A 57671-nucleotide genomic window follows, 5' to 3' on the forward strand; every position below is an offset into this window, starting at 1 on the left:
TTCGTCGCCGACCACAATGCAGCCTTCGTGGCGCTGTAGCCATCCCCGACGCCGATCCACGACAGCACGGACAGCACGTTGAGGAGTGCTCCCCCGCCGTTGGAGGCGAGCACCGGCGCAAAGGCATCGGCGACGGCCACGGCACCGAAGAAATTCACCTCGAACAGTTCCCGGAGTCCGTCGCGCGACCCGAGCACGGAAGCACCGTTAGACGCGCCCGCGTTGTTGACCACGAGGGTGACGTCGGCAGCGAGCGCGACCGCAGCCGCCACCGACGCGGGATCGGTGACGTCGAGCGGGAGGGGAACCACTCGGTCGTCGCCCCACTCGCGGGGAGTTCGGGCAGTCGCGTAGACCTTCCGGGCTCCGAGCGCGAGAGCCTGATAGACGAACTCGGTGCCCAGACCCCCATTCGCGCCCGTGACCAGGACGACGTCGGTGACGGTCATGTCAGATCCTCTCGAATGATGGTGGCGTTGCGAGGCAACCGCCCTCGCACATGACCTGGAGGCCGAATCGGCCTCCGCGCCTACGCGTCGCTGAGGCGTGCTTTGCAGATTGCGAGTGCCTCAGGTCGCGTCTTACCGGATAGGCGAGCGTGCTCGGGGCACTCTGGTCAGGACAGCCGCTCGAGAACCATGGCCATCCCCTGGCCGCCTCCTACGCACATGGTCTCGAGGCCGAACTGCTTGTCGTGCCACTGCAGCGAGTTGATGAGCGTGCTGGTGATCCGGGCGCCGGTCATCCCGAACGGGTGGCCGACCGCGATCGCGCCGCCGTTGACGTTGAGCTTGTCGTGGTCGACACCGAGCTGCCGTGCAGAGGGGATCACCTGGGCTGCAAACGCCTCGTTGATCTCGACGAGGTCGATGTCATCGATCGTCAGCCCGGCACGGGACAGCGCCTGCTTCGAGGCCTCGACCGGGCCAAGGCCCATGATCTCTGGCGAAAGGCCCGAGACTCCGGTGGAGACGATGCGCGCGAGCGGCGTGAGGCCGAGTGCCTTGGCCTTGGAGTCGGACATGACGACGATGGCGGCGGCGCCGTCGTTGAGCGGACAACAGTTCCCGGCCGTCACTGTTCCGTCGGGCCGGAAGACCGGCTGCAGCTGCGACAGCGACTCCAGGGTCACACCGGTCCGCGGGCCGTCGTCCTTCGAAACCAGGGTGCCGTCGGGCAGCGTCACGGGAGTGATGTCGCGCTCCCAGAATCCGTTGGCGACGGCACCCTCGGCCAGGTTCTGGCTCCGGACGCCGAAGGCGTCCTGCTCGGCACGGGTGGTGCCGGTCAGCTGGGCGACGTTCTCCGCGGTCTGCCCCATCGAGATGTAGACGTCAGGTAGCTCGGCGGTGGTGCGCGGGTCCACCCAGGTCTGGCCGCCGGCGGCGAGTTTCTCGGTGCGCCGCTGGGCGAGGTCGAAGAGGGGGTTCTGTGTGTCCGGGAATCCGTCAGCGTTGCCTTTCGTGAATCGGCTCACCGCCTCGACCCCCGCCGAGACGAACACGTCGCCCTCCCCCGCCTTGATCGCGTGGAACGCCATCCGGGTGCTCTGCAGGCTGGAGGAGCAGTAGCGGTTGACCGTCGTACCTGGCAGGTGGTCCATGCCCGCCAGGACAGCGACCACGCGGGCCAGGTTGAAGCCGGACTCTCCCCCTGGCTGGCCACATCCGAGCACCAGATCGTCAATCTCACGCGGGTCGAGCGCTGGGACCTTGGCCAGTGCTGCGTGCAGCATCTGCAGAGTCAGCTCGTCGGGACGCATGTCTTTCAGCGACCCCTTGGACGCCCGGCCGATGGGCGAGCGAGCAGTGGCGACGATGACGGCTTCGGGCATCGGAGAATCTCCTTGATTGACTAGGTAGGTGGGCGATTGCCTCGACGAACCCGCTGGCGCGTTAGGCACTTCAGAGCGCGTGAAGGATGTCTTCCACGCGGTCCTTGGCGTCGCCGAAGAGCATCGCGGAGTTCTCGCGGAAGAACAGCGGGTTCTGTACGCCGGCGTACCCCGAGGCCATGGAGCGTTTGAACACGATGACGTCGTCGGCGTTCCACACGGTGAGGACGGGCATGCCAGCGATGGGGCTGAACGGGTCCTCGGTGGCGGCCGGGTTGACGGTGTCGTTGGCGCCGATCACGAGTACGACGGCGGTGTCGTCGAAGTCCTCGTTGATCTCGTCCATCTCGAGCACGATGTCGTAGGGCACCTTGGCCTCGGCGAGCAGAACGTTCATGTGGCCGGGGAGGCGCCCAGCGACGGGGTGGATGCCGAAGCGGACGTCGACGCCGCGGTCACGTAGCTTGCGGGTGAGCTCGGCGACGCCATGCTGGGCTTGGGCGACCGCCATGCCGTAGCCGGGGGTGATGATCACCGAGTCAGCGGCACCGAGCATCTCGGCGACCTCCTCGGCGGTGACCTCGCGGTGGTCGCCGTAGTCCCTATCGTCCGACGGGCCGGCCTCGATGCCGAAGCCACCGGCGATGACGGAGATGAACGAGCGGTTCATCGCCTTGCACATGATGTACGACAGGTACGCACCGGACGAGCCGACCAGGGCGCCGGTGATGATCAGCAGGTCGTTCTCGAGCAGGAAGCCCGAGGCGGCCGCGGCCCAGCCGGAGTAGCTGTTCAGCATCGACACGACGACCGGCATGTCGCCGCCGCCGATCGAGGCGACCAGGTGCCAGCCGAGCAGCAAGGCGAGGGTCGTAACCACGACCAGCAGCCACAACTGCGGGTCGATGACGAACCACATGGTGAGCGCGAAAAACGCGGCGAGTGCGCCCAGGTTCAGGAAGTTCTTGCCCGGCAGCATCATCGGGTTGGACTTGATCCGCGCGGACAGCTTGAGGAACGCGACGATCGAGCCGGTGAAGGTCACCGCACCGATGAAGACGCCGATGAAGACCTCGGCGGAGTGGATGCCGAGCAGGTCCTCGAAGCGGAGCTCGTCGGCTGCGTGACCGTTGATGTCGTGCTCGACGTGCAGGAAGCCGTTCCAGCCAACGAGTACCGCAGCCAGACCGACGAAGGAGTGCAGCAGCGCGATCAGCTCGGGCATTCCGGTCATCTCAACCACGCGCGCGCGGTAGAGGCCGATCGCTGCACCGATGGCAGTCGCACCGATCAGGATCGCGAGCCCGGAGCCTTCGATGTCACGGTCAACCGCGAGCGCGATCGTGGCCGCGAGGGCGGTGGCCATGCCGGCCATGCCGAAGTTGTTGCCGACCTTGGCCGTCTCGTGCTTGGAGAGGCCGGCCAGCGCCAGGATGAAGAGAAGGGCAGCGACGATGTACGCCGACTGCGCGACGGTTGCGATGTCGAGATCCATCGTTCAGCTCCTCGAGAACATGCTGAGCATGCGACGGGTCACGGCGAAGCCGCCGAAGACGTTGATGGAGGCCAGCAGGATCGCCGCGCCGGCGACCGCCGTGACCGCGGTGTCGTTCTGGCCGATCTGGAGCAGGGCACCGACCACGATGATCCCGGAGATCGCGTTGGTGACCGACATCAGCGGGGTGTGCAGCGCGTGGTGCACATGCCCGATCACGTAGTAGCCGATCACGATCGCCAGCGCGAACACCGTCAGATGCACCTGCAGCGCCGCCGGCGAGATCGCGATCAGCGCAAAGAGCGCAGCCGCAGCTGAGAACACGATGCCCATCCGGCGCCCCGAAGACATGTGCGCCTTCGCCTTCGACTCCTCCTGCTCCACCGGAACGGCCGGCGCCACGGGAGCCGCGGAGACCTGGACGGGCGGCGGCGGCCACGTCGACTCGCCATCGCGGACCACAGTGATGGAGCGCTGCACGACGTCGTCGAAGTCGAGGACGAGCTCACCGTCCTTCTCCGGTGTCATCAGCTTCATCAGGTTGACCAGGTTGGTGCCGTAGAGCTGCGACGCCTGCGCGGCCAGGCGGCCCGCGAGGTCGGTGTAGCCGATAATCGTCACGCCGTTGGCGGTCACCACCGCCTGGTCCTTGACCGTGCCCTCGACGTTGCCACCGTTAGCGGCGGCCATGTCCACGATCACGCTGCCCGGCTTCATGGACGCCACCATCTCCGCGGTGATGATCCGCGGCGCCGGACGACCCGGGATCAACGCGGTGGTGATGATGATGTCGACATCGGCGGCCTGTTCGGCATACAGCTTCGCCTCCAACGCCTGGTAGTCCTCACCCATCTCCTTGGCATAGCCGGTCGCCGACACCTCGACCTCCGGCGACTCGATCGACAGGTACTCACCAGCCAGGGACTTGACCTGGTCGGCCACCTCCGGACGCGGGTCGGTCGCGCGCACGATCGCGCCCATCGCCCCGGCCGCACCGATCGCGGCCAAACCAGCAACCCCCGCACCGACCACCAACACCTTGGCCGGCGGGACCTTGCCCGCCGCAGTGACCTGGCCGGTGAAGAAGCGTCCGAAGACATTCGCGGCCTCCACGACCGCGCGGTAGCCGGCGATGTTGGCCATCGACGACAAAACGTCCAGCGACTGCGCCCGGCTGATCCGCGGGACCGCGTCCATCGCCAGCGCGGTGATCGGGCGCTTGCCCAGATCCGCGACCAGCTCCTCGTCCAGGCGCGCGTTCAGGATCGCGACCAGCGTCGTGCCCGGCTTCAACGCGTCCAGTTGAGCGGGCGCGGGCGCGTTCACACCGAAGACGATGTCGGCCTCGGCGATCGAACCGACCCTCGCCCCGGCCTCGGCGTACACCTCGTCGGGAAAGCTCGACGCGGCACCCGCACCCGGCTCGACCACCACGTCGTAACCCAGCTTCAAAAGCTGAGCCACGGTCGCAGGAGTGGCCGACACGCGGCTCTCGCCGGGGCGCGCCTCCTTGAGGACTCCGATCAACATGATCGCTGCAGCCTTTCTGTCGCGACCCTGATGGGTCGTTGAGTGGCCTCTTGCTCCCTCGACGCGGTTACTGGCGTCGTCAGCAAGGGGCGTAGATCAAGTCCGCCGGAACCTCGCCATGCACAGCGGTGGATGCTCAGGGGTGCGGAGCGGAACCACAACGTCCTGTGTGCCGCCGACGACGAGCCCGGGCGTGTCGGGGATCGCGGCCCTGCGGTGGAAATGGGGCTGGTACTGGGTCACGGGAATCGGGCTCAGTCGGCAATCTCGTGGACCAGCTCGATGGCGCGGCCCAGGGTGGCGAGCCGGGCGTCGAGCGTGTCCCCGGCCGGGTACATGCGGACCGTGTCGACGCCGGCGGCGTGCCACACCTTCAACCGATCACGGACCATCGACTCGGTGCCGATGAGCGTGGTGGCGAGGACCATCTCGTCGGTGACCAGCTCGGCGGCGCCGTCACGATCGCCCCCCTGCCAGCGTTCGTGGACCTCAGCGGCCTTCTCGGCCCAACCCTGACGGCTGTAGGCCTGGTTGTAGAAGTTCGTCGAGGCCGAGCCCATCCCGCCGAGGCTGAAGGCCAGCTCCTTCTTGCGACTGGCGACGATCTCGTGCAGGGCATCCTCGTCGGGCACGAAGTTCACCTCTGCTCCTTGGCAGACGTCCAGGTCCTGTCGCTTGCGGCCGGACATGGCAAGGCCGTTGTCCAGGTGGGAGAAGTACGCCTCGGCGGCACCTTCGGGCACGAAGCTCGTGCCCAGCCAGCCGTCGGCGATCTCGCCGGTGAGGGTGAGCATCTTCGGTGACAGAGTGGCGAGGTAGATCGGGATGGGGTGCTCGGCTCGAGCGGAGAGGCGCATCGGCTTGCCCTCTCCGTCGGGGAGGGGGATCTGATAGACGCTGCCGGAGTAGGAGATCTTCTCCCCGGTGAACGCGCTACGGACGACCTCGACGGTCTCCCGCATGCGGGTCAACGGGCGGGCGTGCGGGATGCCGTGCAGGCCCTCGATGACCTGGGGGCCGGAGGCACCCAGGCCGAGCAGGAACCGGCCTTCGGACAGGTTCGACAGCGTGATGGCTGCCTGGGCGATGGCCACGGGAGTTCGGGTGCCGATCTGGATGATGCCGGAGCCCAGCTGCATCCGCTCGGTCCGCGCCGCGTAGTAACCGAGCGCCGATGGCGCGTCGGACCCCCACGCCTCGGCAACGAGCAACAGGTCGAGACCGAGCTTCTCGGCCTCGACGACGAAGTCCGCCTGGCTCTGCCAGCCGTCCGGGCCCGATGCTTCGATCGAGGTGGCGGTGCGCATCACTCGCTCGCCTCCAGCCGCTGCTTGATACCTGCGAGGTTCTGGGTCATGCCCTGCTCGAACTCCTTGAGTCGGACGTACACGATCTTCTGCTCCTTCTCCGGCATCCGGTCGATGGCGAAGGACAGGCCGGATCGGCCCGGGCCGAGCTGGGCCCACTGCGACAGCTGCGTGCCCGCGTCCTTCGGCTCGAGCCGGAACCGCCAGATCGCTGTCGGCTGGTCGGGATCCTCAACCGCCCAGGCGAACACCCTGCCGGGCTCGTACTCGACGACGTACGAGGTGGTCTGCCACTCCCCCAGCGACTCGTGCTTGCTACGACCGATGAACCGGTGGCCGACGGCAGGCTCGGTGACCCCGTCGAGCCACTCCACCGACTGGAGCTCCGCGCTCAGGGTCGGCATCATCTCGATGTCGGAGACCAACGCCCACACCTTCTCCGGCGGGGCGTCGATCCAGGTCTCCACCTCGACCGTTGGCGTGTCCGCGTAAAGCGCGCCCGTCCACTCCATACCAGAGACCTCCATGTCGACATCGAACCCAGCCACTTTTGTGGTCGTGACCTCTAGAGTTGCTTATTAAGACCCACCCTGTCAAGCCCGAAGTCCTCGACGGCGTGCGCCGTAATTGCTCCCACGCCGATACCGAGCGCGACGCCAAGATCCGCCTGGGTGTCCACGTCGCATCGAGCACGAGGCTCGTCCGCGGCGACCGGCGTGGCACCGGTCGCAACGTGCTGATGGAAGGACCTCTCTCCGAACCGGGGCCGCGCGCGGCAGCCCGGCGCGGTGGTCAACAGGGTCGATCCGATGCCCTCGCGGTCAGCGACCACCGCGGCCGGGTGTCGCGCAGCTGCGTCCAACACACGCTGCAGGACGTGGGAGGTCAGGCACGGCAGGTCTGCCATCAACATCGCCGTCCACGTGTCGCCGGACCTGCCGGCGCCCATGCCGTGCAGGAAGGCGCTGTTCAGGCCGAGCCCCGGATCACGGAGTACGACGGCGCCCACAGCCCGCGCCAAATGCGCGAGGGACGGGTCGTCGCTGACCAGCACCACCTCGCTCACGCCGGGTGCGCCACCGACGGCCTTGAGCACGTCTCGGGCCATCGCCAGCGCCAAGCCTTGACGCGCTTCCTCGCCCAGCGGCCGGAGCCGAGACTTGGCGACATCGAGCCGGCGCGCACAGATCACCACTCGCCAGGGATGGCCGTTCACGTCAGTCCGAGAGGGGGTCGTGGCCGTCCGCAGCGACGAAGCCGTAGGTCGTCGTCCGCTGGCGGACGGGTCGCCCGACGCCCGCCGCAACGTCGGTGAGCTCGCTGACCGTCTTGGCCGAGCCGTGCTCGGAGCCGGCCATCCGGGAGATGGTCTCCTCCATCAGCGTGCCGCCGACGTCGTTGGCACCCGCCCGGAGCATGGCTTGGGTGCCCTCGACACCGAGCTTGACCCAAGAGGTCTGGATGTTGTCGATGCGCCCGTGCAGCATGATCCGGGCCATGGCATGGACGGCCAGGTTGTCGCGCAGAGTTGGGCCCGGACGGGCAACGCCAGCCAGATAGATCGGCGAGCTGGTGTGCACGAACGGCAGCGGTACGAACTCGGTGAAGCCGCCCGTCTCGTCCTGGAGCCGACCGATCACGCGCAGATGGCTGACCCAGTGGCGAGGATCGTCGACGTGGCCGTACATCATCGTGGAGCTCGACCGCAGGCCGACCTTGTGGGCGGTGCTGACGACCTCGATCCACGTGGCAGTCGGCAGCTTGCCCTTGGTCAGGATCCAGCGCACCTCGTCGTCGAGGATCTCCGCGGCGGTGCCCGGGATCGTGTCGAGTCCGGCCTCGCGGGCCCGGATCAGGAAGTCCTCGAAGCTCAGGCCCGTGCGCGACGAGCCGTTCACGATCTCCATCGGCGAGAACGCGTGGACGTGCATCTCCGGCACGCGTTGTTTCACAGCCGCGGCGAGGTCGAAGTACGCCGTGCCGGGCAGCTCGGGGTCGATGCCGCCCTGCATGCAGACCTCGGTCGCGCCCAGCCCCCAGGCTTCCTCGGCGCGGTCGGCGACCTGCTCGAGTGAGAGCGAGTACGCGTCTGCATCGGTACGTCGCTGAGCGAACGCGCAGAACCGGCACCCGACGTAGCAGACGTTGGTGAAGTTGATGTTGCGGTTGACGACGTACGTCACCTCGTCGCCGACCGTGTCGCGGCGCAGGTCGTCGGCCAGCCGCACCACCTCGCGCAGCAGGTCGCCCTCGGCCGTCATCAACGTCAGCGCGTGCTCGTCGGACAGGTTGCCGGGGTCCTTCTCGGCCGCGCGCAACGCGGATAGTCCCTGACGATCCTGTCGTGAACCGGGCCGACCGACGACAGAATCGTCAGGGACTACCCCGATTTCGGCGGTCGAGCGCGCTGCCGCCTTCACCTCGTCCCAGTCGCCGTAAACCGTGGTGAAGTCGCTGCGGCGGTCCTCGGTGCGACCCTCGGTGTCGACGGCGGCATGCAGATCGGTCCTTCCAGCGGACTCGAAGCCGCCGTCGGGCTCCTGCCACGGATGGGGCTGCGGGCGGACGCCAGGCCGGGCCAAGCCGGAGTCGTCGGCGAGGGCGGCGACGTGAGCGGAGATGCGAGGGTCGAGCCAGGGCTCGCCCTGGACGACGTACTCCGGATGCACGGTCAGCCGTGGGCGCAGCTCGAAGCCGCAGGAGTCGGTGATCGAGCGCAGGCGCTCCAGGGAGGGCCAGGGCCGCTCGGGGTTCACGTGGTCCGGGGTGAGTGGGGAGACACCGCCCCAGTCGTCGACGCCCGCGGCGAGTAGGGCCGCGCACTCGTTGGGGTCGACCAGGTTCGGCGGCGCCTGAACCCTCATTCTCGGGCCCATCACAATCCGGGTGACCGCGATGGCTGCACGGTATTCGTCCAGGTCGAGGTCGTCGACGTGCCGCATCGCGGTGTCGGGCTTGGCTCGGAAGTTCTGGACGATCACCTCCTGCAGCGCGCCGTAGCGGCGGGCGTTGGCACGCAACGCGAAGATCGTCTCGGCCCGTTCGGCCAGGGTCTCGCCGATGCCGACCAGCAGGCCCGAGGTGAAGGGCACCGACAACCGGCCGGCGTCTTCGAGCACCCGGAGCCGGATCGCTGGATCCTTGTCCGGTGAGCCGTAGTGGGCCTCGCCCTTGCTCTCGAACAGCCGCCGCGATGTCGTCTCGAGCATCATGCCCATCGACGGCGAGACCGGCTTGAGCCGGTTGATCTCCTCCCACGACATCACCCCTGGATTGAGGTGCGGCAGCAGCCCGGTCTCCTCCAGGACCCGCACCGCCATCGCCCGCAGGTAGGCCAGCGTGGAGTCATAGCCCTGTTCGTCAAGCCACGCCCGCGCCTCCGGCCACCGGTCCTCAGGACGGTCGCCGAGGGTGAACAGCGCCTCCAGACAGCCCAGCTCCGCGCCCTGGCGGGCGATGTTGAGGATCTCGTCGGGAGAAAGGTACGGCGCCCGGCCCTCCCGAGCCCCATGGGCGGGAGTCTCCACAAACGTGCAGTAGTGGCACCGGTCCCGGCACAGCCGGGTCACCGGGATGAACACCTTCGGCGAGTACGTCACCACCCCTGGACGGCCGGCCGCCACTAGTCCCGCATCACGGACGCGGGTCGCCACCGTGCACAGCCGGTCGAGCTCGGGGCCGGTCGCTGCCAGCAGTGCGGTGGCCTCGTTCTCATCGAGCGCGGCACCACGCTCAGCTCGAGCGAGCGCGCGGCGCACCTCGGCCGGCCTGACCCCAGTGGCTTCCATCGGATCAGATGCTGGCCAGCTCGGCGGCCTCGGCGAGCGTTCTCAGCGTGACCATGCGTTCCTCCAGGGCTGGTCCGGCGCCGCCCGGGGCAGCGCCGCCGTGCGAGGCGATGAGGGTCGTCACCCCGGCCTCCGCATAGGCCTGGAGCCGGTCGGCCACGCGTTCCTTGGTGCCGATCAGCGTGGTCGCGTCGATCAGGTCGTGCGGCACCGCGGCCAGTGCTCCGGCCGTGTCGCCGGCCAGGTACTTCTCCTGGATCTCGGCGGCCGCGTCTTCGTAGCCCATACGGCAGGCGAGCTGGTTGTAGAAGTTCTGGGACCGGCTACCCATTCCGCCGACGTACAGCGCGGTGTACGCCCGCTGGGCGTCTGCTGCGGCGCGGAGGTCGGACTCGCTGTCAGTCCTGGTGAAGGTGACCGGCACGGTCGGAGCGACGTCGAACCCTTCGAGGCTGCCGCCGCGCCCTTCGCGGAGCGGGGCGAGCGAGACCTCGGCGTGTTCCGGGGCGAAGAAGATGCCGAGCCAGCCGTCGGCGATCCGGCCGGTCTGCTCGAGGTTCTTGGGACCGATGGCCGCGATGTAGATCGGGAGCGGGTTCCGGACCGGGCCGATGGTGAGCTTCAGCGCCTTGCCGGGGCCGTCCGGCAGCGGCAGTGTCCAGTGCTCCCCGGAGTAGGCCAGCCGCTCGCGCGCTAGCGCCTTGCGGACGATTCCGACGAACTCGCGGGTGCGGGCGAGCGGCTTGTCGAACCGCGCGCCGTACCAGCCCTCGGAGACCTGGGGGCCGGAAACGCCCAGGCCCAGGCGGAAGCGACCTCCGGAGAGCATGTCGAGGGTCGCGGCGGTCATCGCGGTCATGGCGGGGGTGCGTGCCGGGATCTGGAAGATCGCGGAGCCGATGTCGATGCGCTCTGTCTTGGACGCCACGTAGGCCAGGACGGTGGCGGCGTCGGAGCCGTATACCTCGGCTGCCCAGCAGGAGGAGTAGCCGAGCCGGTCGGCCTCCTGGGCGATGGCAAACCCGTCGGTGGTGTTTCCGAGGCCGAAGTAGCCCAGGTTGATGCCGATTTGCATGGTGTTCTCCTTGAGATCAGGCGGTCAGTGCGCTGCGAGGACCTGGTCGGCGAGGGCGTCGAGCTGGGCCGCGACCGAGCCGAGCAGGGAACGGCGTGCCCGTGCGCGCTTGAGGTAGACGTGCGAGGGGTGCTCCCACGTGAACCCGATGCCGCCGTGCACCTGCAGGGCATCACGGGTCGCGCAGTCGGCGGCGTCGACGGCCGCGGCAAGGGCGGTCTGTGCGGCGGCCGTTGCGTCCGGTCGCTCGTCGTCGAGGGCAGCCGCAGCCCACTCGACGAGGAGTCGTGCGGCGTCCAGCTGGACGTGTCGGTCCGCGAGCAGGTGCTTGATCGCCTGGAAGGATCCGATCGCACGACCGAACTGGTGTCGCTGCCCGGCGAACTCGACCGCACCATCCAGGGCCCGTTGGCCCGTACCGATCAGCTCCGCAGCGAGCACCGCTCGGATCCGGTCCAGGCTCGCGACCGGCTCCAGAACCGTGGCCGCCACCCCGGTGAACTCGATGGCCGCGGACGGTTCGGTGACGTCGAAGCTGTCGACGGGGGTACGGCGAACCCCCGGTGCGTCCAGGTCCACGATCACCGGCACCGAACCTGCGAACGCGAGGAGCCGGTCGGCGTCCATGCCGAACGCCACCGCCCCAAGCTTGCCATCGACCGTGCCGCCGTTCAGTCGCAGCGCGCTGGTGCGGGCACGCGGGACGACTGCGGTCGGAAGGGTCTCCCAAGCTGGCACCACGACCACCGACCCGTCGACGATGTCGGTCGCGTCGTGGCGGCTGACGGCGAGAACCGCGGCCGTCCCGACGAACGGGATGCGCGGCACCGCGAACCCGACCTGTTCGGCGAGCAGGCAGAGCTCGCGTACACCGCCGCCGGATCCGCCGCGTTCCTCGGGGACGCCGACGCCGAGGAGACCAAGGTCCGCCAGGGATCGCCACAGTTGGCGGTTCAGGCCGGCCGCGCGGTTCTCCCACGTCGGCGGAACGGGATCGACGCGGGCCGCGGTTTCGAGCACTTGCCGTGCAGTGAGGGCCAGCTGGTGATGTTCCTCGGTCGTGGTTGCGTGCATCGACATCCTCCTCGGGGGTTACCGCCGGACGCGGAGGACGCCATCATGTCGGAGTGCGTCTTAATATGCAACTATCAATGTCAGACGGGCTTTTCTTCCGACGACCGCGACGCTTCGGCCTGACGCGCGAACCGACGCTGGACGTCGGGTCGTTCCCTGAGGCGCTCCGGATAGCCAGGGCCCATCTGCATCGTGACGTCCTCGGAGCGCAGGGCTTCCCGACACTCCGCGCAGACGACCTCGGCGTGGGTGTCGTTGTCGCAGGACTTGTGATGGAAGACCATCGGCGGGCCGGCCTCTCCCGCCAACCAGGTGTCACCCCAGTGCGACATCGCTGCGATCACGCCGAAGAAGTCGCGGCCTTTCTCGGTGAGCAGGTATTCGTAGCGCTTCGGCTCGGTGCTGTAGAGCTCCTTTTCCAGCAGCCCTTCGTCGACCAGCCTGCGCAGGCGGTCCGAAAGGGTGTTTCGCGCGATGCCCAGCTCGTGCTGGAACTCGTCGAACCTGCGGATGCCGTAGTACGCCTCACGCAGCACGAGCGGCGTCCACCAGTCGCCCAGCAGGTCCATCGTGCGCGCGATCGAGCACGGCCAGTTCGCGAATGATGTTCTCCTCATGGCGCCATAGTAGTGGATACCAAAATAAGACTGAGCACTTGACAGGGTCAGTCTATCTACGCAACTCTGTGACCGGCAGCACAAGAAGCATGTCGCTAGGAGGACCAAAGCGTGGAACCCCAGCCCACCCACCCCCGGCTCGACGCAGACGTCGAGGCGTTTCGCACCGAGGTGCGGGAGTTCGTCGCCAGCCAGCTGACCGCTGACGCGCGCGGCATCGGCACCCTCGACGGCGCGGAGTACGACGCCTTCCGCGGCCGGATCCGCTCCGAGCTCGCCGCGCGTGGTTGGCTCGCACCGTCCTGGCCGAAGGAGTACGGCGGCGCGGGGCTCAGCGCCGCCGAGCTCGTCGTACTCGTCGAGGAGCTGACCGGCGCCGGCATCCCCTTCGGCTCGGACAACGACTCCTTCGGCATCAGCATGCTCGGCAACACGATGCTGCAGTGGTCCGAACCGGCCCTGCTGGAGCGCTTCCTCCCTCGGATCCTCGCCGGCGAGTACGTCTTCGCCCAGGGCTTCTCCGAGCCCGGCGCCGGCTCGGACCTGGCGTCCCTTGCACTGCGCGCGGAGCTCGACGGCGACCGCTGGGTGCTGAACGGACAGAAGCTGTGGTCCTCGGGTGCCCATGTGGCGAACTGGATGTTCGTGCTGGCCCGGACCGACCGCGAGGCGGCTCCGCACCGTGGCATCAGCATGCTGCTCGTCCCGCTTGACCAGCCTGGTGTGGAGATCCGGCCGATCCGGAACCTCACCGGCGAAACCGACTTCAACGAGGTCTTCTTCGACAACGCGACCACAGAGGCCGAGCTCGTCATCGGTCCGGTCAACCAGGGTTGGTCGGTCGCGATGACCCTGCTCGGCTTCGAGCGGGGAGAGACGGCGCTGCACGCCCCGATCCGGTTCCGCAACGAGCTGAGCCGGCTGGCCGATCTGATCCGCGATCGAGGACTCGTCGGTGACCCCGGCATCCGTCGCGCGTTCGCGTGGTGTCACGTCCAGGTCGAGCAGCTGCGTTGCCACGGCCGGCGCATCGCGGCGCAGCTGATCCAGGGAGATGAGCCCGGACCCGGGGCTGCCCCCTTCAAGCTGTTGTGGAGCGAGTACCACCGCGTGGTGACCGAGCTGGCCCTCGACGTCCTGGGCGTCGAAGGCCTGGCACCGAGCGGGCGCCCCTCGCCGAACTGGTACCACACCGACGACCCCGGGGCGCCGAACTCCTCGGCCTCGTGGTCGAGCGTCTACCTCAACTCGCGCGCCGGCACGATCTACGCCGGGTCGTCGCAGGTCCAGCGGAACATCATCGGCGAGATGGTGCTCGGCCTTCCCAAGGAGCCCCGTCGATGATCCTGCGCAGCCCCTACCCCGACGTGGAGACGCCGCGGACGTCCCTCCCCGATCTGCTGTTCGGTGGGCTCACCCCCGCCGATAGCGCGAAGACTGCTCTCATCGACGCTGCCACCGGCCACCGGCGCACGTACGGCGAGCTCGTCTCCGCCGTCGACAGTGTCGCGACAGCCCTCGTCGCGCGCGGCATCAGACCGGGCGAGGTGGCTGCGCTCGTCGCGCCCAACTCCGCGGACTACCCGGTTGTCTTCCACGGCGTGCTGCGCGCGGGCGGGGTCCTCACCCCGGCCAATCCCCTCTACAGCGCTGGAGAGCTCGCGCACCAGTTCCGCGACTCCCGTGCGCGCTTCGTCTTCGTCGCACCGATGGGGCTCGCGGCCGTGCGCGCGGCGGTGACTGAGCCTGATGTGCGTGTCGAGGAGATCATCGTCCTCGGCCCCGCAGACCTGCACGGCGGGCCCGTCCCCGAGACCGCGTACGACGATCTGCTCGCCACCCCGCGAACCGCCGAGCTCCCGGTGCTCTCGGCCGACGACCTCGCCGTCCTGCCGTACTCCTCCGGGACCACCGGAGTGCCCAAGGGCGTCATGCTCACCCACGGCAATCTCGGCGCCAACCTGCTGCAGATGCAGCCGCTCGCACCGCCCTCTGACCACTCCAACCTGATGGCGGTGATCCCGTTCTTCCACATCGCCGGGCTGAACGGCATCATGAACCTCGGACTGTACGAGCGAGGGACCCTCGTCACGTTGCCCCGGTTCCAGCTCGCCGCGTTCCTGGGCGCGATCGAGCAGTTCCGGATCACCTACACGGTGATCGTTCCGCCCATCGCAGTGGCTTTGATGAACAGCCCGCTGGTGGACTCCCACGATCTCGGCAGCCTCGAGCTGGTCGACTGCGTCGCTGCTCCCCTGGACACGAGCCTGGCAGAGCAGCTCCAGGAGCGCCTTGGCGCCACTGTGATCCAGGGCTACGGGCTCACCGAGTCCAGCCCCTGCACACACGGGATCCCGGTGGAGCGGCCCGATATCGACCGCGGCACCATCGGCGTGTTGATGCCCAGCGTCGAAGCGCGGATCGTCGACCCAGAAACCGGCAATGACGTCGCCCCAGGCGAACGCGGCGAGCTCTGGTGCCGCGGGCCCAACATCATGCGTGGCTACCTGAACAACCCGATCGCGACCGCGAACGCCGTGGATCAGGACGGCTTCCTGCACACCGGCGACATCGTGACGGTCGATGCCGACGGGGTCTTCCGGGTCGTCGACCGGCTCAAGGAGCTCATCAAGTACAAGGGCTACCAGGTCGCGCCCGCCGAGCTGGAGGCTGTGCTCCTCGTGCACCCGGGCATCGCCGACGTCGCCGTCATCGGCGTCAGCGATGCCGAGAGTGGCGAGTCCCCGAAGGCGTTCGTGGTCCGACACGACTCGCACCCTGACCTCGATGCCGATGGCGTCAAGCAGTTCGTGGCCGCCCGGGTCGCGCACTACAAGAAGATTCGGCACGTCGAGTTCGTCGAACAGATCCCCAAGTCGGCCGCGGGAAAGATCCTGCGCAAGGAGCTTCGCAGCCGGGAGGCCGCTTCACTCCAACCCACCAAGGAGCTCACATGAGCGTCATCGCAGTCATCGGCGGCACCGGACCCCAGGGCAAGGGCCTGGCCTACCGCTTCGCACGAGGTGGACACGAGATCGTGCTCGGGTCCCGCGACCAGGAGCGGGCCGTCACCGCGGCGGCGGAGCTCGGCGAGCGGGTCCCTTCGGCAACCGTCCGCGGCGCCCGGAACGATCAGGCCGCCGAGGCGGCTGACCTCGTGCTGCTGGCGGTGCCCTACGACGGCCACGACGCCCTGGTCGCCGAGCTCGCGCCTCATCTCGCGGGGAAGGTGGTGATCAGCTGTGTGAACCCCATCGGCTTCGACAAGCGCGGACCGTACGGACTCGACCTCGGGCCGACCTCGGCGGCCGAGGATGCACAGCGGCTGCTACCTGAGTCGAGAGTGATCGGCGCGTTTCACCATCTCTCGGCTGTCTCCCTCAACGGGAGTGCGGACCTGTTGGACCACGAGGACGTGCTCGTGTGCGGGGACGACCCCGACGCGAAGGCCGCGGCGATCGAGCTCGCCGCCACCGTCACCGGCCGACCTGGCATCGATGCCGGAGCGTTGCGCATGGCTCGACAGCTCGAGCCGTTGACCGCCGTGCTCATCTCCATCAACAAGCGCTACAAGGTGCGCTCGGGCATCTTGGTGGCGGGCCTTGACCCCGCCGTCGATGTCACACCGGCGCCTCCGGTCCGGCCGGCGGTTCCCGCGACCACGTAGCCCCCCTTCGCCTCACTCAGCCACCGGTGCCACGCGCACCAGCGGTAGCTCGGTGCTGCCCTCCCGCAACCGCCCCAGGAAAGCCAGAAGGTCCACGCATGCTGAAGGTCACGCAACTGCACGTTCGTTATGGGACGTCGGTCACCGCGCTCACCGACGTGTCCCTGGGCGTCGGCGAGGGAGAAGTCGTAGCCGTGCTCGGCGCAAACGGGGCGGGCAAGAGCACGCTCCTACGGGCGCTCTCCGGCACCCTCCCCCACCACGGCGGTCAAGTCACTCGCGGATCCATCGAGTTCGAGGGACGCGATCTCCTCGGCGTGAGCCCACGTCGGATCGTCCGCGCGGGATTGATCCAGTCCCCAGAAGGCAGGCGGATCTTCAAAGGGCTGAGCGTAGAGGAGAACCTGCGCGTGGCCGCCGCCGGAGCCGGGATTCCAACACGTCATGCGGCCACCGTGCGTCGTACGGTGTGGGACCTCTTCCCCCGGCTGGAACAGCGCAGGGAGCAGTCAGCCGGGCTGCTCTCCGGGGGCGAGCAGCAGATGCTGGCGATCGGCCGGGCTCTCATGGCCCAACCCCGCCTCCTCCTGCTGGACGAGCCTTCGCTGGGGCTCGCGCCCCAGATGGTCGACAGCGTCGGCGCCATCATCGAGGAGATCCACCGTCGGGGCACCTCGGTCCTCCTCGTCGAGCAGAACGCAGCCATGGCCCTCGCGGTCTCCGACCGCGCGGTAGTGCTGGCAAGCGGCAGTGTCTGCGCCACCGGGCCCGCGGACCACTTGGCAGCCAGCGACGAGCTTCGAGATCTCTACCTGGGCGGAACACCGGCGCCGACGCTCGACGGAGCCCCGCAGTGAACGCGCAGCTCCGCGCGGAGCAGGTGACCGTCAGCTTCGGCGCCGTCAAAGCGCTCGATGACGTCAGCATCTCCGTCAGTCCAGGCGGGATCCATGCCGTCATCGGTCCCAACGGCGCCGGGAAGTCGACGCTGTTCAACGTGCTCAGTGGCGTCTACCCGGTCACCTCGGGCACCGTCGTCTTCGCCGACCTCGACGTCACCAAGAGCCGCCCGCACAAGCTGGTCCGCGCCGGCCTGGCACGGACCTACCAGAACATCGTACTCGGCCATGTGACGGTCGAAGAGGCCATCCTGCTCGGGCGGCACCACCTCACCCGTGCTGGCTTCCTGCGTTGTGCGCTGCGCACGCCTGGCGCCCGCGCCGAGGCGAAAGCGGCGCGCCAAAGCGTGCACCACCTCGCCGAGATGCTCGGCCTGGCCGACTCCCTCCACCGCATCGCCACCGAGCTGCCCTACGGCGACCAGAAGCGGGTCGAGCTCGCGCGGGCCTTGGCCGCCGAGCCGGAAGTACTGCTGCTCGACGAACCCGTCGCCGGCATGAACGGCCACGAGAAGGACGAGATGACCGAGCTCCTGGCCACCATCCACGCACGAGGAGACACCACCATGGTCCTGGTCGAGCACGACATGCGGATGGTGCTCTCCCTCGCGACGCACTGCACGGTCCTCGACTTCGGGCGGGTGATCGCCGACGGCTCACCGGCATACGTCGCCTCCCACCCCGAGGTCCTCAGGGCCTACCTCGGCTCTGCTCACGCACCGCGCGAGGTGACCCCATGAGCCACCTGACGTCCCTACTCCTCAACGGCTTGTCGACCGGAGCCGTGTATGCCCTGATCGCCCTCGGGCTGGTGCTGATCTACAAGTGCAGCCAGGTCGTGAGCTTCACCCATGGCACGCTCGTGCTGCTCGGTGCGTACCTCGTCGGCACGATGGACGACGCATCGGGCTTCATCGTGGCGCTGTTGATCGCCGTCCCGGTGGCAGCGGGCTTCGCGGGCAGCATCAACCTCACCCTGCTCTCGCGACGCGCAGGGGCACCCCCCGTCTCGCTGGCGATCCTGACGATCGGGATCGACCTCGTGGTCCTGAGCGTGCTGACCCAGCAACTCGGCTCAAACGTCCTCAACATCTCACACCCCTGGGGCGAGACACGCTGGGACCTCGGTGTGGCCAGCATGAGCGCCAACCGCGGCATCGCCCTGCTCATGGTCGCGGCCGTCGCGGTCAGCCTCTACCTGATCTTCACCCGATCGCCGTGGGGCCTTGCGATGCGTGCAGTGTCGGAGGACACCGAGGCAGCCGCTCTCATGGGCCTCAGCCGGACGACGATCACCACCCTCAGCTGGGCGACGGCCGGCGCCCTCGCGTGTATCGCCGGCATGTTCATGGCAGGTCCACCGACGCCCGGGGTGACCACCACTGTCGCAGTTGTCGCGCTCCGCGCCTTCCCGGCGCTGATCATCGGCGGACTGGACTCCCTCCGCGGGGCCATCGTCGGCGGACTGCTCATCGGGGTTGCCGAGTCTCTCGCCGCGGGCTACCAGCACGAGCTGCAGTTCATGGGCAGCGGCTTCGCCGAGATCGTCCCGTTCCTCCTCATGCTCGGCGTGCTTGTCGCCCGCCCTTCCGGACTCTTCGGCTCACGAGAAATGACCCGCGTGTGATGACCACCATCGACCAGACAACCAGCCGCCCGACACAAGCCGTGATCCGGGGCGTCGCGCTAGCCTTGATCGGGGTCGCTGTCTGCGTCGCACCCCTCTACCTCGACACCTTCTGGCTCCGCACCGGCCTCACCGTCGCCAGCGCGGCCGTTGGCGCGATCGGCCTGACCATCCTCGTCGGGACCACCGGGCAGCTCTCCTTCGCGCACCCGTTCCTCATGGCCGGCGCGGCGGTGACCTACGTGACCCTGGCCGACAATCCTGTGAACACCGCTCATCTCGGGCTCGGCCTCCCGCCCGCCGCAGCGGCGGTCCTGGCCATTTTCGCCGCGGGCGCCCTCGGCCTGGCGGCAAGCCCCCTGGCATCCAGACTGAGCGGGATCTATCTCGGCATCGCCACGCTGTCGCTTGTTTTCATCGGCCAGCACATCCTCGAGAACTGGACCGCCGCGAGCGGTGGCTTCTTCGGCCGACCCGTGCCCCCGATGAGCCTCTTCGGCCTGTCACTAGCCGATTCTCCGACGCCGCCGGTGCTGCTGGGCGTCCCGCTCCAGCGCGAGGAGCTGTTGTGGTACTTGTCGGCGGCCGTGATCGTGGTTGCCTGGATCGCCGGGCGCAACGTCGTACACAGCCGCGTGGGCCGGTCGCTGGCAGCCGTGCGGGACAGCGAGGTTCTTGCGGCGACCAATGGAGTCAACGTGAGGTCGGCCAAGCGAGGCGCCTACATCGCATCGTCCATGTTCGCTGGCGCCGCGGGCGTGCTCTTCGCCCTCACCACGGGCTCCGTCGCCCCGGAGACCTTCAACCTCGGCCTGGCGATCAGCTTCCTCGCCATGGTGGTCGTCGGCGGCCTCGGCAGCGTCGCCGGAGCCTGCATGGGGGCCGCCTTCATCGCCGGCCTCCCCCTCCTCCTCCAGGAGTTCAGCGACCAGCTACCCCTGATCGTGCAGACCGGCGAGGCCGGGGGCATGCAGGCGTCCACCGCCACCTCCTATCTCGCCGGTGCTCTCATCGTCCTCTGCATGCTCTTCGAGCCACGCGGCCTCGTGGGCCTCGCGACCCGCGGCCGCAGCCTCGCTACACGCGCCCTGAGACGCACCCGAATCCTCACATCCCGCGCCACCCACAACTAGGAGACAACCTTGTCCAGCTCACGAAACCGCATCGCGGCAACGGTGCTTGCATCCCTCGCTGTCACCGGATGCGCCACCAAGTCCGACAATGCGGACAACGGCAGCGTCGACGGCATCCAGCTCGGGCCCGGCATGAGCGAATCGACGCTCACACTCGGGGTGATCACCGACCTCTCCGGCCCGTTCGCAGTCCAAGGCATGCCTGCACTCGACGGCTTGAAGCTGGTCACCGACCAGATCAACGAGGACGGCGGCATCTGCGGCAGGTTCGCCGTCGACCTGGACGTCCAGGACTCCGGCTCCGACGTACAGAAGGCCACCCAGGCCTACGACTCCATGGAGGAAGACGTCCTCGCGCTCGTGCAGACTCTCGGCGCACCGGTGAACACCGCCCTCATTCCCCGCTTCACCCAGGACCAGATCGTCAACGTCCCGATGGCCTGGGGCAGAAGCCTTCTTGACTGGGAAGGCAACGCCGTCCCCGGAGGCTTCTACGACACCGACATGGCCAACGGCCTCAGCTACCTCCTTCAGGAGGACCTCATCGAGGACGGCGACACAGTGGGGCACATCTACTTCACCGGCGAGTACGGCGAGAACGGACTGGCCGGCGCCGAGCACGTCGCTGACGAACGGAACCTTAACATCACCGGCGCCGAAGTGAGCCCAACCGATGTGGACATGACCGCGCTCGTCCAACGCTTCGCCGACGAGGGCGTTGACGCAATCGCCTTGTCAGTGGGGCCCAATCAGACCGCTTCGGCAGTCAGCGTCGCTGTTGCAGAAGACCTCGACGTCCCGATCGTCATGAACAACCCCGCGTTCGCCCCCGGGCTGTTGGACAGCCCGATCGGCGAAGCCCTGCGGACCAACGGCCACGTCGCCAACTCGTTCAGTCCGTCGTTCACGGGCACGTCCGATGACCTCGCCGCAGCCTGGTCGCAAGCGAACCCGGATGACGAGCCGACCAGCACGGTTGTTGCCGGCGCAGGCATGGGGGAGATCATCCGTCAGGTGCTCGAGAAGGCCTGCGCGGACGGAGACATGACTCGTGAGGGCCTGCTCGCGGCGAAAGCGTCGCTCGACGAGCTCACTACCCTGGGCCTCGTGGTTCCCCTCGACCTGTCGGGCGGAGACACCACCCGCTCCAGCAACATCCTGCGACCGGCGGATGTCCCCGGAGGTCTGGAGATCGTGGCCAGCAGCTACACGGGCCCCATCACCGAAGGCCTGGAGTAGGACGCTGTGACCAATCTCGCGACGAACCTGAAGGACGCCGTCGGGCAGTTCGCCGAGCGGCCGGCCATCCGGACCGAGGATAACCTCCTGACCTACGCGGAATTGGACCGGCTGACCACTGGGGTCGCCGGTTGGCTACGAGCAAGGGGTCTCGAACCCGGTGACCGGGTAGGCCTCATGATCCCCAACGTCGCGGCATTCCCGGTCTTCTACTACGGCGTGCTCCGTGCCGGCGGCATCGTCGTTCCGATGAACCCGCTGCTCAAGGCGCGCGAGGTGGAGCACTGCCTCGGCGACTCCGGAGCAAGGTTGGTCCTCGCCTGGGAGACGGCGACGGAAGAGGCAGCAGCAGGAGCCAAAGCCGTCGGCACGGACTGCCATGTCGTCACCGGCGCCACGCTCGAGGACGTCGCGGGCTGGCCGGTCTATGCCGACGTCGCGGCGCGCGACGAAGAAGACACGGCGGTCATCCTGTACACCTCCGGCACTACGGGCACGCCGAAGGGAGCCGAGCTGACGCACGCGAACATGAGGGCCAACGCGTCGGTCACGGCCTCCCGACTCTTCGCCCTCACCGAGGACGACGTGATCATGGGCTGCCTGCCGCTGTTTCACTCGTTCGGTCAGACGTGTGCACTCAACACAGCAATCCTCGTCGGGGCGAGTCTGACGCTGCTGCCGAGGTTCGATCCCACGGCAGCGTTGAAGGTCATCGAGCGTGACCGGGTGACGATCTTCGAAGGCGTGCCGACCATGTACGTCGCGCTGCTTCAGGCCGGCGGCGGTGTCGCTGACACGTCGTCGCTGAGGCTCTGCGCCTCGGCGGGTGCCGCTCTCCCGCTCGAGGTGCTCAACGGATTCGCCGAGACGTTCGGCGCCATGATCCTGGAGGGCTACGGGCTGTCCGAGACATCCCCCGCAGCGTCCTTCAACTTCCCCGAGCGAGCGAAGCCGGGCTCCATCGGATTGCCCATCGACGGGGTTGAGATGCGAGTCGTCGACGAGGCCGGCGACGACGTGGCCGCCGGTGAGGTCGGGGAGATCGTGATCCGAGGTCACAACGTGATGCGGGGCTACTGGAACCGCCCGGAGGCGACGGCCGAAGCGATCAAGGGCGGCTGGTTCTACACCGGTGACATGGCTCGACAGGACGAGGACGGCTTCTTCTTCATCGTCGACCGCAAGAAGGACCTGATCATCCGCGGAGGTTTCAATGTGTATCCGCGCGAGATCGAGGAGGTTCTCTACCAGCACCCTGGTGTGCTCGAGGCAGCGGTGATCGGTGTCGGTCATCCGACACTTGGGGAAGAGGTCGCCGCGGCCGTCGCGCTCAAGCCGGGAACAACACCCGGCCCCGACGAGCTCCGTGACTACGTCAAGGCGCGCGTCGCGCCGTACAAGTACCCGCGACATGTCTGGCTGGTCCCCGAGCTGCCCAAGGGCCCGACCGGCAAGGTGCAGAAGCGCGACATCGTCGTACCGGAGGACCTGCAGTGAGCACCCAGTCCGCGGACGTCGCAGTACCGCTGGACCACTTGCTGACGCAGGCAGCCTCGGGACCGGCGAGCCGCCTGCTTCCCGGCGGATCCGGTCTTCGCTTTGTCGGCGCTCTGGCTCGGCGCCCCAACCGCGTCGCGACCCGCCTCGGCAATCTGGTCGAAGAGCTCGGCAAGATCGCCATCGGCGTCTCCAACATCGCGCCTGCGGGCGCGGACCGGCGATTCGCCGACCCGGCCTGGACAGGCAATGCGGTGCTGAGGCGCATCATGCAGGCCTACCTGGCCACCGGTGCCATGGCCGAGGGCCTTGTCCAGGACGTGCCGATGGAATGGCGGGACGCCGAGCGGATGAAATTCGTCGTCTCTAATGTGGTGGAAGCCCTGTCGCCCAGCAACAACCCACTGACCAGTCCGGTCGCCTGGAAGGCCCTCATCAACAGCGGCGGCGCCAGCGCCGTCCTCGGACCGCGGAACCTGATTCGCGACATGGCCTCGTCTCCCCGAGTGCCATCGATGGTCGCGCCTGACGCCTTCACGGTCGGGGTGGATCTGGCGACAACCCCCGGGGCGGTCATCTACCGCCATCCGATGTTCGAGCTGATCCACTACACACCGCAGACCGAAACTGTCCGAGATGTCCCGCTGCTGATCATCCCGCCGACGATCAACAAGTTCTACGCGCTGGACCTCGCACCAGGTCGCAGCCTGATCGAGTACCTCCTCCAGCAGGGACAGCAGGTCTTCGTGATGTCCTGGCGCAATCCCGACGCCCGCCACAGCAAGTGGGGCTTCGACGCATACGCCGAGGCGATGATCAATGCCTTCGACGTCGTCGACCAGGTCACCGGCGCCGGCTCGGCCCACGTGGTGGCCACCTGCTCCGGCGGCCTCCTGGCCTCGCTCGCTGCAGCGCACCGAGCGGCAATCGGCCAGGTCGACCGCTTGGCCAGCCTGAGTCTTCTGGTCACCATGCTCGACCAGACGCGTGCGGGGACCGCCGGAGCGCTGATCGACGAACGCGTCGCCAGCGCCGCGATCGCCAGGTCACGACGCAGGGGCTATCTCGACGGGCGCAACCTAGCCGAGGTCTTCTCGTGGCTGCGCCCTGGCGACCTGATCTGGAACTACTGGGTCAACAACTACCTCGAGGGAAAGCCACCGCCCAAGTTCGACCTCCTTTATTGGAATGCCGATTCCACGCGGATGCCTGCCAAGCTCCACCGCGACTTCGTCGACGCGGCGCTGCACCACAAGTTCGCCAGACCGGGCGCGATCAGCGTTCTCGGTACGCCGATCGATCTCGGCAAGATCACCGTTGACTCCTACGTCGTCGCGGGCTCAGCGGACCACATTTGCCCGTGGGTCAACTGCTACCGCAGCAGCCAGCTGCTCGGGGGCAAGGTTCGGTTCGTCCTGTCCACCAACGGTCACATCGCTGCGCTCGTCAATCCGCCCGGGAACCCGAAGAGCAGCTACCAGGTGTCCGACGAGAACGCCCTCGAGCCCGATGACTGGCGCGCGGCGGCTTCCACTGAGAAGGGGTCGTGGTGGCCCGATTACGCCGCCTGGCTTGCGGCCCGGTCGGGGGCCGGCAGGCCGGCGCCAGCCACCCTGGGCAACAGCGAGTACCCGTCGCTGGAGAACGCTCCTGGTTCCTACGTCCTGGACAGGTGACGACGTGACCGACCTTGTCCGCGATGTACGCATCCGCGGACGGCGCATCCGCGTCGCCGTACGCCCCGGCGACGGCCGCCCACTCGTGCTGTGCAACGGAATCGGCGCCAGTCTCGACCTGCTCCAACCTTTCGTCGACCGGCTGGATCCCTCGATTCCCGTCATCAGGTTCGACGTCCCAGGAGTCGGGGGCTCCGAGCTCCCGCGGTTGCCGTACACCTTCGCGTCCCTGGCTTGCACGGTCGGCCGCATCCTCGACGACCTGGGACACGACGAGGTCGACGTCCTCGGCATCTCATGGGGCGGCGGCCTTGCCCAACAGTTCGCACTCCAGAACCCGCGTCGATGCCGGCGAGTCGTGCTGGTGAGCACCGCGACCGGGTCGCTCATGGTGCCGGCTCATCCCCGCGTGCTGAGCAAGATGGCTACACCCCGCCGGTATCGCGATCCCGCCTATGCGGCCAGCATCGCCGCCAACCTCTATGGCGGACGCTTTCGCGACGAGCCCGCTCTCGCCAAAGAGTTTCTCCAGGGTCATTCGCGTCCCGCGTCCGGGCGCGGCTACGCGCTCCAGCTGCTTGCCGGGGTGGGCTGGACGAGCCTTCCGTTCTTGCCGATGATCCGTCAGCCGACGCTCATCCTCGCCGGCGATGACGACCCGCTGATCCCGATCGCCAACCCCAAGCTGATGAACCGCCTGCTTCCCCACTCCTCGCTGCACATCTACCCCGAGGGCCATCTGGGTCTCGTGACCCATGCACACGACCTGGCTCCGAGAGTTGCGGGGTTCTTGAGACAGAAGGACGGCTGATGTCGGTTTGCGACCAGCGCGCCCGAGACGAGCGCCCCGTCCTCGAGGAGCGGCGGCAGAACCCGCAGAACGACATCGTCTCCAGCTTGGCCACCGCTGAGGTCGACAGCGAGCGGCTGACCGTCGAGGAACTCTGCATGTTCTGGCTGCTCCTCACCGTGGCCGCAACGAGACCACTCGAAACTCCCTCGGGCGGCATTATCGCGCTCCTCCAACACGGACTGTGGAAGCCCCTCGCCGTCGACGTCGCTGCCGGCCGGCGCGAGGTCGACCAGAAGATCACCGGCGAGCTCGCCCGCTACATCAGTCCGGTGATGACGTTCCGACGTACGGCGACGCGTGACGTCGAGTCCGACGGCCAGCAGGTCCGCACCGGCGACAAAGTCGTCCTCAGGTACGGCGCGGCCAATCGCGACCCGAAGCACTACGACGACCCGCACCGCTTGGACCTGGACCGCGACAACACCTACCACCTCGGGTTCGGGATCGGCCCGCGCTTCTGCCTCGGCACCCGGCTGGCCCGGCTCCAGATCTCCACCCTGCTCACCGAGCTGCTGACCCGTTTCCGGACATGCGGCTGGACGGCGAGCCGACCTGGGTCGGATCGACGTTCATCACGGCATCGAGCACCTGCCCGTGAAGGTGACCGAGCCGACCAGCACCATGGACCGGACGAGTGCGCTGCAAATGCTCGCACTGGCTGCGACCGGCCCGCACCGGGTGCTCCGCACCGCAACGGGGACCGGCTCGGCTGGACCGCCTACGAGGCGCTGCTCGCGGAGGCGACGCCGCTCGTCCGCGACACCACCCTCGAGGGCGACATCCTGCAGTACTCCTCGGGGACGACCGGCCGCGGCGCGACCGGCGAGGCGACGTACCTTTGCCCACCGCTCTACCACTCGGCTCCGTTCATGTGGACGATGTCGATGCTGCGGATGGGCGCCACTGTGGTGGTCCTGAAGAAGTTCGACCCGGTCCGCTGCCGTGACGCGATCCAGACCCACCGGGTTACCCACGGCCAGTTCGTGCCGACGATATTCACGCGAATGCTCAAGCTTCCCGAGGAGCAGTGGCTGTCGTACGACGTGAGCAGCCTGCAGGGCGTGGTGCACGCAGCGGCGTCGTGCCCAGTCCAGGTCAAGCACCAGATGCTGGAGTGGTGGGGCCCGATCGTCTCTGAGTACTGGTCGTCCTCCGAAGGCGCCGGCTTCACCTTCACCACGGCCGAGGAGTGGCTCGCACACGAGGGAACGGTCGGCAAGCCCTTGTTCGGTGGTCTGCACATCTGCGACGCGGTCGGCAACGAGCTGCCCGTCGGCGAGGTGGGCCAGATCTGGGCGGAGGGCGTTGAATACAGCTTCCTCAACGATCCCGAGAAGGACGCCTCGACGACCAGCCAGGAAGGCAGGCGCAGCGGCGGCGACATCGGACGGCTCGACCAGGACGGCTACCTCTACCTCACCGACCGCGCGAACCTCATAATCATCACCGGCGGCGTCAACGTGTACCCGCAGGACGCCGAGAACCGACTGATCGAGCATCCCCGCGTTTACGACGCAGCGGTGGTCGGCGTACCCGACGACGAACTCGGCGAGATCGCCGTCGCCGTCGTCCATCCGGTCGATCCCGCCGACGCCGGGGACGAGCTGGCAGCAGCCCTTAGCGCCTCGTGCGAAGAGGCCCTTGCCCGCTACACGTGCCCGCCGCGGATCACCTTCACCCACGAGCTGCCGCGTTCCGACACCGGCAAGTTGTACGAGCGCAAGGTGCGCGACGAACTCATCGCGAACGGAGAGAACCACGCATGACCCAGAATGACACCCAGGTCGACACCAGCAAGGTGCTGATCGAGCGGCGCGACCACATCCTGGTGCTGACGATCAACCGGCCTAAGGCGCGCAACGCCGTCGACGGAGACGTCTGGTTCCTCATCGGCGACGCCCTGGAGCAGGCCAAGGACGACCCCGATGTCCGCTGCATTGTGATCACGGGCAGCGGCGACGCCGCGTTCTCCGCCGGCCTCGACCTGAAGGCACTGGCGAAGGGCACGCTCAACATCCCGCCGCGGATGGCAAAGTACAGCTTCGCAGGATTCGTCCGTCACTTCACGAGCAAGCCCGTGATCGCCGCCGTCAACGGCAAGGCGCTCGGCGGTGGTTCCGAGCTGGCGCTGGCGTGCGACCTGATCGTCGCGACCGAGAGTGCATCCTTCGGCCTTCCCGAGGTGAAGCGCGGCCTCATCGCCGGCGGCGGCGGGGTCTTCCGGATCACCGAGGCTGTCCCCCAGAAGATCGCCCTCGAGCTGCTGTTGACCGGCGAGCCGATCTCCTCCACTGAGGCAGCGCGCTGGGGCCTGGTCAACCGCGTCGTCCCTGACGGCACCGCCCTCGACGCTGCCCTCGAGCTGGCAGCCCAGATCGCCAAGAACGCGCCGCTGGCCGTCCAGGCGAGCAAGCGGCTCGCCTATCGCATCGTCGACGGAGAGCCGGAGGGCGAGCCGCGCATGTGGGCCGAGAACGACAAGGAGATCGGCGTCCTCTTCAAGAGCGCCGACGCCCAGGAGGGCCCGCGCGCCTTCGCCGAAAAGCGCGAGCCCCAGTGGCAGGGCAAGTAGCCGACCGTACGTCGCAGCGCCACGGGCTCCTGCCCCCGACGCTCGCGGTGATGGGCGGCGCATTCGTCGCGTTCCTGGGGTACGTCTTCTGGGCCCTCGACGGCGGATTGGCCCAGTTCGAAACGGACGCGACGATTCCCGAGGCTCACGTCACGCCGTGCTGGTCGGCCAGGTCCTCATGCCGCTCTATCTATCGCCTGGGCTCGCCTACGTAGGACAGGGCGTCGCCCGCGACCGCATGCTGATCGGACCCCTGGCCCTCACGGCCGTCTGGTGCCTGACCTACTGGCAGGAGTCACTGGCCAACCTCACGGGTCCGCGGTTCGCCTACAACGCGGCATTGGTCGACCGTGAATCGCCCCGGGTTTCGTGGAGGCTCGATTACTTGGAACCAGCCCCCGGTCAGGACGGTGCTCGGGCGTGACGCTGGCCCAGTGGTTGGCCTCGAACTCGGCGGGCGGGACGAGCCCGATCTCGCCGTTGTCCGGCAAGGCAATTACCAAGATCGGTGCGTACCTCGCGATTCAGGTGTTGGCCGGGCACCACCACCCTGCGTCCACTCCGCAGTTGCGCATTCGATCGGTTCTGCGTAGGTGAATAGGTAGTTCCGCGCCTGTGCATCACGACCCGGAGGCCCATCGTGAAGGGATCACCAATGGTTTCCAGACGGATGGGAAGTGTTCACGATGATCGAGTGGGGATCCGACAGCTGGGCGGAATCGTCCACTACGCATCGAACGGCTCGTGGGGGGAGTTGAACCCGTAGGACCAGCACGCGTGATCATGTGGACGGCGCTCGAAAGCTGGTCGGTACCGGCGCTTGAAAAGTGATCGGTTTCGGGGAGTCTAGGACTCCGCCTGGTCGGTGGTGGTGCGGATTCTGGGAAGGCTGTCGATGCCGCGTCCGCGGAGTTCAACCGGACCCTGCTCGAGGAGTGGGCCTACGCCCGCAGCTACCTCTCAGAAGCCGACCGCGCAGCGTCCTACCCGGCATGGCTCCACCACTACAATCACCACCGCGGCCACACCAGCCTCAAGGGCAAGTCACCCATCGACCGCGTGCCCAACCTCCCCGGCCAGAACAACTAGGTCAGCCAGCGCGGCGCGGTGCGCACCCGCAGCGCCGAGCGCGACCTGGTCGCCCTTGGTCTTCTTGAGATCGAGGTGCGTCCAGGCACCGAGGGCAACGAGGTCGAGGCCGGGCGCCGCGGTCGCGGCCATCAGGGGACCACCACCGAGAGCATGTCGACCACACAGGCCGGCTTGTCGCCGCCCTCGCGCTCGATAGTCACCCGCGTGGCCACCTGGTAGCCAAGCGCGATCGGCGCGACTTCGAGCAGCTCGACCCCGGCCCGAACCTTCGAGCCGACCGGGACAGGTGAGGGGAAGCGCAGCTTGTTGGCGCCGTAGTTGAGTCCCGCGCTGACGCCCTCGACCTTGTAGACCTGCCAGGTCAGCATCGGCAGCAGGCTGAGGGTGAGGAACCCGTGGGCGATGGTCGACCCGAAGGGGCCGGCAGCGGCCTTCTCGGTATCGACGTGGATCCACTGGTGGTCGCCGGTAGTCGCGGCGAAGGCGTCGATCTGGTCCTGGGTAATCGTGTGCCAGTCGGAGTGGCCGAGGTGGGTGCCGGCCGCCGCCCGGAGTTCATCGACGCCGTGGAAGACCTTCATGTGAGTGTGAGCCTCTCCCGCCCGCTCAGAAATGTGACGGCCCGCCGGCTACGGCCAGGATCTGGCCGTTGACGTAACCGGATCGCTCGTCGGCGAAGAACGAGACCGCCTGGGCGATGTCGTCCGGAGTGCCGACCCGGCCCACGGCAATCGTCTCCGCGCCCGCGGCCAGGAAGTCGTCGTAAGCCATGCCGAGCCGGTCGGCCGTCGCCGAGAGCATCGCCGTGTCGATGAAGCCGGGAGCGATGGCGTTCGTGGTGATGCCGAACTTGCCCAGCTCCAGCGCCAGGGTGCGGGTGAAGCTCTCCAGCCCTCCCTTGGCTGCGGCATAGTTGACCTGACCTCGGTTGCCCAGCGCCGAGGTGCTGGACATGTTGACGATTCGCCCGTGTCCGGCCTTGGTCATGTAGCCCTGCACGGCGCGAGTCATCAGGAACGAGCCGCGCAGGTGGACGTTCATCACCTGGTCCCAGTCGGTGGCGCTCATCCTGAAGATCAGGTTGTCGCGGGTGATGCCGGCGTTGTTGACCAGCACGGTCGGCACGCCGAGGTCCGCTACGACGCGCTCGACGCCAGTCTGGACGGCGCCCTCGTCGGCCACGTCGACACCGACGGCCAGTGCCCGGCCGCCGGCCGCCTCGATCTGGACGACGACGTCCTTGCAGGCCGACTCGTCGAGGTCCACGACGGCGACCGCGAGGCCGTCCTCGGCCAGGCGACGGGCCACGGTCGCGCCGATGCCGCGCGCGGCTCCGGTGACGACGGCGGTCCGGCGAGCGGAGGTCATGTTCTGGGTCATACGAGTTCCTCTCAGGAAGCGGGTGAGAGCGCTGGGATCAGGGCTGTCATGGCAGCGCGGGTGCACTGCAGGCCAGTGAGTTCACCTCGATGACCTTGCGGGCGACGCCCAGATCGAGGTCGACCAGCTGACCGTAGGCCGGGTTGATGCCTGTGTTGTTGACGAGCAGGTCGAGACTGCCGAACGCCCAGAGCGCCTGGCGCACGGTGTCGGCCTGGTGCTCGAGGTCGTCGGCCTTCCCGGCGATGCCCAAGGCTACCGAGGGGCCGCCGAGGTGGGCGACCGCCTCGTCGAGGGTCTCCTTCTTGCGGGCCGTGATGACGACATGCGCCCTCGGCGACGAGCCGCTCGGCGATGGCCAGGCCGATGCCGCGGCTGGCTCCAGTCACGATCGCGGTCTTGCCCTCGAATCGCTTGCTCATGTCGGTCAACCCCTCAGCTCAGTCGCTCGAGGACCATGGCCATGCCCATGCCGCCGCCGACACACATGGACTCCACGCCGAACTGCTTGTCGTGCCACTGCAGCGAGTTGATCAGCGTGGCGGTGATGCGGGCACCGGTCATTCCGAATGGGTGGCCGACGGCGATCGCGCCACCGTTGACGTTGAGCTTGTCCAGCGGAATGCCGAGCTGCTGCGCCGACCCGAGCGACTGCACCGCGAAGGCTTCGTTGATCTCGAAGAGGTCGATGTCCTCGATGCCCAGGCCCGCCTGCTTCAGCGCTGCAGGAATCGCCTCCACCGGCCCAAGCCCCATGACCTCCGGCGAGAGGCCGGTGACCGCGGTGGACACGATGCGCGCCAGCGGCTGCAGGCCGAGCTGCCTGGCACGGACGTCGGACATCACCACGAGCGCGGCCGCACCGTCGTTCAGCGGACACGCGTTGCCGGCGGTGACGGTGCCGTCGCGGCGGAATACCGGCTTGAGACCGGCGAGCGCCTCGAGCGTGGTGCCGGGACGCGGGCCGTCGTCGGCAGCGACGACTGTGCCGTCGGGCAGGGTGACCGGAGTGATCTCGCGGACCCAGAAACCTTCCTCGATCCGCTGGACGGCGAGGTTCTGGCTGCGGACCGCGAACTCGTCCTGCTCCCGGCGACTCATTCCAAGGACCTGTGCGACGTTCTCAGCGGTCTGGCCCATCGCGATGTAGAGGTCGGGCAGCTCGCCCGCCGTACTCGGGTCCACCCAGGTCTCGGCGCCGCCGCCCGCGCGCTTCTCGGTGCGCGCCTGCGCATCGGCGAAGGCCGGATTCTGCCCCTCGGGGTTGTCGGCGAACCCGTTGCCGAAGCGACTCACCGTCTCGACACCGGCCGAGATGTAGACGTCACCCTCGCCCGCCTTGATCGCGTGAAAGGCCATCCGTGTGGTCTGCAGGCTGCTCGAGCAGTACCGGTTGACCGTGACACCGGGCAGGTGGTCCATGCCCGCCAGTACCGCGACAGCACGGCCGAGGTTGTTGCCGGACTCCCCCGCCGGCTGCCCCACGCCCAGGACCAGGTCGACCACGTCGGCCGGGTCGAGCCCGGGCACCTTGGCCAACGCCGCCCGGACCATCTGGACGGCGAGGTCGTCGGGACGCATGTCCTTCAGCGAGCCCTTGACGGCCCTGCCGATGGGCGAGCGGGCGGCAGAGACGATGACTGCTTCGGGCATGGGGGTATCTCCGTAACTAGGCGATTGCGTGTTTGTCTGCACTGCGCGTCCACCGAGGCGCGCCAGGTTCTGGCTGGTGCCCCGGGGTACGGCGCCGCCGTACCCCGGGGTGCTTGGTCACGAGGCAGCGACCTCGTAGGGGATGGGCCAGTTCTCCTTGCCATGGGCTGGTCGTCGCGGACGGGTCCTACGCCAGGGCGCGCACGAAGTGCTCGCAGGCAGCCTTTGATGACGTCTCGAAGGCCGCACCGGTGTAGACGTCGAAGTGACCGCAAGACAGCACGACCAGCTCCTTGGGCTCACGCGCCCGTTCGTAGGCCTCGAACGCGAGGTCTGCATACGCACTGACGTCCTGGTCAGCCACGATCATCAGCAACGGGGACGGCGAGATGCGATGGATCCCATCGCCGGGCTCGAACTCCGTGATCCGCTCGAGCGAGCGGACCGTCACCTCGTTGCGCCAGGACGGGGCCCTGTCCTGCGCGGTCTTGGTGAAGAACTCCCAGGCTTCGACGCTGGCCATCAGCGCGGGGCCCATCGGATCCGCGTCGACCGCTGGCATGAGGGTGGGCTCCCCACCGTGGTAGAGGTTGCGTCGCTCGCCGTCCAGCTGGGCACGCATCGTGGGCAGGAAGTCGGGGCGAACGAGCCGCGTCACCTGGCCGGACCCGCTGATGAAGGGCACCTGGGCGACCACGGCTCGTACCCGACGATCGACTGCGGCCACGCTCAGTACGAGGCCGCCGCCATGGCTCGATCCCCAGATGCCGACACGGTCGGGGTCGACGTCCTCACGCCCCGTCACATACGTGATGGCGTGGCGAAGGTCGCGAGCCTGGGTGATCGGGTCGATGTCCTGGCGCGGAGCGCCGTCGCTCGCCCCGAAGCCTCGGTGGTCATAGGCCAGAACGTTCAGCCCGGCTCGGGAAAAGACCTCGGCGTAGTCGTCGAGATGCATTTCCTTGACGGCTGACAGCCCGTGCACCATCACGATCACCGGAGCCCGGGAAGCCGCCCCTTCCGCAGGGTAGAACCACCCGCGCAGAGTGACATCGTCCGCCGGGAATTCAACATCCACGCGTGGCATGGCAGTTCCTTTCACAAAGGGGTGGTCAGGGCCGAATGTCTGCCGCAGTCGACCCTGTCTCGCGCAGCTGGATGGCACTCATGGCCGAGAACTGCAGGGTCCAGAGGTTTCCGTGGCCGGGGTACTTCGCCGACATGATTCGGACCAGGTCCTCCGCATCGACCGCCACCTGGTAGGCGGCCGCGAAGTCCTGGATGTAGGCACGTGTCTCGGCGATCATTGAACCGACGGCGTGGTCGTCGCCGTCGGGCCTGCGGTGGCCGGCGACGATCACCTTGGGTGCCAGCTTCTCCACCAGCTCGACCGTCTCCAGCCAGTCCTGCCACTCCTCGGGCGTCGACAGGCCGAGCATCGGATGGATCTCGTTGTAGATGGAGTCGCCGGCCACGACGACATCGATCTCGGGGACGTGCACGATGCTCGTCGGATGGATGTCGGCCTGCTTCACCTCGATGATGTGGAGCGGCGAGCCGTCGACATGAAGGGTGAGGTCGTCGATCGGGTCAGGCAGCGCCCCTGCCTCTACGCACGCATCGCCGAAAAGCATCGCCCACTGCTGGCGCTGCAGCTCCATGGATTCCTTCATGGACTCGACGACATGGGGCAGCGCGACGCACTTGGCGTCCGGGAACCGCTCCATCAGTGGACCGATGCCCAGGTAGTGGTCGGGGTGGTCGTGTGTCACGTAGATCGTCGTGAGCCGCTTCTCGGTACGCTCGATCAGGTCCCCCAGGTCCCGGACGTCGTCCTTGAGGTACTGCGCGTCAATGAGCACTGCCTCGGTCGGACCGGTGACGAGGGTCGCGGTGGTGGGCGAGAACTTCCCACTGGGAATGTCGGGCCAGTCTCCCGCGGGGATGGTGGGCCAGCGACCGACGTACACCGTCGCCTTGATCGGCGGGGCTGCTGTGGCCGGCGGGCGGTTGTCGGTGTTCACGACGTACCTCCAGGTTGGGGTGTGCTGCTGAGCGATGTGCGGTGAGAGGTCGTTTCCCACCGGTACACCGACACTAGGAGCGCGCGATCCCCGGGACGTAGGTCGAGAGCGCCGGGCACCGGTACGCAGCCGCCACCTTCGCGCCGAGACAGTCACCTGCCCCGGTCGCGAACGATCGTGGCGGTCGCGTCCACCCAGAGGGCGGCCACGTCCCTTCGCGGATCCGCTTCGGACTCCTAGCGTGCTGGTGGACCTCGATCTCGCGGAAGGACGACGATGCAGGACATCTCCTACGTCGAGAACGGCCACGTCGGCCTCCTGACGTTGAACCGGCCCCATGTCCACAACGCACTGCGCCACGAGTCCTACGCCGAACTCACCTCGCTCATTCGCACGACGACGGCTCGCGCGCTGGTGATCACCGGCGCGGGTCGATCGTTCTGCTCGGGCGACGATGTCCGGGAGGTGATGGGGGGCGGCGAAGGGCCGGCGCCCCGCTTCGCGCCCCAGCTGACCGAGGCCGCCGAGGCGCTGCTGCACACGGACGTCCCGATCATCGCTGCCATCAACGGGCCCGCCCTCGGGTGGGGCATGGAGCTGGCACTGATGGCTGACATCCGCGTCGCCGCCAGCCGCGCGTGCTTCGGTGAGCTGTTCGTCAAGCGTGGGATCTGCAGCGACGTCGCCGGCTTAGGACTGCTCGCGCAGGCCGTCGGCCGCGAACGAGCGGCGGAGCTGCTGTTCACGGGCGAGGTGATCGACGCCGAGCGCGCCGAGCGGATCGGCCTCGTGAGCCGGGTCGTCGACGACGACCAGCTGTTGCCGACGGCGCTGACGCTGGCCGAGCGGATCGCGGCGAACCCACCACTGGCTGTGGCCGCCACCAAGAGTGGGCTACGGCGAGCTCTCGATCCGGACTGGCGTGACCTCGGTGCCTGGGTGGGCACCACGCAGGGCGCGCTCTTCGCCACGGAGGACCATCGCGAGGGAGTGCGGTCCTTCCTCGAGAAGCGAGACCCCCGATATGTCGGCAGATGAACTCCCCTGCCACGTCACTCACGAAGAAGGAGAAGTCTCATGACTACAGTGCTGGTCCACGGAGTTCCAGAGACGGACGTCGTCTGGCGACCGATGCTCGAGGAACTGGGGCGCGATGACGTCGTCCCCTTGTCTCCCCCGGGCTTCGGCGCACCGGTTCCCGAGCGGTTCGGTGCCAGCTGGATCGAGTACCGCGACTGGTTGATCAGGGAAGTGGAGACGATCGGTCATCCGGTCCACGTGGTGGGTCACGACTGGGGCGGCGTACACGCCTTGAACGCAGTTCTGGTCCGGCCGGACCTCTTCCTGTCGTGGACCGTCGACGTCATCGGTGGCTACGACCCGGCCTACGTCTGGCACGACTTCGCCCAGGAGTGGCGCGCCATCGACAAGGGCGAGGCAGTCGTCCACGCGCTCTTCGGCGGAACGGTGGAGGAGCGGGTCCAAACGAACGAATTCCTCGGGATCCCGACCGAGACCGCCCAGCGGCTGGCCGAGGGACAGGACCAGACCCTGACCCGCTGCCTCCTCTCCCTCTACCGTTCCGCCCCCGAGTCGATCCTCAAGCAGATGGCGCAGAGCCTGGCCGACGCGGCGGTGATTCCCGGTCTCGTCGTCATCGCCACCGGCGACGACTTCGTCGGAGACGTGGAGATGCGACGTCGCACGGCTGCGCGTGTAGGCGCAACGGTCGCCGAGCTTCCCCACGGCCACTGGTGGATGCTCGAGAACCCTGCGCTGGCAGCCGCGACCCTCACGAGCTTCTGGAACTCCCTCTCGCCCGTCGACGCCCACGCGTAGACACCCGACCACCACCCACGAAAGGCACCACGTTGCGAGCACTACAGATCACCAAGGACGAAGCCGGGCAGCGCGCCTCGCTGACCGAGATCCCGGACGACGACCTGGGCGAGGGAGATGTCACCATCGCCGTCGACTACTCGACGGTGAACTTCAAGGACGGCCTCGGGATCACCGGTGCTGCTCCTGTCGTCGAGCGATTCCCGATCGTCGCCGGCATCGACCTGGCGGGCGTCGTCGTCGAGGCAACCGCGGAGTCGGGGTTCGCCCCTGGTGACCAGGTCGTCGTGAACGGATGGGGACTCGCGGTCAACCACAACGGCGGCCTGGCGACTCGTGCCCGAGTTCCTGCGAGCTGGGTGACCCGGATTCCGGAGCGGTTCACGACCTGGGAGGCCATGGCGATCGGTACCGCCGGATACACCGCTGCCCTCAGCGTGGTGGCACTTCGACGTCATGACGTGCTGCCCGACCGCGGCCCCGTGATGGTGACCGGCGCTGCGGGAGGTGTCGGGTCCGTGGCCATCGCGCTGCTGTCAGCCCTCGGCCATGAAGTGCACGCCTCGACCGGACGCCGCTCGGAGGACGCCTACCTGCTCCGCCTCGGCGCTTCCAAGGTGACCGATCGCAAGGAGCTCTCCGAGCCGGCCCGAGGACTGCTCGGTGCCGAGCAGTGGGCCGGCGCGGTGGACACCGTCGGCAGCCGGACCCTGGTCAACGTCCTGCGGCAGATCCGCTACGGCGGAGCAGTCGCCAACTGCGGGCTCGCGCAGGGGTTCGACCTTCCGGGTTCGGTCATTCCGTTCATCCAGCGGAGTGTGACGCTGATCGGGATCGACTCCGTCCTCGCCCCGGCGCCGAGCCGCAATGAAGCGTGGGAACTCCTTGCTGCGCACCTCGACGGAGGGCTCCTCAAGGAGATGACCACCACCGTTCCGCTGGACCAGGCCGTCGAGGTTGCCCAGCGCGTCCTCGAAGGAGCCGTCCGAGGGCGCACCGTCGTCGACGTCAACGCCTGACCCCGGGCCCGTTGCCCGAGCGGACAGATCAAAGGGTGGGCATCCCCGTCGGGGATGCCCACCCTTTTGATCGTTGTCAGCGGATCGCGAGCCCGGAGAAGGCCGGCGGCCGACCGTCGAGGTAGCTGGCGATGCCCTCCTTGAAGTCGGCACCGTTGAGTGCCTCCAGCATCAGCCGGTCGCCGTCCTCGATGGCCTCGGCGAACGTGAGGTCCTCGGTTCGGAGCAACTGGTCCTTGATCACCCGCATCGCTGCCGGCGAGCAGGACGTGGCCAGCTCCTCGGCGTACGCCACCGCCTCGTCGAGCAGCAGCTCCGGTGCGACGATCCGGTCGACCAGTCCCAGCCGAAGGGCCTCCTCGCCGAGGATCACCCGGGACGAGAGCAGGATGTCCAAGGCGCGGCTCCTGCCCACCAGCCGCGGCAACAACCAGGCGACGCCGTACTCGCCGATGAGACCGATGCGGGAGAAGGAGGCGGTGAGCTTCGCCTTCGGGGTGGCGAAGCGGATGTCGCAGTACAACGCCTCGACGAGGCCGAGCCCGGCGGCCGCGCCGTTGATGGCAGCGACCAGCGGCTTGCCGAACAGCAGCGGTCGGTGGCGCGGCGGCTCACGCCCCACCATCGCACCGAAGTCGCCGCTCTCGATGAGGCCCTGCAGGTCGTCCATGTCGGCGCCAGAGCAGAACCCGCGACCGGCACCGGTCACCACGACCGCGCGCACCTCCGGATCCGCCTCGGCCTCGTCGAGCAACGCGTAGTAGCGCCGCTCCAGCTCCTCGTTCCAGGAGTTGAACCGGTCCGGACGGTTCAGGGTGAGGACCAGGACCCCTCCCCGGCGCTCCGTCAGGACGAGATCGGTCTCCGGCGGAGCTGTCGTCTCGGTCATGTGTGTGATCCTCTCGTGGTGGCTCGGTGCGCTCTGCGTCGTTCGCCGTCGATCACGATGCGGCGACCTCGTACGGGATGGGTCGGTTCTCCTTGGCCCACAGCTTCTCCATGTCGGACAAGGCCGGCGGCGGGATGAGGCCCTGCGTGCGCCACAGGTCCAAGGGCGTCTCGTCGATGTGGATCTCCCAGTCGCGGCCGCGCTCCTTGATGAACGGGGCGAGCTTGTCCTCGATGATGCTCATGAACAGCGCACGTTCCTCTGCGGTGCCGCCGTTCCTCGCGATGTGGTCGACCCGGATCCGGACGAAGTTGTCGTTCGCCTTGCCGCCGACGTACATGCTGCTGGCGGGCATGTCCTTGAACAACACGACCACGTAGAACTTGGGTACGTCGACGATGTCCACGTAGAGCGACGTGATGGCCTCCGACAGCTGCTCCCTCTCAGAGGGGGTGAAGGCATTCTCGGGGGCGAAGATCTCCCAGTACGGCATGGCGGTTTCTCCTGAACAGTTGGTGACTTTCAATCAAAGTTAGTGACGCGGGCCACAGCTTCGAAGTGACGCTTGCGCCCGTTGTGAGGACACGTCCGCCATCTCCGATTGGCCTGCGGCGTGATGTCACGCACGCTTCGACCGAGAGGTCGCGGCGCGGGTGGCTGCATAGTCGACGAAGTCCTCCAGCAGGGAGGGGTCGTCGACCGATCGCGCTTCCGCGACCGCAGCGGCGTCGCCTCCTTGGAGGATGCGCTTCACCGGCACTTCGAGCTTCTTGCCCGTGCGGGTGTGCGGGATCCCCCGCACGGCGACGATGTCGTCCGGCACGACCCGCGACGAGACCGCCTCGCGGATCCGCCCGACGATGCGCTCGCGGAGACCCTCGTCGAGGTCGGCCCGGTCGGACAGTACGACGAACAGGGGCATCCAGTACTCGCCGTTCCCCTGCTCCGCCCCGATGACCAGTGCTTCCGCGACCTCGGGGAGCTCCTCGACGACGCGGTATATGTCAGCAGTGCCCATGCGGATCCCGTTGCGGTTCAGCGTGGAGTCGGAGCGTCCATGGACGACCACGGTGTTCCGCCCCGTGATCGTGATCCAGTCACCGTGCCGCCAGACGCCCGGGTAGGTCTCGAAGTAGGCCTCCCGGTAGCGGGCGCCGTCGGCGTCGTCCCAGAACCGGGTCGGCATGGAAGGCAGCGGCAGGGTGACCACCAGCTCCCCCACGGTGTCGCGCAGGCTCCGCCCGTCCTCGTCCCACGACTCCAGGGCCACGCCGAGGTACGGCGCCGTGATCTCCCCGGCCCGGACGGGCAGGATCGGCACGAAGCCGGCGAATCCGCTGGCGACATCGGTGCCGCCCGTCACGGAGGCGAGCGGCACATCGCGGCCGACGTGGTCGGCAACCCACGAGTGCAGCTCGGGAGGGACCACGGAGCCGGTGGCACCGAGGGTCCTCAGCCGACGCAGATCGTGGTCGGCGCCGGGCGAGCGACCCGTTCGGGCGCAGGCCTGCAGGTAGGCCGGGCTCGTCCCCAGCACGGTGACCTCGTGCCGGGCCGCCAGCGCCCACAGCGCATCGTCGCTCGGATAGGACGGGCTGCCGTCGTAGCAGACGATCGTCGCGCCCACGAGGAGACCGCTCACAAGGGAGTTCCAGACCATCCAGCTCGGCGAGGTGTACCAGAGGTAGGTGTCGGACGACCCCAGGTCGAGATGGAGCGCGAGGGCCTTGAGGTGCTCGAGCATCACTCCCCCGTGACCGTGGACGAACCCCTTCGGCTTCCCGGTCGTCCCCGACGAGAACAGCACCCAGAGCGGGTGGTCGAAGGGCACGTGAGCGGGCGTCATGGCCAGGCCGCCCCCCGTGACTGCCTCTGCCCAAGGGGTCGTGCCTGCGGGAACGCTCCTCCCAGCGTGGAGCCGGTCGACGACGAGCACCTCACGCAGCGTCGGGATCGCGGCCTGCAGGGCAGGCAGGGTCGCGAGCCGGTCGACCTCACGCCCGCCGAAGCGGTAGCCGTCCGCCGTCACGAGGACGACCGGTTCCAACTGTCCGAGGCGGTCGACGACCGCCTCGGGTTGATAGTCCTGTCCGCAGCACGACCACGTCGCTCCGACGCTCGCAGTGGCGAGGAAGGCGATGACGGTCTCGGCGATGTTCGGGAGGTAGCCGACCACGCAGTCTCCCTCCCCGACGCCTCGATCGCGCAGCCAGTTCGAGAGGGCGGACACCTGGCGACCGAGCTCGGTCCAGGAAATGGTCCGCGGCCCGGGCCCACCCGGTTCGGAGTCGTCGATGATCGCCGGGCGCGATGACGACGTGTGGCTCAGCACCGTGTCGACGTAGTTCAGCCACCTGCCGGGAAACCACTCGGCGAAGGGCATCTCCCGTGTCGACAGCACGGGACCAGTGCCGCTCATCTGCACCCCGAAGTAGTCCTTGAGAGATGCCCAGAACTCCTCCGCGCTCGACACCGACCACTCCCACAAGGACTGGTAGGAGGTGGCCTCGAGCCGGCCCGTGTCCTGGAGCCAGTCGATGAACTCGGTGATCCGAGCGCCCTCCACCCGTTCCGCCGACGGCTCCCACGCGATCTCTCCGGCGGCGCTCGCGCTCACCGCCGGGATCTCGTCAACTTGGAAATCCACATCTCCACCCTTCTGCCATGCCTCTCATCGGGCGCCACGACCGCTGGGACAGCAGCCGTGACTCTCTCGGTACTCACTCGGCGAGACCCCGAAGTGCCGGCGGAACTCGCGGCCGAGGTGACTCGGGTCGTAGTAGGACCAGCGCTGGGCGAGGGCCGCGATGGTCAGGTCCGTGTGCACGAGGTCGTCACGGACCGCGGTGAGGCGCCGCGCGCGCACGACCGCACTCATGGTCTCGCCGGTCGACGAGAACACCCGGTTGATGGTTCGCGCCGACACATTGTGGGCGGCCGCGAGGTCCTCGACGTGGATCGGCCCGTTGCGCAGGTTGTCATCGATCCACTCGTCCATCTGCGCGCGAAGGGCCGGCCAGCCGGACCGAGGTGCCGCCGGGCCACTGCACGCGCGGATGACGCCTGCCGTCAGCGCCACGAGTGCGCCGCGCGCTGCCTCGACCTCTGATGCGTTCAGGGAAGGAACCCGGCTCCAGACCTCGTCGAGCACCGTGACCAGGACCTCGACGAGCGGTCCGTCCTGCTCGAGCACGAGGTACGACGGCAGGTTCGCCTCGCACCCGGCTGCCACCAACACGGCGCGTGGCACAGTCAAGGTGCGCCCGGTCACGACCACCACGACGTCGCGTCCCGTCTCCTGGGGCTCGCCCAGGGACGGGACCTCCTCACCGAACGGGAAGGGCGCGCGTGCGAGCCGGAGATCGCCGACAGTAAGCGAGGTGGGTCCGCGAACGTCGCGGACCGCACGCTCCCAGAGAAACCGGGATCCTGCCGGCTCGAAGTCGAGGACGTCGATCTCTGTGGCTGCAATCGCGGTCATCGGCGCCTTCCTGAGCAACAGTCCGGATTTCGGTCGGTCTGAACAGACTGCTCGCCGACCGCCTCAGGGGCATTGGGTCAATGACGTATCCCGTTACCTATCTCTGTCCGGACCAGGCCTTCCGCGTCGCGGCCGGCATGGATGCGGACTAGGGTGGCCGGACCATGGCCTCACGGTCGGCGAACCAGCCGGACAACCTGCCCGCGGATCTGACGAGCTTCGTGGGCCGTCGGTCCGAGGCCCACGCCCTCCGCCAGCTCCTCTCCGCCGACCGGCTGGTCACCCTGACCGGGGTCGGTGGTGTCGGGAAGACCCGCCTGGCGCTGCGGGTGGCCCACGACCTACGGCGCGCGTTCCCGGACGGGGTGTTCCTGGTCGAGCTGGCCGACCTCAAGGACCGGGACCTGCTCCCCCACACGCTGATGGATGCGCTCGGAGTCCGCGAGCAGTCAGCAAGCGCGCCGGTGGCTCTTGCCGACCACCTGCGCTCCCGGCACACCTTGCTCGTCCTCGACAACTGCGAGCACCTGCTCGAGGCCACCGCGACCCTTGTGGACCAGCTTCTCCGGGCGGCGCCGAAGCTGCAGATCCTCGCCACGAGCAGACAGGCGCTGATGATCGGCGGGGAGCACGTGTTCCCGGTGCCGACGCTGCCCGTTCCGGACGCAGACGTTCGTCTCGCTCCCGGCGCGGCCACGCAGTTCGCCGCCGTCAGCCTGTTCGCGGCGCGCGCGGCTGCGGTGGTACCCGGATTCGAGATCACGCCCGCCAACGAACAGGCCGTCATCCAGCTCTGCCAGCGACTGGAGGGCATCCCGTTGGCGATCGAGCTGGCCGCCGTACGGCTGCGGGTGCTCACGGTGGACGATCTCGCCCACCGGCTCGGCAGTCGCTTCGAGCTGCTCCGCGAGGGCACGCGCAACCTGCCAGAGCGTCATCAGACGCTTCGGGCACTCATCGACTGGAGCCACGACCTGTGCACGCCGGCCGAGCAGACCCTGTGGGCGCGCGCCTCCGTCTTCGCTGGCGGGTTCGGCCTGGACGCGCTCGAGGCCGTCTGCGCGGACGAGCTCCTCGCCGAGGAGTCCCTTCTCGACACGGTGGCCGGGCTCACCGACAAGTCGATCCTGATCCGCGGCGAGCACGCCGGGCATGTCAGGTTCCGCATGTTGGAGACCCTCCGGGAGTACGGCCAGGCCCGACTGCGGCAGTCCGGCTCGGAAGAGGAGGTGCGACGCAGGCACCGGGGCTGGTACTGCCGGCTCATCGAGACGGCGTCCGCGAACTGGTTCGGCCCCGGGCAGGAGGACTGGGCGGCCCTGCTCCGCGTGGAGCATCCGAACGTGCGGGCGGCTCTCGAGTTCTGCCTCGGGCGGACGGACGAGGTGCGCGCCGGCCTGCGCATGGCCGGCCTCCCGTGGTTCCTCTGGATCGCGCTCGGCTTCATGACCGAGGGCCGCCTCTGGCTCGACCGGGCGTTGGCCATGGATGACGAGCCGAGTCCCGAGCGGGTCTGGGCGCTGGGCACCGCCGCCAATATCGCTGTCTTCCAGGGCGACGAGACGGCCGCGGCCGCGCTGATCGACGCCGTCACCCAGCTTGCCGGCCGGTTGGACGACCCGAAGGGCCTGGCCTACGCCACCCACATGCGCGGCCTGCGCGAGCTGGGCACCGACCCGAGCGCAGCGATCCCCCTGCTGGTCGAGGCGCTCGAGCGCTATGCGGGCGTCGACGTGTCCGGGGACTACCCCAACAGCGTGCGGCCCGCACTCACCATGGCGTACCTGCTCTCGGACGACCTGGACCGGGCCGCCGAAGTCGTCGACGAGGTCTGCGCGCAGTGCGAGCGGGCCGGCGAACGGTGGTTGTTGTCCTACGCCATGTGGACGAAGGGCTTCTTGAACCTCCTCCGCGGCGACCTCGAGCAGGCCGAGGCCACGCTGTGCGAGGGGCTCCGGCTCAAACGGTTCACGTCGGACAGCCTTGGCCTGGCCTTCCTCCTGGACGCCCTGGCCTGGACCGCCGCCGCACAGGGCGACGGCGAGCGGACCGCGGTGCTTCTCGGCGCATCGGACCAGGTCTGGAAGACCGTCGGCGTCCCGCTCTTCGGAGCCCAACAGCTCCTCGCCCGGCGCGAGCACTTCCAGGGTCTGGCTCGCCAGGCGGTGGGCGACGCCCGCTTCGACACGGCGTTCGCGCGCGGCGGCCAGCTCACACTGGACGAGATGGTGGCCCTCGCGCTGCGGGAGCACCGCACCACCACGGTCGAGCCCCGGCAGGCCGACAGCCTGCTGACGCCTCGAGAGCGCGAGGTCGCGGAGCTCGTGGCCCAGGGAATGTCGAGCAAGGACGTAGCGGCCAAGCTCGTCATCTCCCGACGCACCGTCGATGTGCACGTGGAGCACATCTTCGCCAAGCTCGGGTTCAACTCCCGCACCCAGATCGCGACCTGGGTGGCGCAACAGCACGCGACGGAAGCGCCCGATCGGCGATAGGCGGCGATTGTCACCGACACGGTGACCTCGCGAACTCATGCAGGAGGACGCTGCCGTACCCCGACTGGTCACGATCGTCCTGCGGGTCACCCCTGCTCGAACTCAGAGTTCGACAACGAGGGCTCCGGCTTGCCGGGGCCTTCGTTGGGTCCCATCGGTCGGACGCGCCCGAGGGACCATGCGCTGAGCTCGTCAGGTCCTCATCCGAGAGGCCGAGCGCGGGCGCCGAAGGCCGGGACCATCGGCAAGATCTCGAACTGGCACCGCCGCAGCGTGGCGCCCCAGTTGCGTACTCGGGCCCGCACCGGAGCCGCTGGCAGGCGAACGCAGGACCTTGCCGCGAAGGACTGAAGTGAGCCGAGGACTTGGCGGTGACGAGGATCAGGCTTCGTCAGGCGCGCGTGCCGAACCGCGCGGGCCTGCGCCGTGCAGCAGCGTGTCGATCACGAGTGTCGCCAGCGCGTCCGGATCCTGTGCATCAGCACCCTGGTCGCGACCTGGCCGATGGAGCGCCTCACTGAGCAGCGCGTAGTACACCTGGCGGGTCCACTCGAGATCTGCGGCCGGGTCGAGCACGCCCTCCCGCTGGGCGCGCGCCAGGAGCTCGTGGGTCCTGGCGGTGATGTCGGCCCAGATGGCCGTCGCGGCACTGGTGTCGGCCAGCGGATTGCCGAGGGTGAACCTCCACGCGCTCTTCGTGCGCAAGACGTTCGCTGTCACCCGGTACATGGCAACCAGCGCGGGCGCGGCGTCTGGACGGGCTTCGTCGATCGCCTCGGCGAGCTGCTGCTTGGCCGACACCGCGAGTGCGTCGACGAGTGCCTGCCGGTTCGCGAACCGTCGGTGCACGGTCGTTCTGGTCAGCCCTGCCTCCTCGGCGATCTGCTCGAGGGACGCGCCGGGCTCGTCGGCGAGGACCCGCTCGGCCGCCTCCAGGATCGCGCGCACACTCCGCTCGGCATCGGCGCGCAGTCCTCGGCTCATCGACATCTTCCTTGCTCGATCCACATTCGGCAGATGATACGGCAGCGATACTCATCATGTGCGATCTTGCACACTGCAGTTGTCATTTCATGCGGATCTGCTACATTGGTGTCACAGTTACTGCCAACGGATTCAGATGAGCGGCGTCAACCACGCCCAACAGGAGGAGTCGATCGAGATGAAGGCCTTCGTCGTCACGAAGTACGCCAAGGAAGGGGCCGTGCGCGCCGAGGAGTGGCCCGAGCCGACGCCCGAACGAGGGGAGGTACTCGTGCGCGTCGAGGCGGCGAGTGTGAACCCGCTGGACTCCAAGCTCGCCGCGGGCGAGTTCAAGGCGCTCCTCCCGTACAAGCCCTCTTTCGTGCTCGGACACGATGTCGCCGGCGTCGTGATGGGCGTCGGTCCCGGCGTCACCGGCTTTGCCCCGGGTGACCGCGTCTTCGCGCGGGCGGGGGACTTCCAGATCGGCACGTTCGCCGAGCAGGTCGCCGTCCGCGAGTCCGACCTCGCCCTGGTGCCGGCCTCGCTCTCCTTCGAGGACGCCGCCTCCCTGCCACTGGTCGCGCTGACGGCGTGGCAGGCGCTCGTGGAGAAGGGTCAGGTGACAGCGGGCCAGAAGGTGCTGATCCACGCCGGCTCCGGTGGTGTCGGCACGATCGCGATCCAGCTGGCCAAGCATCTCGGTGCCACGGTCGCGACCACCACGAGCACCGCCAACGTCGAGTGGGTCCGCGAGCTCGGCGCGGACGTGGTGGTCGACTACCGGACCGAGCGCTTCGAGGACGTCCTCAGCGACTACGACCTGGTGCTGGACCCGCTCGGGCCCGACAACCTCCTGAGGTCGCTGTCGGTGCTCCGCCCAGGTGGCCTCGCGATCGGCATCCAAGGTCCTCCGGACCCGGCGTTCGCGCGACGCATCGGCGCAAACCCGGTCGTGCGTCTCGTGATGCGACTGCTCAGCCGCAAAGTGCGCAAGGCCGCCCGACACCGGGGCGTGACGTACTCGTTCCTGCTGATGCGGGCCGACGGAAGCCAGCTCGCCGAGATCGCCTCCTTGGTCCAGGACGGGACGATCCGTCCCGTCGTCGACCGGGTGCTCCCCTTCGACGAGACGCTCGAGGCTCTGCGCCTGGTCGACGGCGGACGAGTCAAGGGCAAGGTCGTCGTGACGATGTCCTGACCGCGACCCCCAGCGAGACGAGGGCGCCCCCCGATCCTTGGATCGAGGGGCGCCGTTGCGCGGCGTGACCGGTCAGGCGGACCGGGGGAGGAAGGTGGCGTAGCGCTCGCCCGATCAGCGAAAGGGTGACGGCGAGCAGGAGCGCTGCGTCCTGGAGATGACGTTCGGTCCCGGGAGTCGGTCTGGTACGCGGCGGCCTTGAGAACAACCGCAGCGAACGGCGACGGGACGCTCACCGTGGTGGAACGGCCGGCGGCGATCTGGAGCCGTGCGTTGATCGTTCGGCGCAATGCCTGAGTGCCGCCCTCGACAGCGACCATCGTGCGACCACGAAGCTTCTCGACCACTCGCGGTGCGGCGTGGTCAGGGACGAGGACATCGACCAGGTCGGGGCCGCTGGTCACGACGTCGACCGTCGACTCCCCTCGCTCGAACCGATGCGCAGTGTTGTTCCTCTCGTCGATCGACGGTGCCAGCTGTAGTCGAGCGATTCGAGAGCCCGTGCGGTCTCCGACGCGATGCCGCGGGTGGTCTCGACGTGGAGGACGATGAAGACGTCGTTGGTCGGCTGGCGGTCAACGACCACCACCGGGTTCGCGCCCAGGAGGCGCAGCCGGTCGCGCGTCAGCCCGAGCACCTCGCCTTGGCGCATCCCGGTCCCGGCCGCGAACGTGACGAGTGCCTGGAGGGCTGCCGGCAGCTCGTTGCGCAGCACGTCGACCTGTTCGGTCGTCATCGGCGCCACCTTGCGCTTCTCGACCGTCGGCAGCTTCGTACCCTCGCACGGATCGCCATGACCCGTCGGTCTCGGACCGCCGCCTTGAAGATCGACGACACGATCCCGTGGACAACTCCGACCGTTGAGGGCGCGAGCGGCCCGCGGTCGCCAGCGCCTGCACTCAGGCGCTTGACCCACGCCTGGACCTCGCTCGGCAGGATCGACGATAGCTGTCTCTCCCCCAGCGTCGGATAGGCATGGCGGCGCAGCATCGTCTCGACATGAGCGGCTGACGACGGCCGGTGCACCTGCGCCGCCCGCCACTGCTCGGCGTAGGCCTTGAAGGCGATCCGACCTGCCTTCGGGTCGACGTACCGGCCCGTGACGACCGACGCCGTCACCTCATCAAGCCACGCCGTTTCAGACGAAAAGGACTGCCGCGGCGAGCACGGTCAGCGCGAGCGTTGCGCCCTCGAACATCTGCCGGTCGATCCGGCGCGCTACCCAGACCCCTGCTGCGGCGCCTGCGAGGAGGGCGGGCACGAGCGTCAGGTCCAGGAGCAAGGTGGCACCGTCCATCAGACCCAGGCCCGCGCTGAACGGAAGCTTGGCCAGGTTGACGAGGAGGAAGAACCACGCGGCCGTGCCGAGCAGTCCGAGGACGGGCAAGCCGGCGATCAGGAGATAGATAGTCATGAGCGGGCCGGCTGCGTTGGCCGTCATGGTCGCGAAACCGGCGGCTATGCCCACGGCGAAGGGGGCTGCGCGCCCGCCGATCTCCCGAATCCTTCCGCTGGTATCGGTTGTCCGGTCCGCGTCATGGCGGCTCCAGATCTGGATGAGGGCCATCACCAACAGGACCCCTCCGATGGCGCGCTGCATGAGCGTCTGGTCGGCAACGGCGACGAACCACGCGCCCAGCGCAAGTCCGGGGACCACCGAGGGCAGCAGTCGCAGCAGCAGCGCCCAGTCGGCGTGACGCCGATAGAGCCGTACGGCGACGACGTCGCCCACGAGGAGCAAAGCCAGAACTGCACCGGTGGACTCGCGGGCGGGCAGGACGAGTGCGAAGACGGCGACGGCCAGGCTGGCCACCCCACCGATCGCCGTCTTCGCGAATCCGATCAGGAACGCGGCGCCCGCGAGCGCGACTACCGAGAGCAGCGTCAGTTCGTCCATCGGATGCGGATCTCAGAGCCAACGCAGCTGACGCTGCTTCGCCTCCCGGTAGGCCTCGTGGCCGGAGAGAGTCTCCGGGACGCCGGTCTCCCACCAAGCGCCCGCCTCGGTCCACGTCGATGGGTGCGTCCGGCACACCACGACGGTCGGACGGCCGGTTGCCTTGGCCGCCGCGCGGGCGTCGAGGTAGGCCGCCCTCAGCCCGTCGACGCCGGCATCGGCCGGGACGTCCTCCACTGTGCAGCCCAGGGCGCGTGCGTGCGCGGCAAAGTCCACGTGGACGCTGCCGTCCGCACCCGGGCCGCGGGAGTCGGAGAGCATGTTATTGAAACCGGCGGCACCCTGGTTGGTCTGCAGCCGATGAATCACGGCGTACCCCCCGTTGTCGCACAACACGGCGACAAATGGGTGTCCGGCGAAGGCGGCGGAGTAGAGCTCGGAGTTGAGCATCAGGTACGAGCCGTCGCCGAAGAGGCCGGTGACCAGGCCGTCGGGATGGGTCTGTGCCCGCGCCATCGCGGCACCCCAGGGGGCGACCACTTCGTAGCCCATGCAGGAGAACCCGTACTCCAGGTCCATGGTCGCGCCGGAGGTCGGTGAGGCGTCGGGCTTGACGGGGCCGGTGCGCCAGCCACCGTGGAGCTCTCCGGGCATGCCGCCCGAGGCGGTGAGGACGTAGTCGTCCGGCCCGCTGGCGTCGTTGACGATGCCGACCACCTGGGCGTAGGTCAGCGATCCGTCGGGTGCCGCGCCGTGGCGCAGCTGGTCGACATGGGTGTCCCAGACCGCCCGTTCCTCAGCAGCCCGGCCGGTCCACGACGGGTCAGCCGACCATCCCTCGAGGGTTTCCGTGAGTTCCAGGAGCGTCTCGCGGGCGTCGCCGACGACCGCATGCGCCGCACGCTTGACGGCGTCGAACCGGGCCGCGTTGACGGTGACGATCCGCACGCCGGGGGCGAAACCGGTCCACGACGACGTGGTGAAGTCCTGGAGCCGCGTGCCTACCGCCAGCACGACGTCAGCGGCGGCGGCGAGCTCGTTGGCCGAGGTGGCGCCGATGATGCCGAGCGGTCCGCCGTACAGCGGATGCTCGTGCGGAACCAGCGTCCGGCCCGCCACCGTCTCCACGACCGGGACGCCATGGGTCTCGGCGAAGGCGAGCGCCTCGCGCGCGGCACCTGAGTAGCGCACTCCCCCACCGACGACGAGCAGCGGTCGCGCGGCCGTGCGCAGGAGCTCGGCTGCCTCCGCGAGTGCGGCCAGGTCAGGCCGATGCCGCGGCACTCGATGCAGCCGCGGCTCGAACATCGCGGCCGGAAAGTCGTACTCCTCGGCCTGCACGTCCTGCGGCAGCGCGAGCACGACCGGGCCCGCATCCGCGGGATCGGTCAGGACGCGCGCGACCTGAGGAAGGGTGGACATCAGCTGCTCGGGCCGGGTGATCCGATCGAAGTACCGGGACACCGGCCGGAACGCGTCGTTCACCGACGTGGTCGGATCACCGAAGTGCTCAACCTGCTGGAGGACAGGGTCGGGAGCCCGGCTCGTGAACGTGTCACCGGGCAGCAGCAGAACCGGAATCCGGTTCGCGTGGGCGACGCCCGCAGCAGTGACCATGTTCAGCGCCCCCGGCCCCACTGAGGCGGTGGCGGCCATCACCTGGCGCCGATCGGTTGCCCGCGCGAAGGCGACGGCTGCGAGCGCCATCCCCTGCTCGTTCTGTCCACGCCAGGTGGGTAGATCGTCCTGCACTTCGTGGAGGGCGGTACCGAGACCGAGGACGTTGCCGTGCCCGAAGATCCCGAAGACGCCGGCGAACAGCGGCACCTCGGCGCCGCCGAGCAACTCCGAACGCTGCGCGATCATCCAGCGGACCAGCGCCTGCGCAGTGGTGAGGCGCACTGTTGCTCCGGCGTACGTCGTCATGGTCGGCCTGCCTCGACTACCGGGCCGGCCGCCGAGGTCACCGGGCAGCGCGGGTCCAGCGCCGCGCCCTTCCAGCTGTCGCGCACCCAGCCATGCGCAGCGTCGTCGCAGAACGCCATCGCGCGGGACTCGCTCGGGCCGGCCATGACGTTCAGGTAGTACATGGGATAGCCGGGCGCGGCGACGCAGGGGCCGTGGTAGCCGTGCGGCACGAGTACGACGTCGTGGTCGCGGACCTCGATCGACTCGTCCAGGCGCTGCAGCCCGGCCTCGACGTGCTCGGGCCCGGTGTAGGTCCGGTGGAGCCCGAAGCCCTCGCGAGACGGGGTGACCTGGTCGGCACCCGCGATCCGGTAGTAGTAGATCTCCTCGTTGACCACCGGGCACGGCTCGCTCGCGTCGTGCTTGTGCGGCGGGTAGCTCGACCAGTTGCCGGGCGGCGTGATCAGCTCGCAGCAGATCAGCTTCTCGGCATGGTCCCAGACGCCGGGCACGCCGAAGTTCGCCACCTGTCGCGTCGCCGGCCCGGCGCCTCTGACCTCGACCGGAACGTCCTCGGCGGGGCCGTACCTCGGCGGGCGGCGCTCGTGGCAGCGAGCGCTCGGCAGCGCCACCTCTGCGCCGTCCGCGCTTTCGATGGCGATCGCGGTCTCCCGCCCGACGTACAGGAAGTCGGTGACCCGGGTGAATACCGAGTCCCGGCCCTCGAGCTCGCAGCTGCCGAGCGTGTCCCCCGGCTCGTCGAGGATCTCGATCGACACGGACCCGGCCAAGGGCAGCACGAAGGCCTCGGAATCACCGGTCGCGACGGCGCGCCGCTCGCCCGGGGCGAGCCGGAGCACCTGGAGGCCGGTGTAGGACCAGCCGGCATCCTCGGGCGTCAGGTGTACGACGGACCCCGGGCCGCCCGCCTCGTCCCAGGGACGGTGCAGCTTCACGGGACGTCCCCCTCGTGGGCAGCACGGAGCACCGCGGCCGCGGCCGAGACCGCGCCGGCTACGTCGCCGTCGGGCGGGTACAGCAGTGCCCGGCCGACGACCAGGCCGCGCACGGCCGGTGAGCGCAGTGCCTGACCCCACGACGCGAGGTCCTTGGCCGGGTCGGGGCCGGGCACTCCGCCCAGGACGACGCAGGGCAGGGTGGTCGCGGCGAACACAGCCTCCGGCTCGTCGCAGGAGGGCATCTTGAGCCAGGTGTGGGCGCTGGTCACGCCCAGGCCCGAGGCGACGGTGACGGCGCGCGAGAGCGAGGCGACGTCCTTCAGCAGGGTCAGCTTGCCGTCCGCCTCGCGGCGGTAGGGCAGTGGCTCCACCATCGCCATCAGTCCGTTTTCGGCGAGCTCGGTGACAGCCTCCGCGCAGGCCTGCAGGGTCGGCAGCGTTCCCGGGTCCTTGTCGTCGATGCGGAGCAGCATCTTGCCGCCATCCAGTCCGTACCGCGCGATGCTCGCCGCGTCGTAGCCGGTGAACCGGTCGTCCATGGTCCACACCGCGCCGTCGAGGCCGCCGCGGTTCATGGATCCGATCACGACCTTGCCTTCGAGGGCACCCAGCAGGAGCAGCTCCTCGATAACGTCGGGCGTTCCGAGCACGCCGTCCACGTCGGGGTGTGCGAGCGCCTCGACCAGTCGGGCCAGCAGCGACCGGCGGTCGGCCATCGCCAGGCGGTCACCACCGGTCGCCAGGGCACCGCGGGCCGGGTGGTCGGCTGCGACCAGGAACAGCGTGTCCTTCTTCGACAGCAGCCGCGGGGGCCGGCGCCTGGTGCGATAGGCCGACGCGACCGCATGGGGCTGCGTGGCGCGGACGCGAAGCAGCTCGCTCCATTGTTCGTCGGTGATTGCTGGACGGGTCGGCGCGATGGTCATGGGTGGGCTCCTTGGCTGGTGACGAGCTCCTCGAGCTCGGTGAGGGTGGGCATCGCGTCGGCGCAAGCCAGGCGCGAGGCGACGATGGCCCCGGCCGCGTTCGCGTACTCGGCGCATCGGACGGGGTCCCATCCGGACAGCAGGCCGTGGACCAGGGCGCCGCCGAAGGCGTCGCCGGCGCCGAGGCCGCACACGACCTCGACGGGATGGGGCCGCACGACCGTGGACCCCTCGCGGGTCGCGACCAGGACGCCGTCGCCGCCCATCTTCACCAGCGCCAGCTCGACCCCGCGGTCGAGCAGGCGCGTCGCGGCCTCGGCCGGGTCCGCCGTACCGACCGCGACCTCGACCTCGGCGCGGTTGCCGACGGTGACGGTGACGTGGTCGAGCATGGCGTCGTACTCGGCGCGCGCGTCGTCGGGCGAGGGCCAGAACATCGGCCGCCAATCAAGGTCCAGGATCGTGTGCCGGCCACTCCCGGGAGTGGGCCGGCCGCGGTGCTCGAGCATGGTGAGCTGTGTGGTTCGTGCGGGCTCGACGCTGACACCGGTGCCGGTCACCCAGAACACCGGGACGTCGCGAACCAGGTCGAGGGGAATCTCGTCGGGGGTCAGCGTCAGGTCCGGCGCGACCGGTGTCCGGTAGAACAGCAAGGGCGGGTCGTCCGGAGGGTTCAGCTCGCAGAAGACAACGGGTGTCAGCAGGTCTTCCGACGTGCCGACGTACGACGCGTCCACGCCGAATCCGGCCAGTGCCTCTTTGACGTAGTCGCCGAAGCCGTCGCGCCCGACCTTGGTGAGTACGGCGGTCCGGCGGCCGAGCCTCGCAGCCCCGACGGCGACGTTGGTGGCCGTGCCGCCGAGGAACTTCTGGAACGTCGTGACGTCCTTCAACGGCCCGGTCTGGAGCGGGTAGAGGTCGACGCCCACTCGGCCGACGGTGAGAAGTTCGGTCTGGGATCCAGGGAGTGTCACTGCGTCCCCCACGAGCTGGTGTACTTGTCGATCGTCTCGCGCATGTAGAGGCTGGACTCGCGGGCGCGGTCCTCCCAGGCGAACACGCAGGACGTCATGATCGTGTCGTCGCGATCGCCGAAGCCGAGCCGGCCGAGCGTCTCGAAGAACAGGTCCCAGTCCACCTCGCCCTGGCCGATATCGAGGTGCTGGTGCACCCGTGCGGTGGAGCCCGGCGGGTTGACGATGTAGCGCAGGCCCGAGGAGCCGGTGTGGTCGAAGGAGTCGGCCAGATGCAGCTGGGTCATCAGGTCCCCGGCGTACTCCATGATCTCGACCATCTTCTGGGGGGTGGTGCCGCCCATGTGGAAGGTGTGTGGCGCGCAGTAGAGGAAGGAGACCAGGGGTGAGTTGATGCCCCGGATCATGTCGACCGCGACCAGGCCGTCCTCTACGAAGTCGTCCGGATGGGGCTCGAGCCGGAGGTGGACGCCTTCTCGTTCGAAGACGGGGAGCAGCTCCTCCATGGACCGCCAGAACTGTGCCTCGCTGCGGCTCGCCGTCTCGGGTCGGCCGTTGAACTCGGAGTTCATGACGTTGCAGTCGAGCTGGACGGTGATCTCGATGGCGCGCTTCCAGTACCGCACGGCCGCCTGACGCTCGTCCTCATCGGGGCCGGACCAGCGGTACAAGGGAAGGTTCGCCGCAACCTTCACACCGGCATCGTCGAGGGCCTTCTTGAACGCCTTGACGGTGGCGTCGTCTGCCCGCGGGTGCAGGAAGAACGGCATGAAGTCTTCACGCGGGGAGAGCTCGATGTGCTCGTAGCCGAGGTCGGCCACCAGCGCCGGGAGCTCCAGAAGGGGCGTGCTGCGGAACATGTACGGGTCGATCGCGATCCTCATGTCAGCCTCACTGTGCGGTCGGGAAGTGGAAGCTGGAGTCGATGGCCTGCTCGACGTGCGGCCAGCGGGAGGTGACCACCTTTGCCCGCGTGTAGAACGCGACGCCCTCTGGTCCGTGGATGTGGGACTGGCCGAACAGGGAGTCCTTCCACCCGCCGAACGAGAAGTAGGCCATCGGGACGGGGACCGGGACGTTGATCCCGATCATCCCGACCTTGACCCCGCGCTGGAACCGGCGGGCTGCCTCACCGCTCGACGTGAAGATTGCTGTGCCGTTGCCATACGGGTTGGCGTTGATCAGGGCGATCGCCGCGTCCACGGTGTCGGCGCGCATCACCGACAGCACCGGGCCGAAGATCTCCTCCCGGTAGACATCCATCTCCGGCGTCACGCCGTCCACCACGGTCGGCCCCACGAAGAAGCCCTGCTCGTGACCCGGCACGACCAGCCCGCGACCGTCCACGGTGACCTTGCCGCCTTGCCTCTCGCCGGCGTCGATCAGTCGCACGATCCGATCCACGGCTTCGGGGCTGATCACCGGCCCCATCTCGCTCTTCTCGTCGCGCCCCGGGCCCACCACTACTTCGTGTGCCTTGGCATTGACCGCCTCGACGAGTGCATCCCCGGCGGTTCCGACGGCCACCGCGGCGGAGATCGCCATGCACCGCTCTCCCGCAGAGCCGAAGGCTGCAGCGACCAGGTGATCGGACGCGAAGTCCAGGTCGGCGTCGGGCAACACGATTGCGTGATTCTTCGCGCCACCCAGGGCCTGGACCCGCTTGCCGTTCGCCGTGCCCCGCTCGTGGATGTACTTCGCGATGGGTGTGGAGCCGACGAACGAGATCGCCTCGACGTCCGGGTGATCCAACAGGGCGTCCACGGTCTCCTTGTCGCCGTGCACGACGTTGAACACACCGGGCGGAAGGCCTGCTTCGGCCCACAATTCGGCGATCCGCAGCGAGGCAGAGGGGTCCCGCTCGCTGGGCTTGAGCACGAAGGTGTTGCCGCAGGCGATGGCGACCGGGTGCATCCACATCGGAACCATCACCGGGAAGTTGAACGGCGTGATGCCGGCGACCACGCCGAGCGGCTCCCTGAAAGAGAATGCGTCGATGCCGCGCGAGACCTGGTCGGAGTAGTCGCCCTTGAGGAGCTGTGGGATCCCGCACGCGAACTCCACGACCTCGAGGCCGCGTTGCACCTCACCGGCTGCGTCGGACACCACCTTGCCGTGCTCGTCGCTGATGATCTCGGCAAGCTCCTGGGTGTGGTCGTTGACTAGCTGCCGGAAGGCGAACAACACCTTGGTGCGCTGTGACAGCGAGGACTGCGACCAGGACTCGAACGCCCGCTTCGCCGCTTGTACGGCGGTGTCGACGTCCGCGGGCGCGGCCAGCATCACCTCGGCCTGTCGCTCGCCCGTCGCCGGGTTCCACACGTCGCTCCGGCGGGTCGACGTGCCGCCGGCCAGCGCGCCGTCGATCCAGTGGTCGATCGTCCTCATGACGAGGCCTCGACGCCGGCGAGCTTCGCGGCCGCGATGAGGTTGTCGGTGGCGAACTTGAGACCTTCCACCTGGCCGAACGAGGCGTCCTCGTGCTCGATGTTCACTGCGCGGACAGCGGTGTGCTCCCGGAGCGCTGCTAGGAACCGGGCCCAGAAGTCGACGTCGTGGCCGCGGCCGACGGCGACGAACGACCAGCCCGGGACGGCCGGCCACCGGGTGACGGTGTGGCGACCACCGAGGCCGAGCGGGTTCTCCTCGGCAGGGATCCATTCGAACCGGTCGTCGAGCACCCCGTTCACGGCTGCGGTCTGATGGATCAAGGTGTCCTTGGCGGCGGCGAAGAAGACCAGGTCGCCCAGGTCCTCGACGGCCGCGATGGGGTCGATGTGCTGCCAGAACAGATGGCTGGGGTCCATCTCGGCGCCGACGTGGTTGACACCGCCGGCCGGGGTGGTGAGCTCAACCAGGCGCTTGAGGGTGGCCGGGTTGAACACCAGGTTGTGCGGGTGCATCTCGATCGCCACCCGTACGTCGTTCTCGGCGGCGAGCTCCTGGATCTCCTTCCAGAACGGGACCGCGACCTCGTCCCACTGGTAGTCCAAGGTCTCCTTGTAGACCGAGTCCCACGGGATCACGGTCCACGACGGCCGTGTGCCGCCGGCCTCGGCCGCAGGCAGGCCCGACATCGTGATCACGGTCTTGATGCCGAGCAGCCCGGCCAGCTTGATCGTGCGCTTCAGGTCCTCACCGTGGGTGACCTCCGGGTCCGGGTGCAGCGGGTTGCCGTTGCAGTTCAGCGCGGTGAGCTCGATGCCGTAGTCGTCGAAGACCGCGAGGTACTTCTCGCGGGCGGTGGCGCTCTCGAGCAGCTCATCGACGGGCAGGTGCGGGGTGCCGATGAATCCGCCGGCGTTTATCTCGACACTGGTCAGGCCGAGTCCGCGGAGCGTGTCCAGCGTCTCCTCGAGGGTCTTGTCGTGCAGGCAGGCGGTGTACGCGCCGAGCTTCATGATGTGTTCCTTTGATGCTGGTGGGGGTGATGTCGTCGGCCACGAACGGTGGGCGACGAAGGGTCAGGCGAGGGCTACGGATTGGCCGCCGTTGAGCGCGGACTGGGTCACCGCGGCCTGGATCTCCATGTTGTGAAGGCCGTCGGCCAGCGACGGGAGGGGCGCGAGCTTGCCCAGCCCGGCAACCTGGTCGAGGAAGGCGCGGGCCTGCCACGCGAACAGGTCGTTCTGGCCGTGGCCGACGGAGGGGAAGTCCATCGCGATCCCCCGCTCGATGCCGGGGTGCTGGGGACCGATGAGGACGGTGCGAGATCCGTTGGTCCTTCCGTCGGGGCCTTTGTCTGCGAAGGTGAACTCGCCGGGCCGGTTGAGATCGAACGCTGCGGAGCCGTTGGCGGTGAACACCTCAAATCCCAGTCCGTTGGGAAGTCCATGCGAGATTCGGCTGATGGAGAAGGTGCCGACCGCACCGTTGCCGAAGGTGGCCGTGAAGGTGGCGATGTCCTCGTTCTCCACGGGTTCGGTGGTATCACCGACCGCACCGGCGGCGTGTCCGACCGTTGCGCCGAGGGGCACGGGGCGCTCGGTGGTGAAGGTCTGGAACACCGCGCCAGTGACGCTTGCGATCGGGCCGCAGAGATATTCGCCCAGGTCGATCATGTGGCTGCCGATGTCCGCGAGCGCGCCGGTGCCCGGCCCGCCCTTGTAGCGCCAGCTCATGGGATTGTGCGGGTCCTGGGCGTAGTCGCACCAGTAGTGGCCGTTGAAGTGCCGGACCGGTCCGATCGCACCGTTCTGGATCTGCTCGCGAATGGCGTTGATCGCCGGCGTACGCCGGAAGGAGAACCCGACGCCCGAGTGGCTTGTCGCGGCCTCGGCGGCAGCCACCATCGCCCTCGCGTCCTCGACGGTGGGGGCCAACGGCTTTTCGCACAGCACGTGCTTGCCGGCTGCAAGGAGCGCTTCCACGACCGGCCGGTGCAGCTCGTTGGCGATCGCCACCGAGACGACGTCGATGTCAGGGGCATCCACGATCGCCTCCCAGCTCTTCTCGGCTCGCTGGTAGCCGAAGCGCTCGGCGCCGTCGAGTGCGAAGGGTTCGTGCGCGTCGGCGATCGCGACGAGGCGTACGTCGGGCAGGTCCAGGTCGTAGAGCTGGCTCGCGACGCGGTAGCCGGCGGCATGGGCGCGCCCGACCATGCCGGCGCCGATCACGGCGACGCCGAGAGACGTGTCTGTCATGGAACGTTCTTCCTCGCTAGTGGGGTCGGATGTCGCGGCAGGCTTCAGGGGCCCGACGGGTCGTGGGTAAGGCGTTCGAGCTCGGCCGGCTCGGGGGTGTGCCCGTGGTGGGCGAGCTGGTAGGCCTCGATCTCTGCCTCGAGCTCGGCCATGGCCTCGCCTCCGGCCATCAGGTCGGTGATCTCTTCACGGGTCCGCTCGCCCTTGTGGAAGTCGGCGGCGAGGGCGCCGCGGATGAGGACGGCGAAGTGGTCGCCGACCGTCATCGCGTGGGTGACGTTGTGGGTCACCAGGACGACGGCGATGCCCTTTTGTCGTGCCTGCATGATCAGGCGGAGCACGTGTGCAGCCTCCTTGACGCCGAGCGCCGCAGTCGGCTCGTCGAGGATCAGAACGTTCGCGCCGAAGTGGACCGCGCGACCAATGGCCAGGGCCTGGCGTTCTC

At 68.4% G+C, this 57671-nt stretch carries 53 protein-coding genes and 1 pseudogene (1 of these 54 running past the window's edge); 19 read left to right on the forward strand and 35 right to left on the reverse strand.

What is annotated here, in order from left to right:
- From D0Z08_RS26935 to D0Z08_RS26985, 11 genes are all read right to left on the reverse strand, one after another.
- Positions 1–449: SDR family NAD(P)-dependent oxidoreductase (locus D0Z08_RS26935; RefSeq protein WP_118928453.1), on the reverse strand; the 449-nt coding region annotated here is incomplete at its 3' end.
- A 167-nt stretch (positions 450–616) separates the two neighbouring features.
- Positions 617–1834, reverse strand: a complete 1218-nt coding sequence (locus D0Z08_RS26940; protein WP_118928389.1) for an acetyl-CoA C-acetyltransferase — start codon at positions 1832–1834, stop codon at positions 617–619.
- Between the two features lie 70 nt (positions 1835–1904).
- Positions 1905–3329: a Re/Si-specific NAD(P)(+) transhydrogenase subunit beta gene (pntB, locus tag D0Z08_RS26945; RefSeq protein ID WP_118928390.1), complete on the reverse strand. Its 1425-nt coding sequence runs from the start codon at positions 3327–3329 to the stop codon at positions 1905–1907.
- A gap of 3 nt (positions 3330–3332) precedes the next feature.
- On the reverse strand, positions 3333–4859 hold the full coding sequence (locus D0Z08_RS26950) for a Re/Si-specific NAD(P)(+) transhydrogenase subunit alpha (protein ID WP_118928391.1): 1527 nt from the start codon (positions 4857–4859) through the stop codon (positions 3333–3335).
- Between the two features lie 254 nt (positions 4860–5113).
- Positions 5114–6166: an LLM class flavin-dependent oxidoreductase gene (locus tag D0Z08_RS26955; protein WP_118928392.1), complete on the reverse strand. Its 1053-nt coding sequence runs from the start codon at positions 6164–6166 to the stop codon at positions 5114–5116.
- Complete coding sequence (locus tag D0Z08_RS26960; protein ID WP_220454377.1) at positions 6166–6693, reverse strand: SRPBCC family protein; 528 nt, start codon at positions 6691–6693, stop codon at positions 6166–6168. Before D0Z08_RS26960 ends, D0Z08_RS26955 begins: the two co-directional genes overlap by 1 nt.
- A gap of 38 nt (positions 6694–6731) precedes the next feature.
- The gene (cofC, locus tag D0Z08_RS26965; RefSeq protein ID WP_182481511.1) at positions 6732–7382 is read right to left on the reverse strand and encodes a 2-phospho-L-lactate guanylyltransferase; all 651 of its coding nucleotides are present in this window, start codon (positions 7380–7382) and stop codon (positions 6732–6734) included.
- Between the two features lies 1 nt (position 7383).
- Complete coding sequence (locus D0Z08_RS26970; RefSeq protein ID WP_118928395.1) at positions 7384–9954, reverse strand: bifunctional FO biosynthesis protein CofGH; 2571 nt, start codon at positions 9952–9954, stop codon at positions 7384–7386.
- 4 nt (positions 9955–9958) lie between these two features.
- Complete coding sequence (locus D0Z08_RS26975) at positions 9959–11029, reverse strand: LLM class F420-dependent oxidoreductase (protein ID WP_118928396.1); 1071 nt, start codon at positions 11027–11029, stop codon at positions 9959–9961.
- A 24-nt stretch (positions 11030–11053) separates the two neighbouring features.
- A complete protein-coding gene (locus D0Z08_RS26980; protein ID WP_182481512.1) occupies positions 11054–12103 on the reverse strand; it encodes an acyl-CoA dehydrogenase family protein in 1050 nt (349 codons plus the stop codon).
- Positions 12104–12183: 80 nt separating this feature from the next.
- A complete protein-coding gene (locus tag D0Z08_RS26985) occupies positions 12184–12672 on the reverse strand; it encodes a winged helix-turn-helix transcriptional regulator (RefSeq protein ID WP_220454379.1) in 489 nt (162 codons plus the stop codon).
- Positions 12673–12831: 159 nt separating this feature from the next.
- Here D0Z08_RS26985 and D0Z08_RS26990 point away from each other — a divergent pair, with 159 nt between their 5' ends.
- The 14 genes and pseudogenes from D0Z08_RS26990 to D0Z08_RS27055 form a co-directional block, all read left to right on the forward strand.
- Positions 12832–14064, forward strand: coding sequence for an acyl-CoA dehydrogenase family protein (locus D0Z08_RS26990; protein ID WP_118928399.1), 1233 nt, complete (start codon positions 12832–12834; stop codon positions 14062–14064).
- Positions 14061–15677, forward strand: a complete 1617-nt coding sequence (locus D0Z08_RS26995) for an AMP-binding protein (protein ID WP_118928400.1) — start codon at positions 14061–14063, stop codon at positions 15675–15677. The genes D0Z08_RS26990 and D0Z08_RS26995 overlap by 4 nt, the downstream gene beginning before the upstream one ends.
- On the forward strand, positions 15674–16387 hold the full coding sequence (npdG, locus tag D0Z08_RS27000; RefSeq protein ID WP_118928401.1) for an NADPH-dependent F420 reductase: 714 nt from the start codon (positions 15674–15676) through the stop codon (positions 16385–16387). Before D0Z08_RS26995 ends, npdG begins: the two co-directional genes overlap by 4 nt.
- Before the next feature lie 98 nt (positions 16388–16485).
- The gene (locus D0Z08_RS32755) at positions 16486–17244 is read left to right on the forward strand and encodes an ABC transporter ATP-binding protein (RefSeq protein WP_220454380.1); all 759 of its coding nucleotides are present in this window, start codon (positions 16486–16488) and stop codon (positions 17242–17244) included.
- The gene (locus tag D0Z08_RS32760) at positions 17241–18026 is read left to right on the forward strand and encodes an ABC transporter ATP-binding protein (protein WP_220454382.1); all 786 of its coding nucleotides are present in this window, start codon (positions 17241–17243) and stop codon (positions 18024–18026) included. The genes D0Z08_RS32755 and D0Z08_RS32760 overlap by 4 nt, the downstream gene beginning before the upstream one ends.
- Positions 18023–18913 (forward strand): branched-chain amino acid ABC transporter permease, encoded by an 891-nt coding sequence (locus D0Z08_RS27010; RefSeq protein WP_118928402.1) that lies wholly within the window; start codon positions 18023–18025, stop codon positions 18911–18913. The genes D0Z08_RS32760 and D0Z08_RS27010 overlap by 4 nt, the downstream gene beginning before the upstream one ends.
- Positions 18913–20046, forward strand: coding sequence for a branched-chain amino acid ABC transporter permease (locus D0Z08_RS27015; protein ID WP_147381550.1), 1134 nt, complete (start codon positions 18913–18915; stop codon positions 20044–20046). Before D0Z08_RS27010 ends, D0Z08_RS27015 begins: the two co-directional genes overlap by 1 nt.
- A 9-nt stretch (positions 20047–20055) precedes the next feature.
- The gene (locus D0Z08_RS27020) at positions 20056–21285 is read left to right on the forward strand and encodes an ABC transporter substrate-binding protein (RefSeq protein ID WP_147381551.1); all 1230 of its coding nucleotides are present in this window, start codon (positions 20056–20058) and stop codon (positions 21283–21285) included.
- A gap of 6 nt (positions 21286–21291) precedes the next feature.
- Positions 21292–22782, forward strand: coding sequence for a long-chain-fatty-acid--CoA ligase (locus D0Z08_RS27025; RefSeq protein ID WP_118928405.1), 1491 nt, complete (start codon positions 21292–21294; stop codon positions 22780–22782).
- Positions 22779–24458, forward strand: coding sequence for a PHA/PHB synthase family protein (locus D0Z08_RS27030; RefSeq protein WP_118928406.1), 1680 nt, complete (start codon positions 22779–22781; stop codon positions 24456–24458). The genes D0Z08_RS27025 and D0Z08_RS27030 overlap by 4 nt, the downstream gene beginning before the upstream one ends.
- Before the next feature lie 4 nt (positions 24459–24462).
- The gene (gene phaZ, locus D0Z08_RS27035; protein WP_118928407.1) at positions 24463–25269 is read left to right on the forward strand and encodes a poly(3-hydroxyalkanoate) depolymerase; all 807 of its coding nucleotides are present in this window, start codon (positions 24463–24465) and stop codon (positions 25267–25269) included.
- A complete protein-coding gene (locus D0Z08_RS27040) occupies positions 25269–27077 on the forward strand; it encodes a cytochrome P450 (RefSeq protein ID WP_118928408.1) in 1809 nt (602 codons plus the stop codon). Before phaZ ends, D0Z08_RS27040 begins: the two co-directional genes overlap by 1 nt.
- The gene (locus D0Z08_RS27045; protein WP_118928409.1) at positions 27074–27883 is read left to right on the forward strand and encodes a crotonase/enoyl-CoA hydratase family protein; all 810 of its coding nucleotides are present in this window, start codon (positions 27074–27076) and stop codon (positions 27881–27883) included. Before D0Z08_RS27040 ends, D0Z08_RS27045 begins: the two co-directional genes overlap by 4 nt.
- 912 nt (positions 27884–28795) lie before the next feature.
- Positions 28796–28972, forward strand: a pseudogene (locus D0Z08_RS27055) (integrase core domain-containing protein); the annotation flags it as partial.
- Here the strand turns inward: D0Z08_RS27055 and D0Z08_RS32385 are convergent.
- The 7 genes from D0Z08_RS32385 to D0Z08_RS27090 all read right to left on the reverse strand — a co-directional run bounded on the left by D0Z08_RS32385 (position 28928) and on the right by D0Z08_RS27090 (position 34032).
- Entirely contained in the window at positions 28928–29104 is a 177-nt protein-coding gene (locus D0Z08_RS32385; RefSeq protein ID WP_182481513.1) for a hypothetical protein, read from the reverse strand. The pseudogene D0Z08_RS27055 and the gene D0Z08_RS32385 sit on opposite strands and share 45 nt — an antisense overlap.
- The gene (locus D0Z08_RS27060) at positions 29104–29556 is read right to left on the reverse strand and encodes a MaoC family dehydratase (RefSeq protein WP_118928411.1); all 453 of its coding nucleotides are present in this window, start codon (positions 29554–29556) and stop codon (positions 29104–29106) included. The genes D0Z08_RS32385 and D0Z08_RS27060 overlap by 1 nt, the downstream gene beginning before the upstream one ends.
- A 25-nt stretch (positions 29557–29581) precedes the next feature.
- Positions 29582–30355, reverse strand: a complete 774-nt coding sequence (locus D0Z08_RS27065; protein ID WP_245994550.1) for an SDR family oxidoreductase — start codon at positions 30353–30355, stop codon at positions 29582–29584.
- A 46-nt stretch (positions 30356–30401) separates the two neighbouring features.
- Complete coding sequence (locus D0Z08_RS27070) at positions 30402–30740, reverse strand: SDR family NAD(P)-dependent oxidoreductase (RefSeq protein WP_342772390.1); 339 nt, start codon at positions 30738–30740, stop codon at positions 30402–30404.
- 50 nt (positions 30741–30790) lie between these two features.
- A complete protein-coding gene (locus D0Z08_RS27075) occupies positions 30791–32008 on the reverse strand; it encodes an acetyl-CoA C-acetyltransferase (RefSeq protein WP_118928412.1) in 1218 nt (405 codons plus the stop codon).
- A 187-nt stretch (positions 32009–32195) separates the two neighbouring features.
- Positions 32196–33095 (reverse strand): alpha/beta hydrolase, encoded by a 900-nt coding sequence (locus D0Z08_RS27085; protein ID WP_118928414.1) that lies wholly within the window; start codon positions 33093–33095, stop codon positions 32196–32198.
- 25 nt (positions 33096–33120) lie between these two features.
- Entirely contained in the window at positions 33121–34032 is a 912-nt protein-coding gene (locus D0Z08_RS27090) for an MBL fold metallo-hydrolase (RefSeq protein WP_118928415.1), read from the reverse strand.
- Between the two features lie 276 nt (positions 34033–34308).
- Here D0Z08_RS27090 and D0Z08_RS27095 point away from each other — a divergent pair, with 276 nt between their 5' ends.
- The 3 genes from D0Z08_RS27095 to D0Z08_RS27105 are packed head-to-tail and all read left to right on the forward strand — an operon-like array spanning position 34309 to position 36890.
- Complete coding sequence (locus tag D0Z08_RS27095) at positions 34309–35070, forward strand: enoyl-CoA hydratase/isomerase family protein (protein ID WP_118928416.1); 762 nt, start codon at positions 34309–34311, stop codon at positions 35068–35070.
- Positions 35071–35109: 39 nt separating this feature from the next.
- On the forward strand, positions 35110–35871 hold the full coding sequence (locus D0Z08_RS27100; protein WP_118928417.1) for an alpha/beta fold hydrolase: 762 nt from the start codon (positions 35110–35112) through the stop codon (positions 35869–35871).
- Between the two features lie 32 nt (positions 35872–35903).
- Positions 35904–36890: an MDR family oxidoreductase gene (locus tag D0Z08_RS27105; RefSeq protein WP_118928418.1), complete on the forward strand. Its 987-nt coding sequence runs from the start codon at positions 35904–35906 to the stop codon at positions 36888–36890.
- Positions 36891–36966: 76 nt separating this feature from the next.
- Here D0Z08_RS27105 and D0Z08_RS27110 read toward each other — a convergent pair whose 3' ends face one another.
- From D0Z08_RS27110 to D0Z08_RS27125, 4 genes are all read right to left on the reverse strand, one after another.
- Positions 36967–37779, reverse strand: coding sequence for an enoyl-CoA hydratase-related protein (locus D0Z08_RS27110; protein WP_118928419.1), 813 nt, complete (start codon positions 37777–37779; stop codon positions 36967–36969).
- A gap of 52 nt (positions 37780–37831) precedes the next feature.
- Positions 37832–38272: a tautomerase family protein gene (locus D0Z08_RS27115; RefSeq protein WP_118928420.1), complete on the reverse strand. Its 441-nt coding sequence runs from the start codon at positions 38270–38272 to the stop codon at positions 37832–37834.
- Between the two features lie 126 nt (positions 38273–38398).
- On the reverse strand, positions 38399–40426 hold the full coding sequence (locus tag D0Z08_RS27120; protein ID WP_118928421.1) for an acetoacetate--CoA ligase: 2028 nt from the start codon (positions 40424–40426) through the stop codon (positions 38399–38401).
- A gap of 24 nt (positions 40427–40450) precedes the next feature.
- Entirely contained in the window at positions 40451–41260 is an 810-nt protein-coding gene (locus tag D0Z08_RS27125; protein ID WP_118928422.1) for a helix-turn-helix transcriptional regulator, read from the reverse strand.
- A gap of 164 nt (positions 41261–41424) precedes the next feature.
- Between D0Z08_RS27125 and D0Z08_RS27130 the strand changes: the two genes are divergently transcribed.
- On the forward strand, positions 41425–43755 hold the full coding sequence (locus tag D0Z08_RS27130) for an ATP-binding protein (RefSeq protein WP_118928423.1): 2331 nt from the start codon (positions 41425–41427) through the stop codon (positions 43753–43755).
- A gap of 381 nt (positions 43756–44136) precedes the next feature.
- On the opposite strand, the gene D0Z08_RS27135 is transcribed toward D0Z08_RS27130, so the two are convergent.
- Positions 44137–44739: a TetR/AcrR family transcriptional regulator gene (locus D0Z08_RS27135; protein ID WP_118928424.1), complete on the reverse strand. Its 603-nt coding sequence runs from the start codon at positions 44737–44739 to the stop codon at positions 44137–44139.
- Between the two features lie 136 nt (positions 44740–44875).
- Between D0Z08_RS27135 and D0Z08_RS27140 the strand changes: the two genes are divergently transcribed.
- Positions 44876–45919, forward strand: coding sequence for an NADP-dependent oxidoreductase (locus D0Z08_RS27140; RefSeq protein WP_220454383.1), 1044 nt, complete (start codon positions 44876–44878; stop codon positions 45917–45919).
- Positions 45920–46319: 400 nt separating this feature from the next.
- Here D0Z08_RS27140 and D0Z08_RS27145 read toward each other — a convergent pair whose 3' ends face one another.
- The 12 genes from D0Z08_RS27145 to D0Z08_RS27200 all read right to left on the reverse strand — a co-directional run.
- A complete protein-coding gene (locus D0Z08_RS27145) occupies positions 46320–46655 on the reverse strand; it encodes a site-specific integrase (RefSeq protein WP_118928425.1) in 336 nt (111 codons plus the stop codon).
- Positions 46652–47038, reverse strand: coding sequence for a phage integrase central domain-containing protein (locus D0Z08_RS33785; protein ID WP_118928426.1), 387 nt, complete (start codon positions 47036–47038; stop codon positions 46652–46654). The genes D0Z08_RS27145 and D0Z08_RS33785 overlap by 4 nt, the downstream gene beginning before the upstream one ends.
- 19 nt (positions 47039–47057) lie before the next feature.
- The gene (locus tag D0Z08_RS27155) at positions 47058–47816 is read right to left on the reverse strand and encodes a sulfite exporter TauE/SafE family protein (RefSeq protein WP_118928427.1); all 759 of its coding nucleotides are present in this window, start codon (positions 47814–47816) and stop codon (positions 47058–47060) included.
- A 12-nt stretch (positions 47817–47828) separates the two neighbouring features.
- The gene (iolD, locus tag D0Z08_RS27160; RefSeq protein ID WP_220454385.1) at positions 47829–49742 is read right to left on the reverse strand and encodes a 3D-(3,5/4)-trihydroxycyclohexane-1,2-dione acylhydrolase (decyclizing); all 1914 of its coding nucleotides are present in this window, start codon (positions 49740–49742) and stop codon (positions 47829–47831) included.
- Complete coding sequence (gene iolB / locus D0Z08_RS27165; protein WP_118928429.1) at positions 49739–50680, reverse strand: 5-deoxy-glucuronate isomerase; 942 nt, start codon at positions 50678–50680, stop codon at positions 49739–49741. Before iolB ends, iolD begins: the two co-directional genes overlap by 4 nt.
- Entirely contained in the window at positions 50677–51609 is a 933-nt protein-coding gene (locus tag D0Z08_RS27170; protein WP_118928430.1) for a Cgl0159 family (beta/alpha)8-fold protein, read from the reverse strand. The genes iolB and D0Z08_RS27170 overlap by 4 nt, the downstream gene beginning before the upstream one ends.
- Entirely contained in the window at positions 51606–52583 is a 978-nt protein-coding gene (gene iolC / locus D0Z08_RS27175; protein WP_118928431.1) for a 5-dehydro-2-deoxygluconokinase, read from the reverse strand. The genes D0Z08_RS27170 and iolC overlap by 4 nt, the downstream gene beginning before the upstream one ends.
- Positions 52580–53467 (reverse strand): sugar phosphate isomerase/epimerase family protein, encoded by an 888-nt coding sequence (locus D0Z08_RS27180; protein ID WP_118928432.1) that lies wholly within the window; start codon positions 53465–53467, stop codon positions 52580–52582. The genes iolC and D0Z08_RS27180 overlap by 4 nt, the downstream gene beginning before the upstream one ends.
- A 7-nt stretch (positions 53468–53474) precedes the next feature.
- The gene (locus D0Z08_RS27185) at positions 53475–54971 is read right to left on the reverse strand and encodes a CoA-acylating methylmalonate-semialdehyde dehydrogenase (RefSeq protein WP_118928433.1); all 1497 of its coding nucleotides are present in this window, start codon (positions 54969–54971) and stop codon (positions 53475–53477) included.
- Entirely contained in the window at positions 54968–55984 is a 1017-nt protein-coding gene (locus D0Z08_RS27190) for a sugar phosphate isomerase/epimerase family protein (protein ID WP_118928434.1), read from the reverse strand. The genes D0Z08_RS27185 and D0Z08_RS27190 overlap by 4 nt, the downstream gene beginning before the upstream one ends.
- 63 nt (positions 55985–56047) lie before the next feature.
- On the reverse strand, positions 56048–57226 hold the full coding sequence (locus tag D0Z08_RS27195) for a Gfo/Idh/MocA family protein (RefSeq protein ID WP_118928435.1): 1179 nt from the start codon (positions 57224–57226) through the stop codon (positions 56048–56050).
- Positions 57227–57270: 44 nt separating this feature from the next.
- On the reverse strand, positions 57271–57671 hold the 3' portion of the coding sequence (locus D0Z08_RS27200; protein WP_118928436.1) for an ATP-binding cassette domain-containing protein. 451 nt of this gene lie beyond the right edge of the window; the window shows 401 of its 852 coding nt (coding positions 452–852); its start codon lies beyond the right edge, outside the window; it ends in the stop codon at positions 57271–57273.

The sequence above is a fragment of the Nocardioides immobilis genome (genome assembly GCF_003515065.1).
GTDB classification, from domain to species: Bacteria; Actinomycetota; Actinomycetes; order Propionibacteriales; family Nocardioidaceae; genus Nocardioides; species Nocardioides immobilis.

Excerpts from the sequence above, each read along its gene's own strand:
- D0Z08_RS26995 (WP_118928400.1), top strand. The coding sequence starts at position 14,061 with ATGATCCTGCGCAGCCCCTACCCCGACGTGGAGACGCCGCGGACGTCC.
- D0Z08_RS27180 (WP_118928432.1), bottom strand. The coding sequence starts at position 53,467 with ATGAGGATCGCGATCGACCCGTACATGTTCCGCAGCACGCCCCTTCTG.
- D0Z08_RS27155 (WP_118928427.1), bottom strand. The coding sequence starts at position 47,816 with ATGGACGAACTGACGCTGCTCTCGGTAGTCGCGCTCGCGGGCGCCGCG.
- D0Z08_RS27135 (WP_118928424.1), bottom strand. The coding sequence starts at position 44,739 with ATGAGCCGAGGACTGCGCGCCGATGCCGAGCGGAGTGTGCGCGCGATC.
- pntB (WP_118928390.1), bottom strand. The coding sequence starts at position 3,329 with ATGGATCTCGACATCGCAACCGTCGCGCAGTCGGCGTACATCGTCGCT.
- D0Z08_RS32385 (WP_182481513.1), bottom strand. The coding sequence starts at position 29,104 with ATGGCCGCGACCGCGGCGCCCGGCCTCGACCTCGTTGCCCTCGGTGCC.
- D0Z08_RS26970 (WP_118928395.1), bottom strand. The coding sequence starts at position 9,954 with ATGGAAGCCACTGGGGTCAGGCCGGCCGAGGTGCGCCGCGCGCTCGCT.
- D0Z08_RS27100 (WP_118928417.1), top strand. The coding sequence starts at position 35,110 with ATGACTACAGTGCTGGTCCACGGAGTTCCAGAGACGGACGTCGTCTGG.
- D0Z08_RS27190 (WP_118928434.1), bottom strand. The coding sequence starts at position 55,984 with ATGAAGCTCGGCGCGTACACCGCCTGCCTGCACGACAAGACCCTCGAG.
- D0Z08_RS27145 (WP_118928425.1), bottom strand. The coding sequence starts at position 46,655 with ATGACGACCGAACAGGTCGACGTGCTGCGCAACGAGCTGCCGGCAGCC.
- D0Z08_RS27125 (WP_118928422.1), bottom strand. The coding sequence starts at position 41,260 with ATGACCGCGATTGCAGCCACAGAGATCGACGTCCTCGACTTCGAGCCG.
- D0Z08_RS27110 (WP_118928419.1), bottom strand. The coding sequence starts at position 37,779 with ATGACCGAGACGACAGCTCCGCCGGAGACCGATCTCGTCCTGACGGAG.
- D0Z08_RS27065 (WP_245994550.1), bottom strand. The coding sequence starts at position 30,355 with ATGACCCAGAACATGACCTCCGCTCGCCGGACCGCCGTCGTCACCGGA.
- D0Z08_RS32755 (WP_220454380.1), top strand. The coding sequence starts at position 16,486 with ATGCTGAAGGTCACGCAACTGCACGTTCGTTATGGGACGTCGGTCACC.
- D0Z08_RS27130 (WP_118928423.1), top strand. The coding sequence starts at position 41,425 with ATGGCCTCACGGTCGGCGAACCAGCCGGACAACCTGCCCGCGGATCTG.
- D0Z08_RS27115 (WP_118928420.1), bottom strand. The coding sequence starts at position 38,272 with ATGCCGTACTGGGAGATCTTCGCCCCCGAGAATGCCTTCACCCCCTCT.
- D0Z08_RS27170 (WP_118928430.1), bottom strand. The coding sequence starts at position 51,609 with ATGACCATCGCGCCGACCCGTCCAGCAATCACCGACGAACAATGGAGC.
- D0Z08_RS26975 (WP_118928396.1), bottom strand. The coding sequence starts at position 11,029 with ATGCAAATCGGCATCAACCTGGGCTACTTCGGCCTCGGAAACACCACC.
- D0Z08_RS27040 (WP_118928408.1), top strand. The coding sequence starts at position 25,269 with ATGTCGGTTTGCGACCAGCGCGCCCGAGACGAGCGCCCCGTCCTCGAG.
- D0Z08_RS27185 (WP_118928433.1), bottom strand. The coding sequence starts at position 54,971 with ATGAGGACGATCGACCACTGGATCGACGGCGCGCTGGCCGGCGGCACG.
- D0Z08_RS26960 (WP_220454377.1), bottom strand. The coding sequence starts at position 6,693 with ATGGAGGTCTCTGGTATGGAGTGGACGGGCGCGCTTTACGCGGACACG.
- D0Z08_RS26985 (WP_220454379.1), bottom strand. The coding sequence starts at position 12,672 with ATGGACCTGCTGGGCGACTGGTGGACGCCGCTCGTGCTGCGTGAGGCG.
- D0Z08_RS27045 (WP_118928409.1), top strand. The coding sequence starts at position 27,074 with ATGACCCAGAATGACACCCAGGTCGACACCAGCAAGGTGCTGATCGAG.
- D0Z08_RS26955 (WP_118928392.1), bottom strand. The coding sequence starts at position 6,166 with ATGCGCACCGCCACCTCGATCGAAGCATCGGGCCCGGACGGCTGGCAG.
- D0Z08_RS27140 (WP_220454383.1), top strand. The coding sequence starts at position 44,876 with ATGAGCGGCGTCAACCACGCCCAACAGGAGGAGTCGATCGAGATGAAG.
- D0Z08_RS27085 (WP_118928414.1), bottom strand. The coding sequence starts at position 33,095 with ATGCCACGCGTGGATGTTGAATTCCCGGCGGACGATGTCACTCTGCGC.
- D0Z08_RS27095 (WP_118928416.1), top strand. The coding sequence starts at position 34,309 with ATGCAGGACATCTCCTACGTCGAGAACGGCCACGTCGGCCTCCTGACG.
- D0Z08_RS27015 (WP_147381550.1), top strand. The coding sequence starts at position 18,913 with ATGACCACCATCGACCAGACAACCAGCCGCCCGACACAAGCCGTGATC.
- D0Z08_RS26980 (WP_182481512.1), bottom strand. The coding sequence starts at position 12,103 with ATGCACGCAACCACGACCGAGGAACATCACCAGCTGGCCCTCACTGCA.
- D0Z08_RS27195 (WP_118928435.1), bottom strand. The coding sequence starts at position 57,226 with ATGACAGACACGTCTCTCGGCGTCGCCGTGATCGGCGCCGGCATGGTC.
- npdG (WP_118928401.1), top strand. The coding sequence starts at position 15,674 with ATGAGCGTCATCGCAGTCATCGGCGGCACCGGACCCCAGGGCAAGGGC.
- D0Z08_RS27010 (WP_118928402.1), top strand. The coding sequence starts at position 18,023 with ATGAGCCACCTGACGTCCCTACTCCTCAACGGCTTGTCGACCGGAGCC.
- D0Z08_RS26950 (WP_118928391.1), bottom strand. The coding sequence starts at position 4,859 with ATGTTGATCGGAGTCCTCAAGGAGGCGCGCCCCGGCGAGAGCCGCGTG.
- iolD (WP_220454385.1), bottom strand. The coding sequence starts at position 49,742 with ATGACGACGTACGCCGGAGCAACAGTGCGCCTCACCACTGCGCAGGCG.
- D0Z08_RS27075 (WP_118928412.1), bottom strand. The coding sequence starts at position 32,008 with ATGCCCGAAGCAGTCATCGTCTCTGCCGCCCGCTCGCCCATCGGCAGG.
- D0Z08_RS27060 (WP_118928411.1), bottom strand. The coding sequence starts at position 29,556 with ATGAAGGTCTTCCACGGCGTCGATGAACTCCGGGCGGCGGCCGGCACC.
- D0Z08_RS26940 (WP_118928389.1), bottom strand. The coding sequence starts at position 1,834 with ATGCCCGAAGCCGTCATCGTCGCCACTGCTCGCTCGCCCATCGGCCGG.